The organism is Allobosea sp. NPDC003192 (assembly GCF_050275675.1).
GTDB lineage: Bacteria > Pseudomonadota > Alphaproteobacteria > Rhizobiales > Beijerinckiaceae > Allobosea.
In genome coordinates this window covers 49,453-104,585 of the sequence record NZ_JBNNPK010000023.1, presented here as the reverse complement: position 1 = coordinate 104,585, position 55,133 = coordinate 49,453, and the positions used below count along the sequence as shown (strand labels likewise).

The following is a 55,133-nucleotide window of genomic DNA, read 5'->3' as shown; positions in this document are numbered from 1 at the left end:
TTGACAACCTCGCATCGACTCTGTTGGATGCCGGGCAATCGGGCGGCGCCAAGACCGCCCCGTTGGAGGACGTCCCATGACCGAGCTCTTTCCTCTCTCCCGCCGCAGCTTCCTCGCCTCCGCCGGCGCCACCGCCCTCACTGGCGCGATCGGCGCACCCGCTTTGGCGCAGAGCGCCAACAAGCCGCTGAAGATCGGCATGGTGACCTCGCTGTCCGGGCCGTTCACTGCGCTCGGCGAGAGCATGCGCGCCGGCATGCAGATGTTCCTGGCCGAGAATGGCGGCAAGCTCGCCGGCCGCGCGGTCGAGTTGATCGTCGAGGATGATCAGGCCAAGCCGGATGAGGGCGTGCGCAAGTTCCGCAAGCTGCTCGGGCAGGACAATGTCGACATTGTCTCCGGCGTGATCTCCTCCGCCGTGGCGCTCGCCGTCCGCGACGTGGTGACCGAGGCCAAGGCGCTGACCTTCATCTCGGCCGGCTCGGCCAATGATCTCGCCCGCAAGGCGGCGAGCCCCTTCGTCTTCCGGCCGACCAAGACCAACTGGATGCTCGGCCACACCGCCGGCCAGTGGGCTTTCGAGAAGCTCGGCAAGTCCGGCTGCCTGACCATCGCCGCCGACTACGCTGCCGGCCGCGAATCTGTCGGCGACTTCGTCGCGAGCTACCAGCAGCAGGGCGGCAAGGTCGGCAAGCAGCTTTGGGCGCCGCTCGGCACCACCGATTTCGGGCCGCTGCTGACGACGATCGCGGCCGAGAAGCCGGAGTTCATCTTCTCCTTCTTCGCTGGCTCGGATGCGGTGCGCTTCCTGCGCCAGATGCGCGAGTACCGTTTGCACGGCAAGGTCAAGCTGATTGGCAGCGGCGCGCTGTTCGACCAGGAGGACGTGGTCTCGGCGGTCAAGGACGCGGCGCTCGGCGGGCTCAACACCTGCAACCAGTCGCCGACGGCGCCGAGCTCGGCCGCGTTCACCAAGGCCTATCAGGCCGCCCGCAACGCCATGCCCGGCGAGATGGGCACGGCCGGCTATGTCACCGGCCAGGTGATCAAGGCCGCGATCGAGCGGGTCCAGGGCGATCTCTCCAACAAGGAGAAGGTCAAGGAGGCGCTGCTCGCCAAGGAAGTCGAGACCGTGTTCGGGCCGATGCCGTTCGATCCGCGCAACAACCAGGCGATCCTCGACATCTACGTCAACGAGATCAAGGACGGCGCCGGCGGCCCGGTCAACCAGGTGATCCACACCTACAAGGCCGTGCGCGATCCGGGCCCGGTGGCCTAGGTCTACGAAGGAGCTTTTCCGTGGGCTTCTACGCCGTCCAGAGCCTGAACGCGCTGTCGTTCTCGATGCTCCTGCTGCTGACAGGCCTCGGCCTGTCGGTGGTGCTCAACCTGATGAACTTCGTCAATCTGACCCACGGCTCCTTCTTCCTGCTTGGCGCCTATGTCGGCGTCTACTGGCTGGCTTCCGGCGCGCCCTGGTGGCTCGCCTTCCCGGTCGCCTTTGTAGCCGCCGGCCTCGCCGGCTTCCTGCTGGAGCGCTTCCCGTTCCGGCAGTTCTATGCCCGAACGCACCTGATGCAGGTGCTGCTGACCTATGGTCTCTCGGTGATCTTCGCCGATCTGATGCGCTGGGGTTTCGGCGCGCAGATCCTCTCCGCGGAGATCCCGGAGGCGCTGCGCGGCGTCGTCTTCATCATGGACATGCCGTTCCCGATCTACCGGCTCTTCATCATCGGTTTCGGCGCGGCGCTCGCCTTCGCGCTCTGGTTCGTGATCGACCGCACCATCTGGGGCGCGGTGGTCAGGGCCTGCGTCACCGATCGCGGCTTCGTCGAGACGCTCGGTCTCGACACTCGCCGGATCTTCACGGCGGTGCTGGTGATCTCGGCGGGCCTCGGCGGAATTTCCGGCGCGCTCGGCGCCGGCATCCTCTCCGCCTATCCCGGCCTCGACGAGGAGGTGTTGATCCTGGCGCTGATCGTCGTCGTAGCCGGCGGCCTCGGCACCTTCCGCGGCACGGTGCTGAGCGCGCTCCTGCTCGGCTTCGCCATGACCTTCTCCAAGGTCTGGGTGCCGGAATTCTCGAACGTCGTCGCCCTTGCCGTCATGGCTGCGCTGCTGGTCGCGCTGCCGGAAGGGCTGGTCGCCAGGAAGGTGAGGCAGGTATGAGCTCGATCGCCGACGGGACCGGCCGCGTGGAGGCGCCCCCCGCCAGTGAGCGGCGCAGCCTGCCGATGACCGCAAGGGTCGCGCTGCTCGCCCTCGCCGCCGCCATCCCCCTGCTGTTCGCCGGTGACTACCAGCTGCGCTTCCTCGCCGAGATCCTGATCATTGGCACCGCCGTTCTCAGCCTCGATTTGCTGGTCGGCTTTGGCGGCCTGGTCTCGCTCGGCCATGCCGTCTTCTTCGGCGGCGCGGCCTATGCCGCCGCGATCGCCGCGCAGACGCTCGGCGCTGACATCGTCGTGATGCTGGTTGTCGGTATCGCCACCGGCATGGCCTCTGCTCTGCTGATGGGCATCGTGGTGATGCGCACCATCGCGCTGTTCTTCCTGATCCTCAGCCTGATCGTCGGGCAGATCGTCTGGGAGGTGGTGTTCCACTGGCGCGAGGTCACCGGGGGCGCCGACGGCCTGCGCGGTTTCCCGGTGCTGACGCTGCACACCGGCTTGGCCACGATCCCGCTCAACAACGGCGTCGCGCTCTATCTCGCCGCGCTGGTGCTGGCGCTCGTCGCTTTCCTTGCCGCCCGCTCCTTCGTCAACGCGCCGATCGGCCGGGCCCTGCTCGGCACCCGCGAGCGGCAGCTCAGGATGAGCGCGCTCGGCTATTCGATCCCGCGCATCCGCCTGATGGCGCTGCTCGCCTCCGGCGCGATCGCCGGCGCGGCCGGCGCGCTCTATCCCTTCGTCAACCAGTATGTCGGCCCCAACGCCGTGCATTGGACGATGTCGGCGATGATGATCATCATGCTGGTGATCGGCGGCGTCGGCTCGCTCTACGGCGCCTTCATCGGCTCGGCGATCTATCTGGGCATCCAGACCTATGTCTCGTCCTACACCGATCGCTGGCAACTGGTCGTCGGCCTCGTCTTCGTGCTGACCGTGATGATCATGCCGAAGGGCGTCGTCGCCGGGCTGAAGGCCGCCTTCGGACGGCGCAAGGATGCGGAGGGCCGCTCATGAGCGCGAACGCCGTTCCTGCCCTCGCGATCGAGGGCGTCGCCAAATCCTTCGGCGGGCTGAAGGTGCTGAGCGATGTCTCCGTCGCGCTCGGCCAGGGCGAATGCCTCGGCCTGATCGGCCCCAATGGCGCCGGCAAGACGACCCTGTTCAACATCGTCACCGGCTTCCTGATCCCCGACCATGGCCGCGTCGCCTTCGCCGGCGAGGACATCACCAGGGCAAAGCCGGATATGCGCGTCCGCGCCGGGCTGGTGCGCACCTTCCAGAAGAGCATGGCCTTTCCGGAGCTCAGCGTCCGCGAGAACCTCGCGCTTGCCGCTCGCTCGCGGGCAGGCGAAGGCTATGGCTGGTTCGGCAGCGGCAAGGCGGTCGCGGCGGCGGATGAGGCCGCCGATCAGCTGCTGACACGCGCCCAGTTGCGCGAGCGGGCCGAATTGCCGGTCGCAGGCCTGTCCTATGGCGAGCAGCGCATCGTCGATGTGCTGGTCTCGCTGGCGATGCGCCCGCGCGTGCTGCTGCTCGATGAGCCCACGGCGGGCCTCTCCCGCGCCGAGGGCGAACACCTGATCGAGGTCGTCCGCACGCTCGGCGAAGACCTCTCGACCATCCTGATCGCCCATGATCTCGATATCGTCTTCGGCGTCTGCGACCGCGTCGCGGTGCTCGATCTCGGCCGGTTGATCGCCTGCGATACGCCGGACGCGATCAAGGCGCATGAGGGTGCACAGGCCGCCTATCTCGGGGCCTCGCTCGGGGAGGCCGCGTGATGTCAGGGCAAGTGCAACAACAAACGTCCGCCGCCACCTATCTCGATATCGCCGGGCTCGATGCCGGCTATGACGGCGTGCGCGTCCTGCACGGCGTCGACTTCTCGCTGGCGCAGGGCGAGGCCGTGGCGCTGCTCGGCCGCAATGGCGCCGGCAAGAGCACGCTCTGCTCGGCCCTGTTCGGGCTGGAACCGCAGGTCACCGGCCGCATCACGATCAAGGGCCAGGAGGTCGCCGGCTGGCCGGGGCACCGCATCGCCCGGCTCGGCGTCGCGCTGGTGCCGCAGGGGCGCGGCGTCTACGCCAATCTCACCGTCGACGAGAACCTGACCATGGCGGCGCTGTGGTCGCGCAAGCAGCCGAACCGGCGCTGGGTCAAGGAACGCATCTACGAGGACTTTCCGCGCCTTGCCGAGCGCCGCTCCTTCTCCAGCGGCGCGCTCAGCGGCGGCGAGCGACAACTGCTGGCGATCGCACGGGCCCTGCTGACGCAGGCCGATTTGATCGTGCTCGACGAGCCGAGCGAAGGCCTCTCGCCTCGCGCCATCGAAGAGGTCATCATCGGCGCGGTCGGGCGCCTGCGCGGCGAGGGCTACACTTTGCTCATTGCCGAGCAGAACCTCGCCATGGCGCTGAAGCTGGCCGAACGGGCGCTGGTCCTCGACCATGGCCGCGTCGTCTTCGACGGACCGTCTGACGTCTTGATGGCCGACAAGAACCTCCAGAAAGAGCATCTCGGGCTATGAGCGACGCGATCACCATCGAGCAATTGCGCTATGTCCGGCTCGGCACCGCCGATCTGAGGGGTGCAGCCGATTTCGCCTCCCGCATCCTCGGCCTGCAGCTGGTCGACCGCACCGAGACATCAGCCTATTTCCGCTCGGATTATCGCGACCACACGCTGGTCTATGTCGACGGGCTCGACGCCGGCCAGGCGATCGGCTTCGAGCTGCGCGATCCCGATGCCCTGGCCCATGCCGAGACGGTGCTGCAGGGCGCGGGCTTCATCACGACACGCGGCGATACAGCGGCCTGCGCCACCAGAAAGGTCCGGCAATTCGTCTCGTTCCGGATGGCCGCCGGCTACGACATCGAGCTGGTGGTCCGCCCGCTGGAATCGGGCTGGCGCTATCACGGCCCGCGCGATGCCGGCATCACCGGGCTGGAAGCGATCGCGCTGCGCGGCGCGCCGGATGCCTCCGACCAGCAGGTCTGGACCAGACTGCTCGGCGGCAAGGTCAGCGACTGGGTCGGCGAGGCCGCCTATATCCGCTTCGACGAGGCGCATCACCGCATCGCCGTGCACCCTTCGCAGGAGAAGGGCATCCTCGCGATCGAGTTCGGCGTCGAGGATGTCGATCTCGTCATGCAGAACGCCTACCATCTGCGCGGCGCGCAGGCCCGCATCATGGATGGCCCCGGCCGCCGTACTGCCTCGCAGCAGCTCTTCCTCAGCGTCGCCGGCCCCGATGGCGTCAACTTCTCCTATGTCGCCGAGGGCGAGCGTCTCGCCTCTCCCCGTCGCGCCCGGCAGTTCCCGCGCAAGCGCGAATCCTTCTGCGCCTGGGGCAGCGACACCCAGATTCCAGAATATCAGTGAAGCGTCTTCGCCGGCTTTGAACCGGCAGCGAGGAGCGATCCATGATCAAGCTTGCCGATGTCTCCTATGTCCGGCTCGGGACCCGCGATCTCGAAGGCGCGACCCATTTCGCCACCGAATATCTCGGCCTCGACGTCGCCGAGCGCGCCAAGAGCTCGGTCTATTTCAAGTCGGACGCGCGCGAGCACACGCTCTGCTATTTCGAGGGCGATCCGGGCGATCAGGTCGTCTGTTTCGAGGTCGAGGAGCAGTTCCATCTCGACGAGGCCGCGGCACAGCTCGAAGCGCTCGGCCACCCGGTCCGGCGCGGCACAGCCTCCGAGGCGGCGCTGCGCAAGGTCCACGACTTCATCGCCTTCCGCGACCCGACCGGCAATCCGATCGAGCTCGCCTGGCGGCCGGCCTATAGCGGGCGGCGCTATCACGGCGCGCGCGATGCCGGCATCACCGGGTTCAGCCATGTCGGCCTCTGCTCCAGCGATCTTGCCCGCGACGAGGCCTTCTGGACCAAGGTCACCAATGCCCAGGTCTCCGACCGGATCGGCGACGCGCCGCTGCTGCGCATCGACGAAGTCCACCACACCATCGCGCTGTTCCCGTCGGCCAAGCCCGGCATCCAGCACATCAACCATCAGGTCGAGACCGGCGACGACATCATGCGCTCGCACCAGTTCCTGAAGGACCGGCAGGTACGCATGGTCTTCGGCCCCGGCCGGCACCCGACCTCCTCGGCCAAGTTCCTTTATTTCGAGGGGCCGGACGGCATGGTCTTCGAATATTCGAGCGGCGTGCGCGAGATCGCCGACGAGCTGCTCTGGCGCGAGCGCCAGTTCATGTTCGAGCCGAAAGGCTTCTGCAAATGGGGCGCCAAGCCCAACATCGTCGAATTCAACAAGTGAGCACTTCGTCTTCGCGGCCGAGCGCCGCCCAGGAGGATCTGGTTCGGCAGGCCGGGCACGCGCTGGCGCGCCATGGCCTCGTCCATGCCTATGGCCATTGCTCCCTACGCCTCGACGAGAGGCATTTCCTGGTCTCGCCAGCAAAGCCGCTCGGGCTCGTGGCGGATCAGGATGCCTGCAGCGTCGTCCCGCTCGACGGCCCGTTGCCGGACGGCGTGCTCGGCGAAGTCCGCATCCATCGCGAGATCTATCGGCGCCGGCCGGAGATCGGCGGCGTCGTGCGCTCGATGCCTTCTAGGGTGATGACGCTAGGCACCGCCCGGATCACGCCGCGGCCGCGGCATGGCTTCGGCAGCTATTTCGCCCCGCAACCGCCGCTCTGGGACGATCCGCAACTGCTCCGCAATGACGTGCAGGCGGCCGCTCTCGCCGAGCAGATGGGCCCGGCCCGGGCCATCGTCATGCGCGGCAACGGCGCGGTCACTGCCGGCGCCAGCCTGGAAGAGGCGGTCGTGCTGACCTGGTATCTCGAGGATGCGGCGCGCATCGAGTTCGAGGCGCGGGCCGCCGGCATCGCCGAGGCCGGCGTCATCCTCGGCGAGGCGGAGGTCGCGCAGCGCGCGACCTGGTCCGGCGCCATCCTCGACCGGATGTGGGCTTATCTGACAGCGCCATAGCACTGAGCACGGCAGCACAGGGCTAGGTTTCGGAAGGCAAAGCCCCGCGCGGGAGAGCGCGGGGCTTCTGGCCGCCAGCCTGGATAGCTGGGGAGCGTGACGGGCGGCCGGGAGGAAAGGCGGCTCGGGAGAGACCGCCGCCCCGGCGCGAAGGCATGGAACGTGGGGAGCGTTGCCGTCGCGCCGGAAACTCTGGGATCGAGATCTATCTTTCAGGCCTGTCCTGTCTCGGAGAGCCGGTTTCCACTTGTCCGGGACATGCCTCAGAAGGGCAGCAGGATGTCCATCACCTGCTGGCCATAGCGCGGCTGCTGGACATCGGTGATCTGGCCGCGGCCGCCATAAGCGATACGGGCCTGGGCGATCTTGGCCGAGTCGATGGTGTTGTCGGATTCGATGTCCTCTGGCCTGATCACGCCGGCGACGATCAGTTCGCGCACCTCGAAATTGACCCTGATCTCCTGCTTGCCCTCGATGACGAGGTTGCCGTTCGGCAGCGTCTGGGTGACGACGGCGGCGACATTGGTGGCGAGTTGCTCGGCCCGGCGCACCGAGCCCGAGCCCTCGCTCGACGCATCCGAATCCAGTTTGAGCAGCGAGCTGGGATCAGCCTTCTTGCTCCATTTGCTTTCGGATCCGAAGAAGTTCTCGGCGCCGAAATCCTCGCCGTTCTTGCGGCTGCGCTTGGTGGTGTTGTCGAGCTGGGCCCGGTCAGTGACCTTGACCTTGACGGTGACGAGGTCGCCGATCTGGCGGGCGCGCTGGTCCTTGAAGAAGGCGCGAGAGCCGGTGCGCCAGAGCGAGTTCGGCGCGTAGGAGGCGTGCTCCACCGCCGGCATCGGCATCTGCACGGGCTTGTAGCCCTTGGTCGCGGTCGGGTCCTCGATCGGCGACAGCGCCGGCACCTGGCCGACATTGGCGAGCCGGTCGGCGGCGCCGCAGGCGCCGAGCATGAGGCTGAGGCCGAGGGCGGCGGAGATGGAAAGAGGGTTGGTCCGGGTCATGGCAACGGTCCGCAACTGGAGCAAGGAGGTCATCAGCGGGCGGCGGCGATCTGGCCACCGCTATGCGGGCTGACATTGACGCGCCCGGGACCGGTGACGGTTCCCTGCAGCACGCGTTTCGACTGGGGGTTGGTGATCGAGATGACGTCGCCGACCGCGCCGGCTTCGTTGGCGCGGCCGCGCATGCTGATCGCGATGCCGCGCCCCTCATAGAGAATGGTGACGATATCGCCGCGCCCGACGACTTCCTCGCGCTGGACATCGCCGCTGCGCAGCACCGAGCCGGCCACCAGGGTGCGCTTGGCGACCTTGCCGATCGCCGCCTTCATCTCGCCGAGCACGTCGTTGAATTGCGCCTCGCGCGGACGGCGCTCGATCGTGACGTCGCCAGGGGTGAGCGTCTCGCCGCGAGCGATCGTGCGCAGCGGCACCACCACCTCGGCGGTCTCGACCAGTTGCCCGGAGACGCGCACCGGCTTCAGGCGGGTGGCGGCGCTGCCCGGCATGGTCAGGCGGCCGGTGACGCGGCGGCTGCGCGCATCATAGTTCAGGTCGAGCGCCGCGAGGTCACCGGTCAGCTCCGGCTCGACCACGACAGAGGGCGCACCGCCGTCGAGCAGCAGCGCGAAGGCACGCCCGTCGAAGCCAAAACGTTCGAGCAGCGCCGATTTCACCGCCGCCTCGACGTCGACCCCGGTGATCCGGCGCGCCGCCCGGGTCACCACCACCTGGGCGACGCTCTGGCCGTCGAGATCCTGCGCGTCGCGCAGCAGTCCCTGCTTGACCGCTGCCTCGATGATCCGGCTGACCTGGATGGTGCCGGTTTCGCCGAGTGCCGGAGCGCGGAAGGCCGGCAGAGCCGCGTCCTGCGGCGACAGGCCCGCGATCAGGTCGCCGAAGCTGACGATATCGCGCGACAGCGTGAGGTCGGGCTTCAGCCTGAGCTTGGCGGCAGCGGCCGGCACGGCGGCCGGGGCACGCTCGCCCGCCGGAGCTGCGGTCTGCGCCGGCGCCATGGCGGGGATCGCCGTCAGCATCGCAATGAGGAGAGCGGAGCGGATCATCTGGCTCATCCTTCGTCAGCGCATGATCTGCGTGGTGGACTGCATCATCTGGTCGGCGGCCGAGATCACCTTCGAGTTCATCTCGTAGGCGCGCTGCGCGGCGATCAGCGAGGACAGCTCGGTGACGGCCTGGACGTTGCCTTCTTCCAGATAGTTCTGCTGCATCGTGCCGAAGCCTTCCTCGCCGCCGAGCCCGTCGATCGCCGGGCCGGAGCCGGCCGTCTCGATGAAGAGGTTGTCGCCGATCGATTCGAGGCCGACCTTGTTGATGAAGCGCGAGAGCTGGATCTGGCCGAGCTGCTGTGGCGCGGTCTGGCCGGGAAGATTGACCTCGACCGTGCCCTGCGCGTTGATCGAGACGCCGGTCGCGTTGTTCGGGACGGTGATGCCCGGCTGGACGAGGTAGCCGTCGCGCGTCACCAGGCGGCCCTGGCTGTCGAGATCGAAGGAACCGTCGCGCGAATAGGCGGTACGCCCGTCCGGCATCTGGATGCGGAAGAAGCCCTCGCCGCGGATGGCGACATCGTACTGCTTCTCCGTCGGCGTCAAGTTGCCCTGGCTCATCACCCGGCCGGTCGAGGAGGTCTTGACGCCGGAGCCGACGAAGGTACCGGCCGGTACCTGCGTGTTCTGGTCCGAGGTCTGCGTGCCGGCGCGGCGGAAATGCTCGTAGAGCAGGTCCTGGAAATGGATGCGCTGGCGCTTGTAGCCGGTGGTGCGGACGTTCGCGATGTTGTTCGAGATGACCTGGACGTTGAGTTCCTGGGCCATCATGCCGGTGGCGGCGGTGTAGAGGGCGCGCATGGATCTGCTCCTTCCGCGTCAGGCTTGCTGGTCGGCCAGGCGAGTGATCGCCTTGGCGCGCAGTTCGTCGGTCTTGCCCATCATCGCCGACAGGGTCTGGTAGGCGCGCTGGACCTCGACGAGGCGGGTCATCTCGACCACGGCCTTGACGTTGGAGCGCTCGATCGCCCCGGTCTCGAGCCGCGCCTGCGGCCCGGCGGGCTGGGCGGCTGCGGTCGACGAGAACAGGTTGGCGCCATCGCTGGCGAGGGCGCGGGGATTGTCGAAGCGGACGATGCGCAGCTTGCCGCGCTGGCCCTGGTCGGAGGTAACCGTGCCGTCGGTGGCGATGCGCGCATTGCTCTCGGTCGAGCCGAACACGATCGGGCCGCCATCGCCCATCACAGGCTGGCCGGCCTGGGTCACGAGCTGGCCGCGGCCATTGATCTCGAGCGAGCCGGCGCGGGTGTAACGCTCGCCCTGCGGGGTCTGGACGACGAGGTAGTTCTCGCCCTGCAGCGCGACGTCGAGCGGGTTGCCGGTCCGCTCGATCATGCCGAGCGACAGGTCGATCGGCGTGCCCTTGTCGATGACATAGGAGAGCCGGCGATCCTGCGTCTGGAAGGTGTCGGCCCGCGCTGTCGGCGAGATGTACTCGGCAAAGCGGGCCGAACGGGCCTTGAACCCGTTCGTGCCGACATTGGCGACGTTGTTGGCGATGACGTCGAGCTCACGCGCCAGAGCCATCTGGCGCGACAGGCTGACGAGAAGCGCGTTTTCCACGGCTCCTGCTCCCGATCTGTCCCGTGACCGCCCCGACGCTCCCCAGCGCGGTGGCCACGGCAAACCGGTGGCAAGCGGTGTGCCAACATGGTTAATCCGGACAAATTATTGAAATCATTGGATATCGATCTGAAGAGCGCCTTCACCACTGCAGGATCGAACTCGCCTGCACGGCAGAAACGGCCCGGCAAAAATTGCCGTCCTTAACGGGCCGTTAACTGTAATCGGGCGAGGGTTAACGGCAGAGAGAGACGGGCCGGGGCGGCGCCCGTTCTAGGCGGGCTGGCCGAGATGGCGAAGAAGGCGAACAAGGACGACGAAGCCGCCGAGGGCGCCGAGCAGGCGCCGAAGTCCGGCAAGAAGAAGCTCGTCATGATCGGCGGCGCCCTGGCGCTCGTCGCCGTGCTCGGCGGCGGAGGCTGGTTCTTCTTCATGAAGAAGAAGCCCGCCGAGGAGGTCACGGCCGAGCAGGCAGCCGCAGCCGCCAAGAAGCTGATCACCTTCGTCGAGATGAAGGACATGATGATCGGCATCTCCGCCGGCCCGCAACAGGACCGCCAGCCGATCGTCAAGATCAAGGTCGCGCTCGAGATCGCCGATCCCAAGACCGCCGATCAGGTCAAGCCGCTGCTGCCGCGCGTCGAGGACGCCTTCCAGGTCTTCATGCGCGAACTGCGCCCCTCCGACCTCGACGGCTCAGCCGGGATGTATCGGCTGAAGGAAGAATTGCTGCGGCGGGTCAACGTCACCGTCTACCCGGCCAAGGTCGACGCCGTCCTCTTCAAGGAACTGCTGCTGCAATAGCGGCAGCCCGATCGCTCAAAGTAGACCGCCATGGCCAACGACGATCTCGAAGCCCAGGACAAGGACAAGACCCCGCTGACGCCGGAAGGCATGGCGGCGGAATGGGCCACCATGTCCGACGTCGTGTCGGACGAAGGCGGCGAGCAGGAAGCCAATATCGATCGCCTGATGAATCAGGAAGAGATCGACACCATGCTCGGCTTCTCCATCGGAGATGACGGCAAGGGCGGCCGCAACGGTATCCAGGCGATCGTCGATTCGGGCTCGGTCACCTATGAACGCCTGCCGATGCTCGAAATCATCTTCGAGCGCCTGGTCCGGCTCCTCTCGACCAGCCTGCGGAACCTGTTCAGCGACAATGTCGAGGTGACGCTCGAGGGCATCCGCTCGGTCCGGTTCGGCGACTACATCAACTCGATCTCGCTGCCGGCGATGCTGGCCGTGTTCAAGGCCGAGGAATGGGACAATTTCGGCCTCGTCACCATCGAGTCCGCCCTCACCTACTCCGTCCTCGACACCATGCTCGGCGGCAAGCGCGGCCAGGCGGCGGCACGCGTCGACGGTCGTCCCTTCACCTCGATCGAGATGAGCCTGCTGCGCCGCGTGATCGGCGTCGTTCTCGGCGATGCCGAGGCGGCCTTCCGGCCGCTCTCGCCGGTGAACTTCAGGATCGACCGGATCGAGTCCAATCCGCGCTTCGTCTCGATCTCGCGGCCGGCCAACGCCGCGATCCGCGTCGAGCTGCGCTTCGACATGGAAGGTCGCGGTGGCTCGCTCCACCTGCTCCTGCCCTACGCCACCATCGAGCCGATCCGTGAATTGCTGCTCGAAAGCTTCATGGGTGAGAAGCTCGGGCGCGATCCGATCTGGGAGAACCACCTCGCCACCGAGGTCTGGCAGGCGGACGTCGCGGTGAAATGCGTGCTGCACGAATGCACCATGCCGCTGAAGCGGGTGATGAAGCTCGAGATCGGCGACACGCTGATGTTCGACGCCCGCCCCGACTCGGTCGCCTCGCTGCGCTGCGGCGAGTTCATCGTCAGCGAGGGCCGGATCGGCCGCGTCGACGACAAGATCGCCGTCCAGGTCGTCAGCCCGCTGCGGCGCTCGAAGACGACCATGGCGGCCTTCGACACCAGCCATCTCACTCCGGCGTCCTGACCAGGGAGACCTCCCCCATGACCATCACCCTGATCGCCGATGCGCTGGTCGCCTGCCTGCTGGTCGCCACCATCATCACCTGCTTCGTGCTCTCCAAGCGCATCGAGCGGCTGAAAGCCGATGAGAGCGCGATGCGCCAGACCATCGGCGCCCTGATTTCCGCAACCGACACCGCCGAGCGCGCCATCGCCGGGCTGAAGCTGACACTCGGCGACTGCGACCGCACCCTCGCCGAACGCCTGCAAACCGCCGAGCGCTACGCCGCCGACCTCGCCCAGCAGATCGAAGCCGGCCAGACCGTGATGGAACGCATCGGCCAGATCGTCAGCGCCGCCAGCATGGTCGTCGCCAAGCCCGAGCCCGTCGCCGAGAAACCCGCCCTCTCGCGCATGGCCAGCGCCGCCGATGCCGCCGCCGCCATCCGCGCTCGCGCCGCCCGCAGGCTCGAAGGCCAGGCTGCGTGATCCAGACGCCCCGCCTCATCCCGGCAGTCATCCTCGGCGCCATGGGCCTCCTGGCGCTGAAGCTGCTCGCCTGGTCGGCGGAGCCCAGCCCGGGCAAGATCCCCGCCAGCCCCCAGGTGTTCGCCGTAAAGCCGGAGAAGGAGGTCTGGGGCCTCGCCAAGATCATCGCCAAGGCCCATCAGCCCGACGTCTTCATGGACCCGGAGACCACCGGGACGATCGATCCGCCGGCGCCGAAGCTGCCCCCCGAGGAACAGGCCAAGCGCGACGCTGCTCCGAACAACAAGGCCGGCCTGATGAACGGCACCACCCAGCCGGTGTCCCCGGCTGAGAAGGCGCTGCTCGAACGCCTCGGCCAGCGCCGCGAGGAGATCGAGGCCCGCATGCGCGAGCTCGACATGCGCGAGAAGCTGCTCGATTCTGCCGAGAAGAAGCTCGGCGGCCGCGTCGACGACCTGAAGGCGCTGGAAGAGAAGGTCGAGGGCCCGCGCAAGCAGGAGGCGGACGCCAATCAGGCGGTGAAGAACCTGGTGATCATGTACGAGACGATGAAGCCGAAGGATGCCGCCCGCGTCTTCGACCGACTGGCACTCGACATCCTCGTCCCGGTCGTCCAGCAGATGAACCCGCGCAAGATGTCGGACGTGCTCGCCGCCATGTCGCCCGAGGCGGCCGAACGCCTCACCGTCGCGCTCTCGCTGCGCGGCCGTCCCGCCGTCGCCACCGAGCGCGCCCCGGCCCCGACGCCGGCTGGTAACGAATTGCCGGCGATCGAGCCCGCTCCGCGGCGTTAGATCACGCTGCATTTGGACGGAACTGTCCAAACGCAGATAACGTGATCGATTCTAATAGTTTAGAGCATGCTTGGGTGGCAAAAAACCGTTGCCACTTTTTCACAGCATGCTCTGAGGCCGCTCCCGCTCACTGCTGAACGGCGATGCCGCTTTCCTTGATGATCGTCGCATAGGTCGCGACGTAGCGGTCGATCACCTTTTCGAACTCGGCGCCGGGCCGCGCCAGCACGTTGAAGCTCAAGCCCTGCAGGCGCTCGCGCACATCCGGACGCGCCAGCGCCGTGAGCCAGGCGCGCTCCAGCGCCTCGCGGGCCGGTGCCGGCGTATCGCGCCGGACCATGATGCCGAACCAGCTATCCGACAGAAGGTCCGGCAGGCCCAGCTCGGCGAAGGTCGGGACATTGGGCAGCTCGCGCACCCGTTGCTCGGCGGTCACCGCGAGCGCGGCGAGTTTGCCCTCCTCGATCGGCTGGACGACATCGGGCAGGTTGCTGAGCGCGAAATCGATCCGGCCGGCGTAGAGGTCGACGAAGAGCTGCGAGGTGCCGTTATAGGGCGCATGCACGGCCTTGCCGCCGGCCAGCCGCAGGAAATGCTCGGCGCCCAGATGCGGCGACGTGCCGATCCCCGGCGAGCCATAGGTCATCGCGCCGCCGCTCTCGCGCAGGTGCTTCAGAAAGCCTGCCCAGTCAACCTTCAGCGCCGGCGCAGCCACGAGGACGTGAGGCACCACCGTCGCCTGCACCACCGGGACGAAAGCGCGCTGCCAGTCCGCCGTCCGCGTCCGCAGCGTGATGTTGGCCGCGAAGCTGTTGGCGATCATCAGCATGGTGTGTCCGTCGGGCGGCGACTTCAGCGTCTCGGCCCCGGCGATGACGGTCGCCGCTCCGGCGATGTTCTCGACCACGACGCTCTGCCCGAGCGTGTCCTTGAGGCTCTCCTGCGCCAGCCGCGCCACCGGATCCATCGAGGTGCCGGGCGTGAACGGCAGGATCAGCCGCACCGGCCGCTCCGGTTTCCAGGCCGTTTGCGCCCTGGCCAGCGTCGGCAGGGCGAGCCCCGCCAGGAGAAGCGCACGTCGATCAAGCAACATCGGATCCTCCATCACCGTACCGTTCGATTTCCGGCAACGCACCGGAGCGTCCGCAGGGGATCAGCCCCGCGCCTCGATCACGATTTCCCGCGGCAGGCCGCGGACATCCATCTCGTAGTCGAGCACCGCCACCGGCGGCCGGGAGAAGTGCCAGGTCACGGGGCGGCCGAGGCCCGTGATCGGGGCGAGGACGTCATTCAGAAGCGGGTGAATGTCGCGCACGGTGTAGATGTTCGTGACCAGGGCATCGCCCCAGCCATAGCCGAGGCCCGAGAGCCGGCCCTCCATCTCGCCCATCACCCATTGCGCCTTGGCGCGCACGCCCCCCGGCGAGGCGTCACCCGATCGGATCGTCCCCTGCGCATAGCTGGCGCCGCCCTCGGGCGCCTCGCCGCTGCCCGCCACCACGAAGCTCGCCCGGGCCACGACATCGGGAACGGTGTAGCTGAAGGCATGCAGCGAGACGGCGTCCGGCTTGCCGATCTCCGGGCAGATATTCGTCCGCGCGACGGGGTTCACCTGCCCCTGCAGGATGCCCCACTGGTCGAGGCGGGAGGCGTAGAGCCGATTGAAGGCGTCGAAGCCGCCTTCCGAGAACGGCTCGGGCGAGCGCAGTTCGCAGGCGCAGAGCGCGGTCAGCGGCCGGCCTACCTGCTTCAGATGCGCCTCGATCAATTGAAGGCCGCGATCCAGCGCGACCGGGTTCGCCAATTGCGCGCGCTCGATCCGGAAACCCGGTTCGGCCGCGACCCCGCCGGAGTATTGGTAGACGGCCGGGATGAACCTGTAGCTGCCGTCCTGGCTGGTTCGGGTGGAGTACATCGGATCGCTTCCTCGACTGATTTTCCTAGTCGTAGGAGAGGTATCGGCCGATCAGCCAGCGCGAAACAGCGGAGAGTTCGTTGCCGATCCGGCAACACTCTCGTACTGTCCGGACTCTCGCTTCGGTCGCTGCGCACTGCCATGTCGCTCAACCGCTACCGCTATTTCGCCCTCGTCGCCGACCATGGCTCGGTCCGCGAGGCAGCCGATACGTTGCGCGTCGCGCCCTCGGCGATCAGCCGCCAGATCGCCGCCCTCGAAGAGGAATACGGCACCGCTTTGTTCGAGCGCCGGGCGCGCGGCATGCGGTTGACCACGGCGGGAGCAGCCGTGCTGGAGACGGCGCGCACCATCCTCGACAGCGTCCAGACCGCGCGTTCCGCCATCGACGAGCTCCAGGGCATGAAGCGCGGGCATGTCCGCGTCTGGACGGTCGAGGGCGCGATGGACGATTTCGTCTACCCTGCCCTCGCCGAGTTCTCGGCCGCGCATCCATCCGTGAGCTTCGACATCATGGTCGCGAGTTCCGATCAGCTCGTGCAGCGCCTGCTCGACGACGAGGCCGAGATGATCGTCGCCTTCAACCTGGTCCAGCACCGCAGCGTGCTCTCGCTCGCCGAGATCGCCGACGCGCTGGTCCTCGCCTCCCGCCCCGGCGATGCCGTCGCGCAGCGGCAATCGGTCAGGGTCGCGGAGATCGGCGAGATGCGCCTTGCCCTCCCCGACCGGACCTTCGGCCTGCGCCGCCTCGTCGACGACATGGTCGCGGCGGCCGGGATCGAACTCAAGCCGGCCCTGGTCACGAACTCGATCCAGTCGCTGCGCTCCTTCGCGCGGGCCGGCCTCGGCGTCAGCGTCCTGACGCGCTGCGCGACACGGCGCGACGTCACCGAGGGACACCTGGTCGCGGTACCGCTGCAGGGCCGCAATCTGCGCAAGGCCTGCCTCAAGATCTGCGTGCGCAACGGCCGCAACCTCTCGCCGGCAGCGCGGGCGCTGTCGCGACATCTGGCGCGCAGCGCGCGGAAATACGCGGCCGGGCATGTGTGAACGAGCGCACGCCGCAGGCAGCTTGCTTTAACCCCCCGTTATCCTTGACAGGCTAGCCTCCGCGCAGGTTGGAGTGGCCTGTCGCCGCTCCGCCATCGCGTCGGGTTGAGTAGCGGTCGTGCGTATCCTGCGGTCCCTGAGCTTCGGCATTGGCCTGGCGGCGCTGAGCCTCGCTGCCGGCTTTGACGCGCCGGCAACCGCCGCCACCGCGACCTTGCGTGGCGAAGCCATGCGCGCCGGCTTCGGCCGCCTCGCCTTCACCTTCGACGAGCCGGTGACGACGCGGGTGCGCGTTGCCAACGGCGTCGTCATCATTGGTTTCAGCCAGCCGGTGAAGCTTGACCCGGGCCGGCTCGCCGCCGAATTGCCGAACTACATCTCGGTGGTCAGGATCGATCCCGACGATCGCGGCCTGCGCCTGGCGCTCGCCCGCCCCTATCGCGCCAATTTGCTCGAAGCGGGCGACAAGGCGTTCATCGACCTTCTGCCGGAGAACTGGACCGGCCAATTGCCCGGCCTGCCGCCCGAGGTCCTCGCCGAGCTCACCCAGCGCCTGCGCCTCGCCGAGGCGCGCGCCCGCGACATCGCCCGTGCGCCCGCGCCGGCGCCGAAGCCACTCGGCTTCCGCACCGCCCGCCTGCCGACGCTCGACCGGCTGATGTTCTCGGCGCCGCCGGAGGCGCTGCTCACACCCAGCCTCGACGACAGCAAGCTGACGCTGAGCTTCGACCAGCCGCTGGCGGTGACGCCCTCGCAGATCCGCAGCCTGCTGCCGGCCGACTTCACGCTGGAACAGGCGACGATCGGCGACGATCGCACGCAGCTCGTCTTCACCGTGCCGAAGGACCGCCAGCTCCGCAGCTTCCGCGACGAGACCGGCTGGACGGTCGACCTGCCACATTCCGGCGCCGCCACCCCGCTCTCGCTGGCCGATCTGCAGGCCGCCCCGCCCGGCGGGGGGAAGCCGGTGGACGCCAAGGTCCCCGAGCAGAAAACTGCCGCGGCAGCGCCGCCCCCTGCCCCGAAGGCCGACGCGCCGCAGGCCCTGCCCAGGCCGGTCGCCACGACCACCGCCGACGTCCCGCCCCGCGATATCGAGATCGCCTCCGCCGTCGACGGCGATGGCGGCCGTATCGATTTCCGCTTCTCGCGCCCGACCGGCGCCGCCGCCTTCGCCGAGCCCGGCCGGGTCACGCTCATCTTCGATACGCGCGACACGCTCGATCCGGACAAGCTCAAGGGCGTGCTGCCGGCGCTGGTGCAGGACGTCACCGTCACGCGCGAGACCAAGGTCACCGTCGTCAGGCTAAAGACACGACGCCAGCAGATCGTGCGATTGTCCGACGACAACGCGCAATGGTCGCTGACTTTCGGCGACAAGGCCGGCAAGCCCGCCGTTGCGCTCACCCCCCGCCGCGATGCCGACGAGCGCGGCCAGACCATCGTCGCCGTACCGGTGTCGGGCCTGACCGGCGTGCATTGGCTGGAGAACGGCGAAGGCGGCCCGAACCTCGCGGTCGCAACCGTGCTGGGGCCGACGCGGGCCGTCTCCAAGCCTTATCGCTTCCTCGAGTTCGGCCTGCCGCAAAGCGCCCATGGCGTCGTCGTCAGTGCCGTCGCCGACGACCTCGCCGTACGCGCCGACACCGACGAGGTCAGAATCGGCCGCCAGAACGGCCTGATCGTCAGCCTCGATGCCGAGAAGCCGAGCGAAGCGGACAAGAAGAGCGCCCAGGCTCCCGCCCGGCCGCTGCTCGACGGCGAAGCCTGGTCGGCTCTGCACACCAACGACATCCGCGACCGCGCAGCCAGCCTGCTGCGCGAGGTCGCCGGCGCCTCGCGCGGACGCAAATCCGAGACCCGGCTGGCGCTGGCCCGCTTCCTCGCCGCCAATGGCATGATGCCGGAAGCGGCCGGGCCGCTGAATGCGCTACTGGCCGACGACGCCGCGATGCGCGGCAACCGCGACGCGCTGTTCCTGCGCGGCCTGATCGCGACCCGCATGCAGCGCAGCGCGGAGGCGCTGAAGGCGTTCGACGCCGCGCCGATCCGCGACGAGGCCGAGACCGGACTCTGGCGCGCGCTCTCCGAGCAGCGGCTCGGCCGCAATACCCAGGCGCTCGCCGGCTTCCGCCGGGCCGAGGATATCCTCGACCGCTATCCCGCCGATCTCCAGGCCGAGTTCCGCCCGGCCATGGCGCGGGCAGCGCTCGCCACCGGCGAGACCACGGTGGCCGAGAAACAGATCAGCCGGCTCGCCGAGATGCCGGAGGAGCTGGTCAATCCCGAGGCTCTGGCGTTGCTGCGCGCCAGGCTCGACGATGTCAGCGGCCGGCCGGAAGCGGCGATCAACGGCTACAAGCCGCTCTTCGAGGCGAAGACGCGGCCGGTCGCCGCCGAGGCGCAATTGCGTGCGGTCAAGCTTGCTCGCGCCGAGAAGCGCGCGGATTTCTCAGCCGACGAAGCCATCGCCCGGCTCGAAACCGTCTCGGCGATCTGGCGCGGCGGCGAGGTCGAGATCGAGGCCCTGGCCGAGCTCGGCCGCCTCTATGCCGAGCAGCAGCGCTGGCGCGATGCTTTTCAAACAGCGCGGCGCGCCAACGAGACCTTCCCCGAGCATCCGGCGACGCGCCTCCTGCACGACGAGACCGCCCAGCGCTTCGAGGCGCTGTTCAGCGACCCGGATCTCGAGAAGCTGCCGCGGCTCGAGGCGCTTGCGCTGTTCTACGATTTCAAGGAGTTCCTGCCGATCGGCCGGCGCGGCGACGAGATCACCCGCCTGCTCGCCGACCGGCTGGTCGAGCTCGATCTGCTCGACCAGGCGAGCGAGATCCTGCAATACCAGATGGACCGGCGCCTGACCGGCGCATCGCGCTCGACCGTCGCGACCAGGCTCGCCATGATCCGGCTGATGAACGGCAAGCCGGCCGAGGCGCTGCAGGCGCTCGTCTCGACCCGGCTCGCCGAGCTGCCGGCCGACGTCAAGCGCGCCCGGCTGCTGCTCGAAGCCAAGGCGTTGTCCGATCTCTCGCGCACCGACCAGGCGCTCGACCTGCTGGAAGGCGAGAGCGGTCCGGAGGTCGACCGGCTCACCGCTGACATCCTCTGGAGCGGCCGGCGCTGGCGCGAGGCCGGCGAGGCACTCGAACGCATGCTCGGCGAGAGCTGGCGCGGCCAGGCGCCGCTCGGCGACGGCGAGCGCGCCGACGTGATGCGCGCCGCCATCGGCTATGTCATGTCGGACGAAGCGCTCTCGCTCGACCGGCTGCGCACCAAGTTCGCCGCCAAGATGGCGCAGGGCGCCGATGCCCGCCTGTTCGGCTTCGTCACCGGCGCGAGCCGGGCCAGTGCCAGCGACATCCGCGAAGCCGCTCGCACGGCCGCCGGCTCCGACACGATGACCGATTTCCTCAAGGAATACCGCAAGCGCTACCCGGCCTATTCCAGCGCCGTGCGCGAGCGGCGTAAACCGGCGGAGACCGACGCCGCCAATGCCGGTCCGCAGCCCGGCCAGGGCTGAGCCGTCGCGTCAACTGCCGTAGCTCTTGACCAGCGAGCCGGCGACCAGCCCCCAGCCGTCGACCAGCACGAAGAAGATCAGCTTGAATGGCAGCGCCACCGTCACCGGGGGCAGCATCATCATGCCGACCGACATCAGGATCGAGGCCACCACCAGGTCGATGATCAGGAACGGCACGAACAGCAGGAAGCCGATCTCGAAGGCGCGCCGGAGTTCCGAGATCATGAAGGCCGGCACCAGCACCTGGATCTGGATGTCCTCCGGCCGCTCCGGCCTCGGCTCGCGCGACATCTCCATGAAGAGCGCCAGATCCTTCTCGCGCACATGCTTCAGCATGAACTCGCGGAACGGCACGATGCCGCGCTCGAACGCCTCCTGCGGCTGCATCTGGCCGGCGATCACCGGCGCGCCGGCGACGCGGTAGGCCTCCTTCAGGGTCGGCGCCATCACAAAGCCGGTCAGGAACAGCGAGAGCCCGATGATCACCGCGTTGGGCGGCGCCGTCTGGGTGCCGATCGCCGAGCGCAGGAGCGATAGCACCACGACGATGCGCGTGAACGAGGTCACCATGATCAGGATCGACGGCGCCAGCGACAGCACCGTGATCGTGGCGATGAGCTGCAGTGCCCGCTCGGTAACGCCGCCCTGGCCGAGGTCGAGCGAGAGCGACTGTGCCTGCGCGACGGCGGCGATCCCGAGCACGCCAAGAGCCGCGGCAAATCCCGCCAGCCAGCGCAGTCTCTGTCCCGTCGGTATCCGCCTGCCCATCACTCGTTCCTGCCCGAATCATGGTGCGGGCTCGCGGGAACGCTAGAGCAAGGCTCAGGGGCGGGCGAAGAGGCTTTACGCCGCTATCCCCCGGCGCCTTCACGCCGGAAGAACGATCTCAACCCTTCTTGGGATCGCGCCCGAGCAGGCGGGCGAACTCGGCCTCGATCGCGTCGACCGAGAACGGATCGTCCTCCGCCGGCTTGGCGGCCGGCTTCGGCTCGTCCGCGGGCTTGGCCTCGGCCGGCTTGGCGTCGGCAGCCCTGGTGTCCGCTGGCTTGGCTTCTACGGGCTTCACGTCGGCGGGCTTGCCGTCAGCAGGCTTTCCGTCAGCGGTCTTCGGCTCGCTCGGCTTTTGCTCGCTCTTGGCCGGCGCTTCGGCCTTGGCGGCAGTCTCGACCTCGTCGAGCACGTCGTCGAAGACCGGCCCGAACTTGGCAGGCTTGCTCGGCTCCGGCGCCTGTTCCTTCGTCGGCTCGTGCTTCTTCTCGTCCGCCTTCACCGGTCCGGCAGCCGGCGGCTTTGGCGGAGCGAAGACCGGCGGGGCGACCAGCGGCGCCTCGGACGCAGCCGGGCGCGACAGCGCAGGCTTCAGCCCCAGCGCCATTTCGAGCTCAGCCTCCATATCGAGCGCCGGGCGAGCAGGTGCGGGAACCGGCGCTGCCGGCTTGGCGGTGGCCGGGGGCTCTGGAGCGGCCGGCGGAGATGTGACCACCGGCGCCGGCGGCGCCTCCGGCTCGGTGCGCGGGCCCGCAGAACCCGGTCGCACGGCCGAGAACGGACGCTTCAGCGCCTCTTCGAGCTGGCGGGCCATGTCGCCGAGCTCGCTGGCGCTGGCGGCCGGAGCCGGATCGCGCGCCAGGGTGGCGCCGATGCCGACGGCGCTAGCCGCGACGGCCGGAGCGATCGAGGTCGGCTGGGGAGCCGGAGCCGGCCGCGGCGGCTGAGGTGGAATCGGGGGCTGGGCGACAGCGCGCGGCGGCGGGGCCGGCGGCGTGACCGGCCGCGGCGGCACAGGCTCGACCGGCACGGCCGGAACCGGCGAAGGCGGCAGCGGGCGCGGCTCTTCGAAGGCTTGCGGGCGCGGCTCGGGCTCCAGCGCCAGCGGCCGTTCGGCCAGGCTCTCGCTTTGCAGAGGCGCCGCGACACGCCCACCGCTGCGCACGATGTTGGTCTCGACCACCACGTCGGAGGCGCCGCCGATCATCACGAGATGCTCGACATTGTCGCGCCGCACCAGGATGAGCTGGCGCTGCCGGTCAAGATCGTAGACATCGACCACGCCGAGGCGCGGCTGGCGGGTGCGTCCCCCGCTCTGGCCCTTGAACTTCAATCGGCCGCCGCTCATGCGCCGCAGGAAAAAGCCGAGCAGCGCGACCAGGAGCAGCACCACTGCGAAGGCGATGATCCACCGCAGGCCGGAAGAAAGTTCGAAGCCAAACAAAGTCTGCAAGGTCTGCCTCATGAAGCGACGCGACAGCCGCCGACCGCTCTTTGTAAGGGCGATCAGCCGGATAGACGGAGCTGGCTATACCATAAGCGCCGCCAGTTCGAGAAACATGGTTAGCAGATGGTTAACATGACCGTGCATATCCCTGTGAATTAACCCGATATTAACCATGCACCCGGCAATTATTACCCACTTCGGCGTTGACCGATGGGAGATTGCGGCATGGCGAACGACGGCCTTGGCCTGATGGGAGCACTGAAAGCGCGCATGCATTGGCATCAGGCGCGGCAGAAGCTGCTCGCCGAGAATGTCTCCAATGCCGATACGCCGCGCTTCAAGCCGCACGACCTGCGCGCGCCCTCGCCCGCCGGCGGCGGCATGACGCTGGCGCAGACCTCGCCGATGCATCTGGGCCTCTCGGGCCAGCGCAATGGCTTCGATCCGCGCGATCCCAAGCGCTTCGAGACGACGCCGAGCGCCAACAGCGTCAATCTCGAGGACGAGATGATGAAGGTCGCGCAGAACCAGTCGGACTATCAGCTCGCCGCCTCGCTCTACAGCAAGAGCCTCGGGCTGATGAAGATCGCGATCGGCAAGGGCCGGTAAGGAACCGCATCATGGACCTGCTCAAGAGTCTCGCCGTCGCCGCCTCCGGCCTGAAGGGTCAGGCCGGGCGCATGCGAGTCATCGCCGAGAACCTCGCCAACGCCGATTCATCGCCGGAGCGCGCCGGCGTCGATCCCTATCGCCGCAAGATCGTGACTTTCCAGGGCAAGCTCGACCGCGAGCTCGACGCCCAGGTCGTCGAGCTCGGCCGCGTCAGCCGCGACCGCAGCGACTTCAAGACGAAATACGACCCGGGCCACCCGGCTGCCGACCCCAGCGGCCAGGTCCGCATGCCCAACGTCAACTCGCTGATCGAGACGATGGACATGCGCGAGGCCCAGCGCAGCTACGAGGCCAATCTCAACGTGATCTCGTCCACGCGCCGGATGATCCAGCGCACCATCGACATCCTGCGCGCCTGACCGACGGCTGAAGCGGAGCCAGACCCATGACCACCTCGAGTTTCGCCGCCGGCGCCTATGCCTCGATGCAGGGCATGGGCGCTAGCGCCCTGCTGAAGAAGCCGGCCTCGGTCGGTGGCCTCGACGGAGCCGGCGCCGGCCTGCCCGATTTCTCCTCGCTCGTCAGCAAGGCGCTGGAATCGACGGCGCAGAGCGCCCGCCAGGCCGATATCCAGACCGGCAAGGTCGCCGCCGGCCGCTCCGACGTCGTCGACGTGGTCACGGCCGTCGCCGAGAGCGAGGCCGCGATCGAGACGCTGGTCGCGGTGCGCGACCGCGTCATCGCCGCCTATGAGGAAATCATGCGGATGCCGGTCTGACGCCGCCATCCCTCAAGACACCGGACGGAACGCAAGCCGATGACCTCCGCAGCCATCCTCGACGTCGCCCGTGACGGCATCGTCGTCTTCCTCAAGGCCGGCGCGCCGCTGATGCTGATCGCGCTCGTGGTCGGCCTCGTCGTCTCGCTGATCCAGGCGCTGACGCAGATCCAGGAGCAGACCCTGGTCTATGTCCCGAAGATCATCGCGGTCTTCGCAGCGCTGCTGCTGTTTTTGCCGTTCATGGGCGACGCGCTGGCGGGTTATATGGGCAGGGTCGCCGTCCGAATCGCCACGGGCGAATGAGCCTCGCGCCAGCCAGCGCCTCCTGTCCGTGGAGTCCGGCCGGCGCGCCATTCTGGCGCGGGAGCCGGGTTCGCCCGATGCAGATCGCCATCCTGCCCGAGATCAGCGCGCTGTTCGTGCTGGTCTTCGCGCGCGTCGGCACTTTGGTGATGCTGATGCCGGGCATCGGCGAGCGCCTCATTCTCGCGCGCGGCCGGCTCTCCCTCGCCTTCTTCCTGGCGCTCGTGATCCTGCCGATGGCGCGCGGCTCGATCACGATCCCGCAGACCCCGGCGGCGCTGGGCGCGCTCCTGATCAGCGAGATCCTGGTCGGCCTCGTCATCGGCGTCAGCGCGCGCCTGCTGATGGGCGCTCTGCAGACGGCTGGCTTCATCGTCGCCCAGACCATGGGGCTGGGTTTCGCCGTCACCGTCGACCCGACCGGCGGTCTTCAGAACCCCTCGATCGCCAACTTCCTCTCGATGCTCGGGATCACGCTGATCCTGGCGACGGACCTGCATCATCTCGCGCTCGCCGCCATCCATGAGAGCTACCGGCTGCTGCCGCCCGGCGGCTTCCCCGAGATCGGCGACGTGATGACCCTCGCCGTCAAGGCGATGGCCCAGGGTTTCTCGCTCGCGGTGCAGATCTCGGCGCCGTTCATCGTCTTCGGCCTGCTGTTCAATCTCGGCCTCGGCGTGCTGGCACGGCTGATGCCGCAGCTCCAGGTCTTCTTCCTGGCGGTCCCCGCCTCGATCCTCGGCGGCATGCTCGTGCTCCTCGCCGCTGTCGGGGTGATGATGGGCGTCTTCCTCGACGATCTCGGCGCTTTCCTGCGCCAGTTCATCGGTCTCTAGAGGGGATTTGACCGATGGCGGGAGACGTCGAGAACGAAGATCGCACAGAAGAACCGACCCAGCGAAAGCTCGATGAAGCCGTCGAGAAAGGCGACGTCGCAAGATCGCAGGAGATCGGCACCTTCTTCGTGCTCTGCGGCTTCACCTTGGCGCTTCTGGTCGCGGCCGGCAGCTCGGCCCGCGATGCCGCGCTTTCCCTGCGCTCCTTCCTGATGAACGCCCACCAGGTCTCGGACGACGCCGGCGCCCTCTTCCACGTCACCAGCAAGGGCGTGATGACCGGCTTCGCCATCATGGCGCTGCCGCTCGGCTTCATCCTCATCGCCGCACTGGCCGGCGCGCTGATCCAGCACAAGCCGCTCTGGACCACCGAGCCGATGATGCCGAAATTCGACCGGATCTCGCCGATGGCCGGGGCGAAGCGGGTTTTCGGCAAGGAGGCCTGGGTCAACTTCGCCAAGGGCCTGGCCAAGATCCTGGTGGTCGGCGTCGGCGTCTGGATCGTGCTCTGGGGCGAGCGCGACCGCCTGCAGGGCTTCGCCCAGATGGACGTGCACGCCTTGCTGCCAGCGGTGCTCGTGCTGACGATCAAGCTGATGGCCGGCGTGCTCGCCATCTTCGCAGTCATCGCCATTGGCGACTTCGGCTACCAGCGCTTCACCTGGTACCAGCGCCAGCGCATGACCAAGCAGGAACTCAAGGACGAATACAAGAACACCGAAGGCAATCCCGAGGTGAAGGCCAAGCTCAGGCAGCTGCGCGCTCAGCGCGCCCGCTCGCGCATGATGGCACAGGTGCCGAAGGCGACGGTGATCATCACCAACCCGACCCACTACGCCATCGCCCTGCAATACGAATCCGGCCAGGGCGCGCCGCTCTGCCTCGCCAAGGGCGTCGATGCGATCGCGCTCAAGATCCGCGAGGTCGCCGGCGAGCACAGCATCCCGATCGTCGAGAACCCGCCTCTGGCCCGCGCGCTCTACGCCACCGTCGACGTCGACGACGAAATTCCTGTCGAACACTACCAAGCTGTGGCGGAAGTCATCGGATACGTCTTGCGCCTGAAGCGCCGCCGCGCCTAACTCGCTGGCTGGGCAGGCATCTCTACTGTATGCCCGCCCTCGACCCCTGGCTGACGGGCGACTGAAGGAAACGGACCCGCTGCAATGAGCGCAAGCACGGCATCGAGCGCGATCGACCGTTCCGACCGGCCCGGCCATGTCGGCATCATCCTGCTGGTCGCGGGCCTGCTGGTCGGCGCCGCGATCGCGCTCGGCTTCATCGCCAATGAATGGGCGCAGCCGCTGATCCTGGGCCTGCTCGCGCTGCTCTCGGTCGTCGGGGTCTTCTGCCTGTTCGCCTTCGCGATCGGGCTGATCCAGTTCGCCGGGCGCTCGGCCCGCAACGACCTGACCAAGGCGATCGTCGACAGCGCCGAGGATGGCGTCGTCGTCACCGAGGGCGAGAACCGCATCGTCTACGCCAACGAGGCCTATCTCGCCTTCGCCGGCGCCCGCAACGCCAGCGAGATCGCTCCCGTCGAGCGGCTGTTCAAGGGCCGCGCCGAGGTCTCCGAGGCGATCTACCGCCTCGCCACCGCCGCCCGCGCCGGCCGCCGCCTCTCGGAAGAGATCCGGCTGGAGCCGGCCCTGAACGAGCGCGGCGCCGTCGGCTGGTACCGCGTGCGCGTCTCGCCGATCACGCGCGCCGGCCGCCCGGCCTGCCTGTGGAGCGTCGCCGACGTCACCCCGGAGCGCGAGCGCCAGGAAAACGCTTTCCAGGAACTCCAGCACGCGATCGACTATCTCGACCATGCGCCTGCCGGCTTCCTCTCGATCGATGCCGACAGCGAGGTGCCCTATCTCAATGCGACGCTGGCCGGCTGGCTCGACTACGATCTCGCCCGCTTCGGCTCCGGCGGCCTCCAGCTCGAGGACATCGCCTCGCCCAACGCCGCCGCGCTGATCCAGGCCATTCGCGGCCAGCCCGGCGATGTCCGCATCGAGGTGCTCGACGTCGACCTGCGCCGCCGCAACGGCCAGTCTCTGCCCGTCCGGCTTCACCACCAGGTTGCTTTCGGCCAGGACGGACGCGCCGGTGCCTCGCGCACCCTCGTCCTCAACCGCGCCGCCGGCGAAGCCGGCGCCGACCGCCACACCGATGCCGAGGCGCGCTTCGCCCGTTTCTTCCACGCGACGCCGATGGCGATCGCGACCGTCGACCGCCATGGCGCGATCCTGCGCTCGAACGCTTCCTTCACACGCCTGATGCAGGGCGGCGCCCAGCCGGCGACGATCCATGAACTCGTCAACGGCAACGGGGCGCTGGCCCAGGCCTTCGACGCGGCGCTCGCCGGCAAGGGCGAGATCGCTCCGCTCGATGCCGCGCTCGCCGGCGAGGACGGTCGCTCGGCGAGGCTCTATCTCTCGCCGGTCCCGGCCAGCGAGGATGCCGATGGCGAGCGAGCCATCGTCTATGCGCTGGAGACCACCGCCGAGCGCAAGCTCAAGGACAATATGGACCAGGCCGGCAAGATGCAGGCGGTCGGCCAGCTCGCCGGCGGCATCGCGCACGACTTCAACAACGTGCTGCAGGTCATCATCAACGCCTCCGAATTCCTGCTCGCCAGCCACAAGCCGACCGACCCGTCCTTCCCGGACATCATGCAGATCAAGCAGAACGCCTACCGGGCGGCCTCGCTGGTCCGGCAATTGCTCGCCTTCTCGCGCCGGCAGACCCTGCGCCCACAGGTGCTGGCGCTCGGCGACGTGCTCTCCGACCTCTCGCTGATGCTGAAGCGCGTCGTCGCCGACAAGATCTCGCTCGATGTCCGCCAGGGCCGCGATCTCTGGCCAGTCAAGGCCGATCTTGGCCAGCTCGAGCAGGTCGTGGTCAATCTAGCGGTCAACGCCCGCGACGCCATGCAGGATGGCGGCAAGCTGCAGGTGCGCACCCGCAACGTGCCGGCAGCCGAGGTCGGCGAACTCGGCTATGACAGCCTGCCGGCGGCCGACTATGTCCAGCTCGAGGTCGAGGACAGCGGCACCGGCATCCCGCAGGAGCATCTGGAGAAGATCTTCGAACCCTTCTTCACCACCAAGGAGGTCGGCAAGGGCACGGGCCTCGGGCTCTCCATGGTCTACGGCATCGTCAAGCAGACCGGCGGCTTCGTCTTCTGCGATTCGGTCGTCGGCCGCGGCACCAATTTCCGCATCTTCCTGCCACGCTACATCCCGACCGAGGAGGACATCGCTGCCGAGGCCGCCGCCAAGGAAGCGCCGAAGAAGACCGCGGCTGACCATACCGGCGCCGGTGTCATCCTGCTGGTCGAGGACGAGGACGCAGTGCGCGCCCTCAATGCCCGCATGCTGGTCTCGCGCGGCTATACCGTCCACGAAGCGGCATCCGGCGTCGAGGCGCTCGACCTGTTCAAGCAGCACGAGGGCAAGATCGACCTCGTCATCTCCGACGTGGTCATGCCCGAAATGGACGGCCCGACCCTGCTCGGCGAATTGCGCAAGCGCAACGCCTCCACCAAGGTCGTCTTCGTTTCGGGCTATGCCGAGGAAGCCTTCCGCAAGAACCTGCCGGAGGGCGAGGATTTCCATTTCCTGCCCAAGCCCTTCACGATGAAGCAGCTCGTCGAGACGGTGAAGGCGGCGATGGCCTGAGCGCTTCGGTCGCTCCGGCAACCGCCAGCATTACCAAGAGTTCATGTGGCGGACAGGCGCCCGGCGTTTGCCGGTTGTAAGGTGCTGTCTCGTCGACAGCGCTGCGCCTTGGTGACCGATGAAACGCTACGCATTCATAGCCCTTCTGGTGGCTGTCGCCGCCTTTGCCGCCTGGCGCGTGATCAGGCCGCAGGACGGTCCGGAGCAGGCCCATGCTGAGCGTCGCGCCGGTCCCATCGCGAGCCCGGTCACGACCGTGCTCGCAGGCCGCGCCGACATCCCGGTGACACGCCGCTCGATCGGCTTCGCCGAGCCGGTCGCGATCGTCGCGGTCAAGTCCCGCCTCGACGGCATCATCGCCGACCAGCACGTCAAGGAAGGCCAGGAGGTCAAGCAGGGCGACCTGCTCTTCACCCTCGACGATCGCGAGCTCAAGGCACAGGTCGCCCGCGACGAGGCCAATGTCGAGCGCGACAAGGCGACCGTGGCGCAGAAGCGCGCCGATCTCGCCCGCCAGAAGAGCCTGGTCGACAAGGGCGCCGGCACGCAGCAGGCGCTCGACCAGGCGACGGCCGACGAGGCCGTCGCCACCGCCGCCGTCAAAGCTGACGAGGCGACGCTGGCGCTCGACCGCGTCCGGCTCGGCTACACCACGATCACCGCCCCGATCTCGGGCCGCCTCGGCGCCATCACGGCGACACCGGGCAATGCGGTGCGCGCCAACGACGCCAGCAGCAATCTCCTGACGGTGACGCAGCTCGCCCCGATCCGCGTCACCTTCACTTTGCCCGAGCGCGACCTGACGCTTTTGCAGGAGGCAGCCAAGGCCGAGACGCCGGCGAAGGTCACCGCCTTCGCCTCCGGCACGCGCGAGGAGCTCGCCACCGGCGATCTCTCCTTCATCGATTCCGCCGTCGACATCCCCTCGGGCACCGTCAGCGTGAAGGCGCTGTTCACCAACGTGCCGCACCGGCTCTGGCCCGGGCAATATGTCGATGTCATCGTCCAGCTCGGCATGCTGCCCGGCGCCGTCACCGTGCCCTCTGTCGCGCTGCAGGAGGGGCAGAAAGGCCCCTTCGTCTACGTCGCCAAGACCGACGACACGGTCGAGGCCAGGACCGTCAAGGTCGCCTCGAACGAGAACGGAGTCGTGGCGATCGCGTCCGGCCTGTCGCAGGACGAGAAGGTCGTGACCGAGGGCCAGTCGCGGCTTTCGCCCGGCTCTCGGATCAGGCTGACGACCCCGCAAACCAGCAAGCCGTGAGCGCGCGCCATGTCGGTCTCGGCCTTCTGCATTCGTCATCCCGTCGCAACGATCCTGATGTCGTGCGCGCTGATCCTCGGCGGCCTGTTCGCCTGGCGCTCCCTGCCGGTCGCGGCGCTGCCGCGGGCTGAGTTCCCGGTCGTCAACGTCTCCGCGCAATTGCCCGGCGCCTCGCCTGAGATCATGGCGACTTCGGTCGCGACGCCCTTGATCAAGCAGTTCGCCACCATCGCCGGCATCGATTCGATCGCGACCACCAACGCGCTCGGCTCGACCTCAATCGCGATCCAGTTCGCGCTCGACCGTGACATCGACGCGGCCGCGGCTGACGTCCAGGCGGCGATCGCCCGCACGCAGCGGCAGCTGCCGATCGACATGACGACGCCGCCGAGCTATCGCAAGTTCAACCCCGCCGACGCCCCGATCCTGCTGCTGGCGCTGAAGAGCGAGGTCACACCGCTTTCCAAGATCGACGCCTTCGTCCAGCAGGTGCTCTCGCCGACGCTCTCCACCGTCGAGGGCGTGGCGCAGGTCCAGATCTTCGGCAGCCAGAAATACGCGGTCCGCATCCAGGTCGACCCGACCGCGCTCGCCGCGCGCGGCATCGGCATCAACGAATTGCAGCTGGCGATCACCGCTGCCAACGTCAACACCCCGGTCGGGACCATGCAGTCCGGACCGCAGCAGCTGACGCTGGAGGCGCAGACCCAGCTCGCCGACGCCGGCCATTTCGCCGATATCATCATCGCCACCCGCGACGGCCGCCCGGTCCGGCTCGGCGACGTCGCCAAGGTGATCGACTCCGTCGAGAATTTGCAGCTCGCCAGCTGGTATGATGGCTCGCGCGCCCTCGTCGTGGCCGTCTTCCGCCAGCCCGACGCCAACACCGTCGAGGTCGTCGACCGGGTCAAGACCGCGATCGGCCAGATGCAGTCGCTGCTGCCGCCGGCGACGACGCTCGGCCTGCTCAACGACCGCTCCGCCTCGATCCGCCAGGCGGTCGAGGACGTGCAGTTCACGCTGGGCCTGACGATCGTTCTGGTCGTCGCGGTGATCTTCCTGTTCCTGCGCCGCTTCACCGCGACGCTGATCCCGGCGGTGGCCGTGCCGATCTCGCTGATCGCGACCTTGGGGGCGATGTATCTGCTCGATTTCTCGATCGACAACATCTCGCTGCTCGGCCTGACGCTCGCCGTCGGCCTCGTCGTCGACGATGCGATCGTCATGCTGGAGAACATCGTCCGCCATATGGAGGAGGACGGGCTCTCGGCGTTCGACGCGGCGCTGAAAGGCTCGAGCGAGATCGGCTTCACCATCATCTCGATCTCGCTCTCGCTGGTCGCGGTGTTCATTCCCGTGCTGCTGATGGGCGGCGTGATCGGGCGCGTCTTCAACGAGTTCGCGGTGGTCGTCACCGTCGCGATCCTCGCCTCGGCCTTCGTCTCGCTGACGCTGACGCCGATGATGTGCGCGCGCCTCGGCGCCAATGCGGCGGGCCATGCGGAGCCCGGCAAGAAGGACCGGCTCGCCTTCCTCGAACGCGGCTTCGACGCCGTGCTCGACGCCTATCGCGCCGGGCTCGACCTCAGCCTGAAATACCGCCGCACCGTGCTGATGATCTTCCTCGCCAGCGTCGCCGCCAGCGCCTGGCTGGTGGTGACCATCCCCAAAGGCTTCTTCCCGCAGGAGGATATCGGCCAGCTCCAGGTCGCGACCGAGGCGCGCCAGGACATCTCCTTCGACGCCATGTCCGGCCTGCAGCGGAAGGTCGAGGAGGTCTTCCGAAGCTCACCCTATGTCGCCCATGTCGCCTCGACCATCGGCTCCGGCGGCCAGTCGAGCAGCCTCAATGCTGGGCGGCTCTTCGTCGAGCTGAAGCCGAAGGACCAGCGCCCGCCCTTGCAGCAGATGCTCGCCGATCTGCGTCGCCAGCTCGCCGCCATCCCCGGCATCGCGACCTACATGTCGCCGGTCCAGAACCTCAACATCGGCGCGCGCTCCTCCAAGAGCCAGTACCAGTTCGTGATGCAATCGATCGACCAGGCCGCGCTGTCCGACTGGTCCGGTAAGATGCTGGAGGCGCTGCAGCACGATCCGCTCTTCGTCGACGTCACCACCGATCTGCAGAACAAGGCCCTGCTCGCCAATCTCGTCGTCGACCGGGCCAAGGCGCAGTCGCTGGGGATCAGCGCCGACGTGCTGCGCTCCAGCCTCTATTCCGGCTTCGGCGTGCGCCAGATCTCGACGATCTACACCACCAGCGACAGCTACCAGGTGATCATCGAGTTCAACCCCGACATCCAATGGTCGAACGACCGGCTCGATCAGGTCCGCTTCCGTTCCTCCTCGGGCGCGCTCGTCCCGCTCGGCTCCTTCGCCCGCATCGAGCGCAAGGCCGGCCCGCTCACCGTCAACCAGCTCGGCCAGCTCCCGGCCGTCACCCTCTCCTTCAACCTGCCGGCCGGGCGCGCGCTCGGGGAAGCCGTGCAGCGCATCGACGCGATCAAGGCCGAGCTCGGCCTACCCGCTCAGATCGGCACCAGCTTCGCCGGCGTCGCCAAGACCTTCGAGCAATCGCTCGGCAATCAGGGCCTGTTGATCGCCGGCGCGGTGCTGACGATCTACATCGTGCTCGGCATCCTCTATGAGAGCTTCATCCACCCGCTGACGATCCTGACCGGCCTGCCGGCGGCGGCGCTCGGCGCGCTGCTGACGCTGAAGCTCTTCGGGCTCGACCTCTCGGTCATCGCCGTGATCGGGCTCCTGATGCTGATCGGCATCGTCAAGAAGAACGCGATCATGATGATCGACGTCGCGCTCGAACTGCAGCGCGCCGGGGAGCCCCCCGACACCGCGATCCGCGAAGCGTGCCTGCGCCGCTTCCGGCCGATCATCATGACGACGCTGGCCGCGATCCTCGGCGCCCTGCCGATCGCGATCGGCGCCGGCGCCAGCGCCGAGCTGCGCCAGCCCCTCGGCCTCGCCGTGGTTGGCGGGCTGATCGTCTCGCAGGTGCTGACGCTCTTCATCACCCCGGTGATCTTCCTCTTCATGGAAGGACTCTCGCGAAGGCTCGGCAGCAAGGGAGCGGCCGCGCCCGCCTCAGCGGAAACACCTCACGCGGCAGGGTGAGCGCGCGGTACCACCGGCGAGTTCGCCTGTCTTACACCCCGCCCTCATCCTGAGGAGCCGCGCAGCGGCGTCTCGGAACGGCTCCTCAGGATGAGGGCTCGGGGAATTTCTGATCAGGCGATGAGATCACCCAGCATGCGCGGTTTCCCAATGGCGGTTTGCGACATTTGATGTCTCATCCGGCGCGCTTTCGGCGGAGCTTGAGACAGCGAAGGAGAACCGCATGACGGAAATGCCGAGAGGCCGAGATGCGCCGCCGGACGAGCCGGCCCTCGATTTCGGCGGCGTCGTGCTCTCGCCGCAGAAGGAGCTCGTCCGGGTCTTCTACAAGGAGATGTGGGATCACGCCGACAAGTCGCTGATCCCGCGGATCTTCCACGAGGACTTCACCTTTCGCGGCTCGCTCGGGCCGGTCCTGCATGGCCATCGCGAATTCGCAGGTTATGTCGACTGGGTCACCGGCTCGCTCGGCGAGTACACCTCGGACATCCTGGCGCTGGTCGAGGAAGGCAACCGCGTCTTCGGTCGCTTGCGCTTCCACGGTTTCCATCGCCGCGAGATGTTCGGGGTGCCGCCGAGCGGCCGCCATGTCTGGTGGCATGGCGCTCCGGCCTTCACCTTCGAGGACGGGCTCGTGCGCGACCTCTTCGTGCTCGGCGACATCCATGGCCTGATCGGACGCCTGAAGCAGGGCTGAGCAACCCTTCTCTATCCCGCGAAGGTCACGCCCGCCTCCCGCGCTTCTAATCGGATCAAGCGGCAATCCTTCACCGCCGCCTGTCGATGCACCATCGCCTCGCGGTAGATCGGATCGCGGAACATCGCAGCGAAGGCCTCGACGCTGGGGTATTCGGCGATGAAGCAGATGTCCCAGCGCTCGCCCCGCGGGCCGATCAGCATCTGCTCGAAGCCGCCGCGCCAGAGGATCCGCCCGCCGAGCCGGTTCAGCACCGGCGCGCTGATCCGGCCATAGGCGGCAAACGCCTCGCGGCCGCCGCCATGCGGGCCGTCCGGATACTGCGCCTCGCCATTGAGCCGGATCAGGTTCAGCATCTGCACCGGCCCCGGCCGCTCATTGGCGCGGAAGGCGGCGAAGGCCTCGCGGCTGAAGCTCGTATGGTCGCTCATCCCCATCTCCCTCAATCGGCCTTGGCGACCAGCGACCAATCGCCGGAATAGACCGGCTGGCGCCGCGCCATCCAGGCGTCGAGCCCTTCGCGCAGATCGGCTGTCGGCACCACGCGGGCGAACTGCTCGCTCTCGATCAGCAATCCTTCGGCGATGCTGGTATTGATGCCGCGCGTCACCGCGGTGAGGATGCTCGCTGCCGCCAGCGAGGAATGCCGCAGGATGCGCGCTGCCAGCGCATGCGCCGCCGGCAGCAGCTCCTCATGCGGCACGACTGCATTGATCAGCCCCAGCTCCAGCGCCCGCTGAGGCGTGAACGGATCGCCGGTCAGCAGCAGCTCCATGGCGCGCTTGCGGCCGGCAAGCCGCGGCAGGCGTTGCGTCCCGCCGAAAGTCGGCGGCATGCCGAGATTGATCTCGGGCTTGGCGAACATCGCCCGCGCGCTGGCGATGGCGAGCGGCACCGCCTCGGTGACCTCGCAGCCGCCGCCGTAGGCGAGCCCGTTCACCGCCGCGATCACCGGCTTGCCGAAGGCTTCCAGCCGCGCCGTCAGCTTCTGCCCGCGGCGAACGAAATCGCGCACCGCCTGCTCCGGCCCGGCCGCGACGCTCTGCGAGAACTCGTGGATGTCGCCGCCGGCCGAGAAGGCGCGCTCGCCCGCCCCGGTCAGGATCACCGCGCGGATCGACGGATCGATCTCGATCGCGTCGAGGATGTCGAGCAGGCGATCGATCAGCCCGTAACTCAGCGCGTTGAGCTTCTCGGGCCGGTTCAGCGTCAGCGTCGCGACCGCCTCGCGCTGGTGAATCAGGATGGGATCATTGTCGGGCATGGCCTTGGCGTCCTTCCGGTTTCGGGTCTCGGAAGGCTGCGCCGCAGGCTTGACGATGTATACTACCTATACGGTATACATGAGGCATGGCCGAACCTGACAGCCCGACCCGCAAGCGCATCATCGAAGCCGCCAGCAAGCTGTTCTATGGCGAGGGCATCCGCGCCGTCAGCGTCGACGCGGTCGCCGAGAAGGCCGGCGTCACCAAGCGCACGCTCTACTACCATTTCGAGAGCAAGGACGAGCTCGTCGCCGCCTATCTGGAGGCGCGCGACCAGCCCAATCTCAAGCTGATGGCCGGCTGGTTCCACCAGGCCGAAGGCAGGCTACCGGAGAAGATCGAGACGATCTTCCAGAACCTCGCGCGCTCGGCCCGCCATCCGCGCTGGAAGGGCTGCGGTTTCCTGCGCACCGCCGCCGAGCTCGCCAACCTGCCCGGCCATCCCGCGATCAGGATCGGCGCGCGCCACAAGGCCGGCTTCGAGCGCTGGCTCGCCGGTGAATGCGCCAGCCACGGCATCGCAGCTCCCGATGAGCTCGCCCGCCAGGTCGTGCTGCTGATGGACGGAGCCTTCTCGGTCATGCTCGTCCACCGCGATCCGGCCTATGTCGAGGCTGCCGGCCGCGCCGCCGCCGCGTTGGCATCGGCAGCGCAAAGCCGACCGGTTTGATCGTCGCCCGGCCACCTTCTATCCTGCACCGATGACGCAAAGGCCGGTCCTCGCCTACACGCTGCTGCTGATCGTGCAGACGGCCTGCGCGCTGGTGATCCTGTTCCACATCCACACCGCCTTCCGCATCCTGGTCGAGCGGATCGGCCAGCGGCAGGAGCTGCCGACCGAGATTCTGGCGCAGGTCTGCGGTGCGGCGCTGCTCGGCCAGATTTGCTACTGGACCCGGCTCTACAGGCTGCCCGTGCCGCCAGGCTTCCACAGCCCGGTGCTGGGGCATCTGCTGGCCTTTGCCGCCCGCCTCGGCGCGATCGTCGGCGGCGCGCTCGCCTCGATCTATTTCCTGCGTCATCTGCCCGAGCTGACCAGGCTCGCCGACAGCTTCACTCTGACCTGGCGTTCCAGCCTGCTGCTCGCAATCGTCTTCGCGATCTACTGCTACACCCTGGAGCTGGAACGGCTCGCCGCCGCCTTGCAGGCCGAGCCGAAAGACGAAACCGATCTACCGGTGCCGGCGGACCTGCCCACCGCCTCAGGCGCGCCGGCGGGCGAACCAGAGCCTGACGCCACGCAAGCGCTCCCGCACCGCCCGCACTAACGCGACCGCCCGCTGCCAGGCCGCGCTCGCCCTGACCCGCCCGATAACGACCTGCCGGATCGCATCGATCCAGCCCATGATCCGGGCAAACCACGGGATGGTGAGGAGTTGCGCCCGCCCGGCATGGTAGACACGCTCGACCAGCAGGAAGCCGGCGAGATGGCCGACCGCCGTCGTGATGATGCCGGCCGTGAATGCGCCGCGCGCCAGAAATAGCAGGCCAAGCAGCTTCAACGGCTCGACGATGGCAAAGGGGATCGCGAGCGCGACCAGCGCGCCATAGGGCGGCAATCGCCCGATCGCTTCTTCCAGCCGCGCCACCAGCCTGAGCGAGGCGAACCAGGCGATCAGCGGCCGGTAGAGCGGCCGCAGCAGCTCGTCGAGCAGGATGGCAAGTCCAACGACGAGGTCCAGCGGGATCAGGATGAGCTTGATCAGGGATTTGCGCATCACCCGTTATCCCTGGCGAACCGGCTGCATTCGCCCTGCCACAGTACAATCTGCGCGCGGCAAGACCAGAACAAAAAAAGAACTTGCGAGAGAGAACAAACCATGACCATAGTCGTTTCCATGGCGCGGATTGAGATGTGGTCGCGCCCCTGCCATAAGGAGCGCACGTCGTGAATCAGGCAAATCTCAGGCTCGTGGAAGGCTCTTCGATGGACAAGGCCAAGGCGCTCGATGCGGCGCTCTCGCAGATCGAACGGGCTTTCGGCAAGGGCTCGATCATGCGCCTGGGCAAGAACCAGCAGGCGATCGAGATCGAGACGGTCTCGACCGGTTCGCTCGGCCTCGACATCGCGCTCGGCGTCGGTGGCCTGCCCCGCGGCCGCGTCGTCGAGATCTACGGCCCTGAATCCTCCGGCAAGACCACGCTCGCGCTCCACACCATCGCCGAAGCGCAGAAGAAGGGCGGCGTCTGCGCCTTCGTCGACGCCGAGCACGCGCTCGATCCGGTCTATGCCCGCAAGCTCGGCGTCAATCTCGACGACCTGCTGATCTCGCAGCCCGACACCGGCGAGCAGGCGCTCGAGATCACCGACACGCTGGTCCGCTCCGGCGCGATCGACGTCCTCGTCGTCGATTCGGTCGCGGCGCTGACGCCGCGTGCGGAAATCGAAGGCGAGATGGGCGACAACCAGCCCGGCCTGCAGGCTCGCCTGATGAGCCAGGCGCTGCGCAAGCTCACCGCCTCGATCTCGCGCTCGAACTGCATGGTCATCTTCATCAACCAGATCCGCATGAAGATCGGCGTGATGTACGGCTCGCCTGAGACCACCACCGGCGGCAATGCGCTGAAGTTCTATGCCTCGGTGCGCCTCGACATCCGCCGCGTCTCGACGCTGAAAGAGCGCGACGAGGCGACCGGCAACCAGGTCCGCGTCAAGGTCGTCAAGAACAAGGTCGCGCCGCCCTTCAAGCAGGTCGAGTTCGACATCATGTTCGGCGAGGGCATCTCGAAGGCCGGCGAACTGGTCGATCTCGGCGTCAAGGCCGGCATCGTCGAGAAATCCGGTGCCTGGTTCTCCTTCGACAGCCAGCGCCTCGGCCAGGGCCGCGAGAACGCCAAGAGCTTCCTCAAGGCCAATCCCGACGTCGCAGCCAAGATCGAGACGACGATCCGCCAGAATTCCGGCCTGGTCGCCGAGCGCATCCTGGAGAACGCCGACCCGACCGCCGAGGACCTCGACGAGGGCGAGGCCTGAGCCTTCAAACCGCGACATCCAGCCATTAGATCGACGGGCGGCCTTCGGGTCGCCCGTTTCCGTTTTGCGGTCAGCAGCTTGCCGCGCCTGCGAACTATGCAGGCCCTTTCTGGACAGGCATAAGTGCGCTGACTAGAACCCTTTCAGCCCTGCCGGCGCTTGCCGGCCCCATGCTTGAACCAGAGCCAAGATTGCGATGAGCGGCGTCAACGAGATCAGGTCGACCTTCCTCGATTACTTCAAGGCGAACGGCCACGAGGTGGTGCCGTCGAGCCCGCTCGTGCCGCGCAACGACCCGACCTTGATGTTCGCCAATTCCGGCATGGTGCAGTTCAAGAACGTCTTCACCGGCCAGGAGAAGCGCCCCTATGCCCGCGCCACCACGGCGCAGAAATGCGTGCGCGCCGGCGGCAAGCACAACGATCTCGACAATGTCGGCTACACCGCCCGCCACCACACCTTCTTCGAGATGCTGGGGAACTTCTCCTTCGGCGACTATTTCAAGGAACAGGCGATCACCCATGCCTGGACCCTGGTCACCCGCGAATTCGGCCTGCCCAAGGACAAGCTGACCGTCACGGTCTATTCCGAGGACGACGAGGCGCACACGCTCTGGAAGAAGATCGCCGGCCTGCCGGATTCGCGCATCATCCGCATCGCGACCTCCGATAACTTCTGGCGCATGGGCGATGTCGGCCCCTGCGGCCCGTGCTCCGAGATCTTCTACGACCATGGCGACCACATCCCCGGCGGCCCCCCCGGCTCGCCCGACGAGGACGGTGACCGCTTCATCGAGATCTGGAACCTCGTGTTCATGCAGTATGAGGAGGCGGCGGGCGGCATTCGCACCAACCTGCCCCGCCCCTCGATCGACACCGGCATGGGCCTGGAACGCATCGCCGCGGTGCTCCAGGGCACGCATGACAATTATTCGATCGACCTGTTCGCGACGCTGATCCGCACCATCGCCGATCTGACCAACGTCCCCTCGGACGGGCCGATGAGCGCGAGCCATCGCGTCATCGCCGACCATCTGCGCTGCTCCGCCTTCCTGATCGCCGACGGCGTGCTGCCTTCGAACGAGGGCCGCGGCTATGTGCTGCGCCGGATCATGCGCCGCGGCATGCGCCATGCGCAGCTGCTCGGCGCCAAGGACCCGCTGATGCACAAGCTGGTGCCGGCGCTGGTGCGCGAGATGGGCCAGGCCTACCCTGAGCTGATCCGGGCCGAGGCGCTGATCTCGGAGACGCTGAAGCTGGAGGAGACCCGCTTCCGCACTACGCTGGCGCGCGGCCTCTCCATCCTCGACCAGGAGGCCCAGAGCCTGAGCTCCGGCGACAAGCTCAAGGGCGACGTCGCCTTCACGCTCTACGACACCTATGGCTTCCCGCTCGACCTGACCCAGGATGCGCTTCGCGCGCGCGGCGTCGGCGTCGACATCGAGGGCTTCGACGCGGCGATGGCACAGCAGAAGGCCAAGGCGCGCGCCGCCTGGGCCGGCACCGGCGAGGCCGCGACCGAGACGCTCTGGTTCCCGCTGCGCGAACGAGTCGGCGCGACCGAGTTTCTCGGCTACGACACCGAGAGCGCCGAGGGCGTGGTCACCGCTCTGGTCAAGGACAATGCCGAGGTCACCTCGCTGAAGGAAGGCGAGAGCGGCACCGTCATCCTCAACCAGACGCCATTCTATGGCGAATCCGGCGGCCAGGTCGGCGATACCGGCTCGATCACCGGCAACGGCTTCAAGGCTGAGGTCCTCGACGTCCAGAAGAAGCTCGGCGACGTCTTCGCCCACCAGGTCAAGGTCGTCTCCGGCACGATCGAGATCGGCAAGCCGGCCGAGCTGACGGTCGACCATGGCCGGCGCGGCGGCATCCGCGCCAACCATTCGGCCACCCATCTGCTGCATGAGGCGCTGCGCCGCGTGCTCGGCGACCATGTCGCGCAGAAGGGCTCGCTGGTTCAGCCCGAGCGCCTGCGCTTCGACTTCAGCCACCCCAAGCCGATCTTGCGCGAGGAATTGGCCAGGGTCGAGGAGATGGCGAACAAGCTGGTGCTGCAGAATGAGCCGATCACCACCAAGCTGATGTCGGTCGACGACGCAATCGCCTCCGGCGCGCGTGCGCTGTTCGGCGAGAAATATGGCGACGAGGTCCGCGTCGTGTCGATGGGCACCGACCGCGATGCCGAGACGCCGAAGACCTTCTCGGTCGAGCTCTGCGGCGGCACCCATGCCGGCCGCACCGGCGACATCGGCCTCGTTACGGTCCTGTCCGAAGCCGGCGTCGCGGCCGGCGTACGCCGGCTCGAAGCGCTGACCGGCGAGGCGGCCCGTCGCCATCTGCGCGCGGAAAGCGTCGCGCTCGACGAGATGGCCGGCGTGCTGAAGGCGCCGATCGCCGAATTGCCGGCGCGTGTCGCAACCCTGATCGAGGAGCGCCGCAAGCTCGAGCGCGAGCTGAGCGAGGCCCGCAAGAAGCTGGCCATGGGTGGTGGCGGCGAGGCGAGCGACCCGATCCGCGAGGTCGCCGGCGCCAAGCTCCTGGCCCGCGCCGTGACCGGCGTCGAGATGAAGGACCTGAAGAGCCTGGTCGACGAAGCCAAGGGTCGCGTCGGCTCCGGCGTCGTCGCCATCATCGGCGTCGCCGAAGATGGCAAGGCCGGCGTCGTCGTCGGCGTCACGCCCGACCTGACCGAGCGCTTCGATGCGGTCGCGCTGGTGCGCGCGGCATCCGAGCGCCTCGGCGGCAAGGGCGGCGGCGGCCGCCGCGACATGGCCCAGGCCGGCGGTCCCGACGGTTCGCAGGCGCAGGCGGCGCTCGACGCCGTCGCCGAGGCGATGGGCTGACACTCGCATGACGCCCGCCCCGCAGCCTGGCATGAGCTGGCGGCGGCGGGCGCATCTGATCATCGATCGCGGCGCCGGCGACGACTTCTCGGCCAGGCTCGTCCATGGCGGGCTGGTCGCGCTGATCGTCGTCAACATCACGGCGCTGGTGCTGGAATCGGTGCCGCGGCTCGCCACCGCCCATGAACGGCTGTTCCACGGGATCGAGCTGGTCTCGACCGTGCTGTTCACGCTCGAATACGTCGTGCGGCTCTGGGTCGCGCCCGAGCATGCGCGCTATCGCGGCATGAGTGATTGGGCCGCCCGGCGCGCCTATGCGCTGTCGCCGCCGGCGCTGCTCGACTTCCTCGCCACCGTGCCGCTCTATGCCGCCCTGCTCGGCTATGGCGACCTCAAGATCCTGCTGCTCTTCCGGTTGGTGCGCTTCTTCAAGCTCGGCCGCTATTCGCCCGGCATGGCCTCGCTGGGAGCAGCGCTGCATGCCGAGCGCAAGGCGCTTGCCGCCTGCATCGTCATCCTGATCGGAGTGATGCTGCTGTCCGCCACGGCGATGCATTTCGTCGAGCACGACGTGCAGCCGGACAAGTTCGGCACCATTCCCGACGCGATGTGGTGGGCGATCGTGACGCTGACCACGGTCGGCTATGGCGACGCGTTTCCGGTGAGCCCGCTCGGCAAGGTCGTGGCATCGCTGACGGCAGTGATGGGCCTGGTCATGCTGGCGTTGCCGGTCGGCATCATCGCCACCGCCTTCGCCCAGGAGATCCACCGGCGTGAATTCGTCGTCACCTGGAGCATGCTGGCGCGCGTGCCGCTGTTCAGCGGCCTCAACGCCGCCGAGATCGCCGAGATCATGCATGCGCTGCGCGCCCGCACCGTGCGCGGCGGCGGTGTCGTGCTGCGCCCGCACGAGCCGGCCCGGTCGCTCTATTTCGTCGCCAGTGGCGAGGTCGAGATCATCGAGCCTGTTGGCAGCCGCCGGCTCGACGAGGGCTGCTATTTCGGCGAGCTCTGCCTCACCGAGATCGCGGCCGAAGGTGGGATCGCGGTGCGAGCCACCGTCGCGACCAAGCTGCTTGTCCTTGATCCTGCCGATTTTCGCCTGCTCATGCTGCGTCATCCGGAACTCGCCGCCCATCTCCACCGACTTGCAGCAGTATGATGCCGACCCGCCGCACCGCCCTCGCCCTGCTCCTGAGCGCAGGCAGCCCCGCCTTGGCGCAGCAGCCACGCCCGCAACAGCGCCCGCCGCAAGGCCCGAGCCTATCGGCGCCGCGCACATTGATGGCCGGGTCGATGGCGACTGCCTTCATCAGCCGCGCCCCGGCCAATGCCCGCCTCGCCATCAGCCGGCCGACCGATCCGGCGGAGGCAGCGATCGTCGCCTCACCGCTCGGCCAGGCCACGGTGATGTCATTGCCGGCGCCGGGCGAGGTCGGCAGCTATGAATGGCGCCTGCTCGGCGAGAGCGACGGCAAGCCGCTCATCCTGCTGCGCCACCCCTTGCTGACCACGGCACCGAGCGCGACCCTCGCTGCCCCCGCCCGTGTGGCGCGCGGCAATCCTCTGCCGGTGCGCGGCATCGGCCCCAATGGCGATCGCGACCGCGTCGTGCTGGTCAAGCCGGATGCACCACCAGACGCGCAGGGGCCGAATTTCTTCCCGGCCGAGAATGTCGAGAGCACGCTGGAAGCGCCGAGCGAGCCCGGCACCTATGAGCTGCGCTATGTGATGGACGCTCCGCTCACCGGCCCGCGCGTGCTGGCGCGGCGCGAGCTCGTCGTGGAGTAGCGCTCAATCATGGTCGGGATGCTGACGCGAGCGATATCCCGGCAGCTCCTCCGCCGGAATATCGTCCTCGGTCCGCGTGCCCTCAAGCCGGCAGAGCTCGTCGAACCAGGGCGTCCTGCCCTCGACGCCATAGGCATGGCTCGGCGGGAAGGCGGCGGGATCGTCAAGGCTGCCGACCGTGAGCGAGAGCGCGCCCGCGCCGGGATAGCTGAAGCTCAGCGGCGTGCCGCAATCGCGGCAGAAGCCGCGCTCGGCGACGGCCGATGAATGGAAGACGGCAGGCGTCCCGCGCGTCCAGACGACGTTCTCGATGCGCGAGGAGGCGAAGGCGCCGAAATAATTGCCCACTGCCTTCTGGCACATCCGACAGAAGCAGACCGAGACCTTGTGCGGCGGCTTCAGCAGGCGATAGCGCACCGCGCCGCACTGGCAGCCACCGGTGAGGTTCATTGTCATCGCGGTCACGCCAATTCCCGATCCATTGCCAAGTCAGGAATAACCGCTTTCGACCCTATTCCCAACTCAGCGCGCCGCCGTTCTGGTATTCGATCACCCGGGTCTCGAAGAAGTTTTTCTCCTTCTTCAGGTCCATCGCCTCGCTCATCCAGGGGAACGGGTTCTCGGTCTCGGCGAAGACGGGGGTGAGGCCGAGCTGGCCGCAGCGGCGGTTGGCGATGAAGTGCATGTACTGCTCGCACAGAGCCGCGTTCAGCCCGAGGAAGCCCCTCGGCATCGTATCGCGGCCATAGGCCGCCTCGAGCTCGGCCGCATCGCGGATCATGCCGCGGACCTCGTCCTGGAAAGCTCTGGTCCAGAGATGCGGGTTCTCGATCTTGATCTGGTTGATCACGTCGATGCCGAAGTTCAGGTGGATGCTCTCATCGCGCAGGATGTACTGATACTGCTCGGCGATCCCCACCATCTTGTTGCGCCGGCCGAGCGAGAGGATCTGCGCGAAGCCGGTATAGAACCACATTCCCTCGAAGATCGCGTAGAAGGTGATGAGGTCGCGCAGCAGCGCCTGGTCGTTCTCCGGCGTGCCGGTGCGGAATTCCGGGTTCTCGATGCTCTGCGTGTGCTTCAGCGCCCAGGCCGCCTTGTCGGTGATCGAGGGCACCTCGCGGTACATGTTGAACAGTTCGCCCTCGTCGAGGCCGAGGCTCTCGACGATGTACTGGAAGGTGTGGGTGTGGATCGCCTCCTCGAAAGCCTGGCGCAGCAGGTACTGCCGGCATTCCGGGTTGGTCAGGTGACGGTAGATCGCCAGCACGATGTTGTTGGCGACGAGGGATTCGGACGCCGCGAAGAAGCCGAGATTGCGCTTGAGCATGCGCCGCTCGTCCTCGGTCAGCCCGTCCTTCGACTTCCAGAGCGCGATGTCGGCCTGCATCGAGACCTCGGTCGGCATCCAGTGGTTGTTGCAGCCGGCAAGGTACTTCTCCCAGGCCCATTTGTACTTCAGCGGCAACAACTGGTTCACATCGGCACGGCAGTTGATCATCCGCTTCTCGCCGACACTGACGCGCCCGCCATTGCGGTCGATCTCGCCGAGGCCGGTGGCGTCGGCGGCAGGTGTCAGGATGGCGGGGTTGGCCGGGGTCACAGCCTTGGTGTCGGACCAGTCGAGCATGGGTGGGTTCCGTTCTTGAAACGTGAAGATGAGGTGCGGGGAACCCTCTCCTGGAAGGAGAGGGCAGGGTGAGGTGTGGGAGATCGGACCAGCTCCGCGAGCGCTGACCGCATGGCCGGGTTCAGGCCAATGAACTAGCTCCCGCACACCTCACCCCTGCCCCTCTCCTTCCAGGAGAGGGGTTCCTCGTGGATGTCCCGTCCGGCAGGGCCAGATTGGAAACGATAGTCGGCCGCTACTGACACGCCTCGCAGCTCGGATCGTCGATCGAGCAGGCGTTCGGTACCGCCCTGCCGTTCTCCAGCGGCATATCGAGGATGATCGGGGCGGCCGCCTTGGCCGCCACCGGCACGGTCGCCGAGACGGCATTGAGCTTGCCGTCGGTTCCCTTGAGCGTCGACTTCTCGACATGGGTCGCCGACAGCGCGCGCAGGTAATAGGTCGTCTTCAGGCCGAGCCGCCAGGCCAGCCGATAGGCTTCGTCGAGCTTCCGGCCGGAGGGCTGCGCCATATAGAGATTGAGCGACTGGCCCTGGTCGATCCATTTCTGCCGGCGCGCCGCCGCCCTGATCAGCCATTCCGTCGGGATCTCGAAGGAGGTCGCGTAGCGCGCCTTGAGATCGGCCGGGACGCGATCGATCTGGCTGACCTTGCCGTCGTAATATTTGAGATCCGAGACCATGACCTCGTCCCAGAGGCCACGTTCCTTCAGGTCATGGACGAGCCCGGCGTTCACCACGGTGAAGTCGCCCGACATGTTCGCCTTGACGTAAAGCTGGCTGTAGGACGGCTCGATCGACTGCGAGACGCCGACGATATTCGAGATCGTCGCGGTCGGCGCGATCGCCATCGTGTTCGAGTTGCGCATGCCGGTGGTCTTCACCCGCTCGCGCAGGCTGTCCCAGTCGAGCGTCGCGGAGCGGTCCAGTTCGACATCGCCGTCACGGGCCTCCGAGAGGATGTCGAGCGAGTCGATCGGCAGGATGCCCTTCGACCAGAGCGAGCCCTCGAAGCTCGGATAACGGCCGCGCTCGGCGGCGAGATCGACCGAGGCCGAGATCGCATGGAAGCTGATCGCCTCCATCGATGAGTCGGCGAAGGCGACCGCCGCCTCCGACGCCGCCGGCAGGCGCAGGCTCTGCAGCGCATCCTGGAAGCCCATCAGGCCGAGGCCGACCGGGCGGTGGCGAAGATTCGAGCGGCGCGCCTCCGGGATCGTGTAGAAATTGATGTCGACGACGTTGTCGAGCATGCGCATCGCGGTCTTCACCGTTCGCGCGAGGCGCGCCTGGTCGAGCCCATCGGCCGTGACGTGGGCCGCGAGATTGACCGAGCCGAGATTGCAGACCGCGACCTCGTCTGCCGAAGTGTTGAGCGTGATCTCAGTGCAGAGATTGGAGGAGTGCACCACGCCGGCATGCTGCTGCGGCGAGCGCAGGTTGCAGGCATCCTTGAAGGTGATCCAGGGATGGCCGGTCTCGAACAGCATGGTCAGCATGCGCCGCCAGAGATCGAGCGCCTTGACCCGCTTGAAGACCTTGATCTGGCCGCGAGCGGCCTTCGCCTCATAGCCCTCATAGGCCGCCTTGAACGGCTTGCCGTAGAGGTCGTGCAGGTCGGGCACCTCGTCGGGCGAGAACAGGGTCCAATCGGCGCCGGCCTCGACGCGTTGCATGAACAGGTCGGGAATCCAGTTCGCCGTGTTCATGTCGTGGGTGCGGCGGCGGTCGTCGCCGGTGTTCTTCCTGAGATCGAGGAACTCCTCGATGTCGACGTGCCAGGTTTCGAGATAGGCGCAGACTGCGCCCTTGCGCTTGCCGCCCTGGTTGACGGCGATGGCGGTGTCGTTGGCGACCTTCAGGAACGGCACGACGCCCTGGCTCTCGCCATTGGTGCCCTTGATATGGGCCCCCAGGCCGCGCACCGGCGTCCAGTCATTGCCGAGGCCGCCCGAATACTTGGCGAGCAGGGCATTGTCCTTCACCGCCTTGAAGATGCCGTCGAGATCGTCGGCGACGGTGGTCAGGAAGCAGGAGGAGAGCTGCGGCCTGAGCGTGCCCGAATTGAACAGGGTCGGTGTCGAGGCCATGAAGTCGAAGGACGACAACAGGTCATAGAATTCGATCGCCCTGCCCTCGCGGTCGATCTCACGCAGCGCCAGGCCCATGGCGACACGCATGAAGAAGGCCTGCGGCAGCTCGAAGCGGTTGCCGCGGACATGCAGGAAGTAGCGGTCGTAGAGCGTCTGAAAGCCGAGATAGTCGAACTGAAGGTCGCGTTCCGGCTTCAGCGCGGCGGCGATGCGGGCGATGTCGAAGCGGCCGAGCTCGGGGTCGATCAGCTCGTTCTCGACGCCGGCCTTGAGATAGGCCGCGAAATAGTCGCTGTACCCGACAGCCATCTCCTCCTGCGTCGCCTGCTCGGCATGGCCGTGGACGAAGCTCAGTGCTTCGCGGCGGAGCTTGTCGAGCAGCAGCCGGGCTGAGACCTTGGAATAGTTCGGCTCGGACTCGATCAGCGTGCGGGCGGCGAGGATCGGCGCCAACGCCAACTCGTCGAGCGAGATGCTGTCGTAGAGATTGCGGCGCGCCTCGCTGAGGACAGGCTCAGGTGAGACGCCGTCGAGACCGGCACAGGCTTCGCGTACCACCTTGTCGAGACGGGCGGCATCGAGCGGGACGAGCGTGCCGTCGGCGAGCTTCATCTGCAGGGAGCGAGCCGCGGCAGCTTGAGGCACTGCCTCGGCCTGAGCCTTCGCCCGCTCCTGCGCCCGCTCGGCACGATAAAGCACATAGGCGCGGGCGACTTTGTGATGCTCGCCGCGCATCAGCGCGAGTTCGACCTGGTCCTGCACGTCCTCGATATGGAAGGTGCGGCCGGTGGCGGCGCGGCGCGTCAATCCCGCGACGACCTGCTCGGTCAGTTCGGCAACGACATCATGGATGCGGCGCGAGGCGGCGGCGCTGGAACCTTCGACGGCAAGGAAGGCCTTGGTCAGCGCCACCGCTATCTTCGAGGGATCGAACGACGTCACGGCTCCATTGCGGCGGATGAGCTGGTAGCCCGGCTCAGTCGGCGCGGCCTCGGCTGGCGCAGCAGTGGCAGCCAACGGGACGGCAGCAGGCCGTTCGGCTTCAATGGAAAGAGACATCGGCATCAACCCCAAGATGTTGGAGGCAGAGGCCAGAGCGGTAGCGTCGAGAAGGCGCGCGACGATACGAGGCCGCGACCTGCCAAGCGCACCACCGGGACACCCCGCCCGAGGACGTGAACTAGGGTCGCGGCAGGTCTCCTGGCTCGCGGGTCACCGCTCTCGTCCGTCTTCCCAAGGCCTTGCGGCCTCAGTGACAACGCTGGACTAAGAACTCACCGCTGACAGTTGCGGGGGCAGCGCCGGCTTCTCACCGGCTTCCCTCTTAGCTCTCGATCTTGCGATTCGAGAGACCATCGACCACCAGATTTAGTAGATCGTTCAATTTCCATGTCAATGGATGGACATATACCGCTCAACAAAAAAGCCCGGCCAGAACGGCCGGGCTTCTATTTTTGCCTTCAAGGCTCAGGCCGCTTACGCGGCCATCGCCTTGCGCAGGTTGTCGCTGACCTTGTCGAGGAAGCCGGTGGTCGAGAGGAACTTCTGATCGGGGCCGACCAGCAGCGCCAGGTCCTTGGTCATGTCGCCGGCCTCGACGGTATCGACCGTGACCTTCTCGAGCAGGGTCGCGAACTTGGCGAGCTCGGCATTGTTGTCGAGCTTGGCGCGATGGGCGAGACCACGCGTCCAGGCGAAGATCGAGGCGATCGAGTTGGTAGAAGTCTCCTTGCCCTTCTGGTGCTCGCGATAATGGCGGGTCACCGTGCCGTGCGCGGCCTCGGCCTCGACGGTCTTGCCATCCGGCGTCATCAGCACCGAGGTCATCAGGCCGAGCGAGCCGAAGCCCTGCGCCACAGTGTCGGACTGCACGTCGCCGTCATAGTTCTTGCAGGCCCAGACATAGCCGCCCGACCACTTCATCGCCGACGCGACCATGTCGTCGATCAGGCGGTGCTCATAGGTGATGCCAAGCTTGTCGAACTCCGCCTTGAACTCGGCGTCGAAGATCTCCTGGAAGATGTCCTTGAAACGCCCGTCATAGGTCTTGAGGATGGTGTTCTTGGTCGAGAGATAGACCGGGTACTTGCGCATCAGGCCGTAGTTGAGCGAGGCGCGGGCGAAGTCGCGGATCGAATCGTCGAGATTGTACATCGCCATGGCGACACCGGCGTCGGGGGCCTTGAAGACCTCCTTCTCAATGACGTTGCCGTCCTCGCCGACGAACTTGATCGAGAGCGTACCCTTGCCCGGGAACTTGAAGTCGGTGGCGCGATACTGGTCGCCATAGGCATGGCGGCCGATGACGATCGGCTGGGTCCAGCCCGGCACCAGGCGCGGCACGTTCTTGCAGATGATCGGCTCGCGGAAGATCACGCCGCCAAGGATGTTGCGGATCGTGCCGTTCGGGCTCTTCCACATCGACTTGAGATTGAATTCCTTCACGCGCGCCTCGTCCGGCGTGATGGTGGCGCACTTGACCGCGACGCCATGCTTCTTGGTGGCGTTGGCGGCGTCGATCGTGACCTGATCGTCGGTCGCGTCGCGGTTCTGGACCGAGAGGTCGAAATAATCGAGCTCGAGGTCGAGATAGGGGAAGATCAGCTTGTCCTTGATGTGCTGCCAGATGATGCGGGTCATTTCGTCGCCGTCCATGTCGACGACCGGGTTGGCGACCTTGATCTTGCTCATGTGATGCGACCCCTGCTCTGGTCAGTCTGGAACGTTTCCGGGCTGCAACGACCTCGCCGCAGCCGCCCGCGCGCTTCCTAGCGGGTTACGCGCGCAGGGGGAAGCCGGCCTTTTGGGCAAGGCGCGGGGGCGTGACGATGTTCTCCGTGCGCCGACGCAGGGCGCCCCGCCTGCCAACGCAGTTGGCAACTCTGCGAACCGATTTAGATTGGAGCTATGACAAGCTCCTCCGCCCCCTTCGCCCTCGTCACCGGCGGCACTCGCGGCATCGGCGCCGGCGCCGCGCTCGCGCTTGCCGAAGCCGGCTACCAGGTCCTCGCCACCGGCCTCACCGATGACGAGGTTTCGGCGACGCCCGCCCATGCCGCGATCCGCCATGCCAGGCTCGACGTCACCAGCGATGCCGAGGTCGCAGCGATCGTCGCCGGCTGCCAGCGCATCGACGCCCTCGTCAATTGCGCCGGCATGATCCAGCGCGGCGGCAAGGAGTTCGAGATCGAGGCGTTCCGGCTCACCGTCGAGGTCAATCTCACCGGCACGATGCGCATGTGCCTCGCCGCCAAGCAGAAGCTCGCCGCGAGCAAAGGTGCGATCGTCAACACCGCCTCGATGCTGACCTTCCACGGCTCGGCCTATGCGCCGGGCTATTCCGCCTCGAAGGGCGGCGTCGGCCAGTTGACCAAGTCGCTCGCCGCCGCCTGGGCGCAGGACGGCATCCGCGTCAACGCGGTCGCACCGGGCTGGATCGCGACCGAATTGACAAGGCCCCTCGTCGAGGACGCCGCCCGCTCCGCCCCGATCCTGTCGCGCACGCCGATGAACCGCTGGGGCGAGCCGGGCGATGTCGGCGGCGCGATCCTGTTCCTGCTCTCGGACGCCGCCCGCTTCATCACCGGCGCGACCTTGCCGGTCGACGGCGGCTATCTCGCCGTCTGAAGGACCGAAGAAACATCAACGACCTGGCGGCGCTTGCTGAATCGATCGCCCAGCCAGCTGAATCAAAAGCTCAAGCGGAGGACATCGCGATGAACAAGGTCAGCCCGGTCCCGGTCCAGGTCAGCACCGAAGAGCGCTGGACACCTTATCGCCATCCGCAGCCGAAGGATTCGCCGCCCGAGCTGATCGTGCCGAACGTCATCCCGGAGGATGAGCGCGTCTGGGTGCCGGTCGACGATAATGTCTGGTTCCGGCCGCTCTGCCTCTCGGTGACGCGCGGCTACTGGATGAACCTGCTGCGCGTGCGCCGCGCCGGCGTGCTCTCGCGCCACCGCCACCCCCAGCCGGTGCACGGCTATGTACTGCGGGGAAAGTGGCGCTATCTCGAACATGACTGGACCGCGACTGAGGGTTCCTATGTCTACGAGGCGCCCGGCGAGACCCATACGCTGGTGGTCGATCCCGATGTCGAGGAGATGATCACCATGTTCCAGGTCAATGGCGCGATGATCTATGTCGACCCGGACGGCAAATGCCTCGGCTATGACGACGTCTTCACCCGGCTCGACAAATGCCGTGCGCATTACGCGACGAACGGGCTCGGAGCGGAGTACGCGGATCAGTTCATCCGCTGATCAGCGCCCGAGCTTCGCAAGCTCCACCGCTGCGCGCAGTTCGATATGGGCAAGCACCTCGTCGAGGCGCGGATCGTCGGTCGCCTCGCGCCGCGCCGACAGCATCCCCTTCAGCCGCTCCAGCTCGGCCGGCGAAACGCGCCCGGCCAGCAGGGCGGCCTTGAGCCGATCGAGCCCGTCGAGCAGATCGTGACCGCGGCGAGCCTGACGGCGCTTGCGCTCCTGCCCGTCCTCCTCGGCCTGGACGGCGAGCAAGCCATCGAGCGAGCCGGCATGGCTGACGGCCGCACCCTGCGCCGAGGCCGCGCTCTCACGCGCCGGCAGGCGGAAGGACGAACTACCCGTCGAGGCACTGCGGCTGGTCGGGGTCGTCGATGAGATCGGGCTGCGCTGGTCGATGCGGATCATCACGCTCTCGCAAGGTCGGCCTGAAAAGGCGCTGTATGGACGCTGCCCGACCCACATCCTTGTGCCGGCAACATGGTTAACGAGCGGTAAATCGCCCGGCAGGATTTGCCGGGGGCGGCAGCTTTGCGCCGGCCGCCCTTCCCTGCCCGATCAGGCCAGTTTTCTCTAAAAGCCTGATTAAAAAGCGTTTTCACTTTCTCCCGAATTGGCACGCTCTTCGCACCGGCTTGGCGACATCAGATTCGCCCGGTGCCAAATGCCTCGCCTCTTCCGCCTTCGCCACCTGCTGACGCCGCTCGCAGCCCTGCTGCTGGCCGGCGCCGCCATGGCGGCCGATCTTGCTCCGGCGGCCCCGCCGAGCCGTGGCGGCAATGGCGCCGCCCCCCAGGCTCAAGCTCCGGCGCGCAACGGCGCGGCCGAGGCCGGCGTCTCGCGCACCGCCTTTGCCGGCAGCGGCGGCATGGGCACTGCCCTCTCGCGCATCAAGGACCTCGCCTCGGTCGAGGGCGTGCGCAGCAACCAGATCCTCGGCTACGGCATCGTCGTCGGCCTCAACGGCACCGGCGACACGCTCAACAACGCGCCCTTCACCAAGCAGTCCCTGCAGGCCATGCTGGAGCGCCTCGGCGTCAACACCCGCGGCGCCAGCATGCGGACGGCCAACGTCGCGGCGGTGATGGTGACGGCGAACCTGCCGCCCTTCGCCACCCAGGGCACAAGGCTCGACGTCACCGTTTCCGCGCTCGGCGACGCCAAATCGCTGCAGGGCGGCACGCTGCTCGCGACGCCGCTGCTCGGCGCCGATGGCGAGGTCTATGCGGTCTCGCAGGGGCCGGTCGCGATCGCCGGCTTTTCGGCCGAAGCGGAAGCCGCCAAAATCACCCGCGGCGTCCCGACCGTCGGCCGCATCGCCAATGGCGGCCTGATCGAGCGCGAGATCGACTTCGCCCTCAACAAGCTGAAGACGCTGCGCTTGTCGCTGCGCAATCCCGACCTCACCACCGCCCGCCGCATCGCTGCCGCGATCAACGACTTCATCGGCGGCGACTCAGCCGAGCCGACCGACCCCTCGACCGTCGTCCTGCAGATCCCGCCACGCTTCCAGGGCAATATGATCCGCCTGCTCACCGACATCGAGCAGCTGCGCATCGAGCCGGACCAGATCGCCCGCGTCGTCATCGACGAACGCTCCGGCATCATCGTCATGGGCAAAGATGTCCGCGTCTCCACTGTCGCAGTCGCCCAGGGCAACCTGACGGTGACGATCTCCGAGGAGCCGCAGGTCAGCCAGCCAAACGAATTCGGCAACGGTCGGACAGTCGTCGTGCCGCGCAGCAACGTCAAGGTCGACACCGAGGGCACCAACAAGCTCGCCCTCGTCAAGGAGAGCGTGACCCTGCGCGAGCTGGTCGACGGACTGAACGCGCTGGGCATCGGTCCGCGCGACCTGCTCTCCATCCTGCAAGCCATCAAGGCAGCCGGCGCGCTGCAAGCCGACATCGAGGTGATGTAATGAGTGCCATCCTCGCCGCTCCCGCCGCCAAGCTCGCCATCGGCGCCGCCGTCAATCTCGCCGGCGGCATCGCCGACGCGCTCAGCTCCTCGCAGAGCAAGGCGAAGAAGACCGCCGATGATTTCGAGACCGTCTTCCTCGAGAACTTCACCCAGACCATGATGAGCTCGAATGGGACCGAAGGCCCGCTCGGCGAGAACGGCGTCGGCGGCGATGTCTGGCGTTCCATGCTGTCACAGGAATACGCCAAGCAGATCCAGCGCTCTGGCGGCGTCGGCCTCTCCGACCAGATCATGCGCGACCTGATCCAGGTCCAGGCCAAGGCGTCGGCGGGAGCCGGCAATGTTTGACCGGATGCGCGTCGTCGACGAGCGCCCGCGCATCGCGAACGCGGTCGAGGCCGAGCGCCTGATCGAGACCGTCATGGAGACGCTCAGCGCCCTCTCCCATGTCGTCGGCGAGGAGACCGGGCTGGTCAAGGCCGGGCGCCTCAAGGACGCGATGGAGCGCGAGGCCCGCAAGGCCGAGCTCGCCGGCACCTATATGAAGGGTGTCGAGCAGATCAAGCTGAACGCGGTGGCGCTCGCCCGCTTCTCGCCGGAGAAGGTCAAGCGCCTGAAGAACGCCCATCTCGCCTTCCAGGAACTGATCGATCTCAACCAGACGGTGCTGGCGACGGCGCGGGCGATCTCGGAATCGATCATGCGCGACCTCGCCACCGACACCAACAAGCAGAACAGGGCGCCGGGCTACGGACCGGCCGCGACTGTCGGCGCCGGAGTCTTCGCCCGGCCCAATGCCGGCCCTCTGGTGATCTCGAAGAGTCTGTGAGAGCCGCATAGCCAATAAGAACCACGCGGACAGCTACGGCACAGATCTATCAGGTCTTCAGAGCGCAAAAGAAACCATGGTTAATCTGGAACACGATTCGACCCAAAGCGCGTTAACGCTGTCAGAATACCCATAAAACGAAGAATCCATCGCAATTTACCAATTTCTCTAACGGCGGATTCAACTCTCTGCCGCACATTCTCGCTCTTGGAAGAAGTCCGCCTTGCGAGAGGAGTCCAGAATGGATTTCGGCGCGACACCCAAGACGTTCGCGACCGGTGCCGTCCAAGCGACGATCCGCACCGATATTTCCGTCCAGAACGGCGCAGCGCCGGTCGAGCTCCCACCGGAGAAGACCGTGCGATCGATCGCGGCCGGCGAGCCCGTACAGCTTGACATCCGTGCCCGAGCCGAGGAGCGCCGCTCCGACGCGCAGCGCCAGCAGAGCCAGCAGGACGACACTGCGCAGCAACGCCGCTTCGACGAGCAGCGCCGCCAGCAGGAACTGCGTGACGTGATCGAGCGGCGCCTCGACATCGATCCGAAGACGCGCAGCGTCATCTTGCGCAAGACCAATCGCGACACCGGCGAAGTGGTCGAGCAGCTCCCCGACGAGACGCTGCTGAAGCTGCGCATCTGGTCGCGCGAGATCATCGAACGCAACCGCGAGGCGGAAGCGCCGCGCAACCATGAGGTCGAGCGCCTCGCCTGAGCGTATCAACGGCTTTCAACTTCTGAAGCCGCCGGTACCCACCGGCGGCTTTTTCTTTGCTAATCCCGGCGAATTCGACCGCTTCGGTCGCGACGGAATGATGTTTTACACTCGTTAACTAGTTCGCAACTTCGCCCTGATTGCGGGCAATTCGCCGGCTTGGATTCACCGCTCGTTACGAAATCGGCCGCATCCTTCCTCGGTCGCGGCCAGAACGGTCTCGACGCCAGAAGGCATCATACCAGGAAGGTATTATAAAATGGCCGTTTCTCTCTCTGCCGGCGTCCGCAACAATCTCTCGACGCTGCAATCGACCGCCGCCCAGTCCGCGCAGATCCAGAACCGTCTCGCCACCGGCAAGAAGGTCAACTCCGCGATCGACAGCCCGGTCAACTTCTTCACCGCCGCTTCGCTGAATGATCGTTCGAGCCAGCTCACCGGCCTGCTCGACGGCATCTCGAACGGCATCCAGACCATTCAGGCTGCCTCCAAGGGCATCGACGGCATCACCAAGCTGGTGAACTCGCTGCAGTCGACGCTCAAGCAAGCGCAGTCTGACGCGGCCCAGAACAGGCCGACCAAGGCCGGCACAGCTCTTTCCACCCAGGCGGAAGTCGTCTCCACCAGCAAGAGCCTCAAGGACATCGCCCTCGACAAGAAGCTGGTCGATGACGACGCCGACGCGACCAACAATGCCGCGACCGCGACCAGCTCCGGTAATCTCGGCATCGCCACGGCGAACACCTTCATCGGCCTCTCGCTGACCGCCGGCTCGACCACCTACGAAGCCTCGTTCTCCTCGGCGAACGCAACGGTGCGCGACCTG

Annotated in this window: 53 protein-coding genes and 1 riboswitch; of the genes, 37 read left to right on the top strand and 16 right to left on the bottom strand. The window is 67.3% G+C overall.

Translation table 11 applies throughout. The annotated features are described in order from the left end of the window. Positions 1-76 precede the first annotated feature (76 nt). Genes ACQKLX_RS25440 through ACQKLX_RS25405 form a run of 8 tightly spaced genes read left to right on the top strand, consistent with a single transcriptional unit; the run spans position 77 to position 7,128 of the window. Entirely contained in the window at positions 77-1,279 is a 1,203-nt protein-coding gene (locus ACQKLX_RS25440; RefSeq protein ID WP_427364347.1) for an ABC transporter substrate-binding protein, read from the top strand. Positions 1,280-1,299: 20 nt separating this feature from the next. Beyond that, positions 1,300-2,169: a branched-chain amino acid ABC transporter permease gene (locus ACQKLX_RS25435; RefSeq protein ID WP_137882252.1), complete on the top strand. Its 870-nt coding sequence runs from the start codon at positions 1,300-1,302 to the stop codon at positions 2,167-2,169. Next, entirely contained in the window at positions 2,166-3,185 is a 1,020-nt protein-coding gene (locus ACQKLX_RS25430; RefSeq protein WP_427364346.1) for a branched-chain amino acid ABC transporter permease, read from the top strand. The genes ACQKLX_RS25435 and ACQKLX_RS25430 overlap by 4 nt, the downstream gene beginning before the upstream one ends. After that, positions 3,182-3,952, top strand: a complete 771-nt coding sequence (locus tag ACQKLX_RS25425) for an ABC transporter ATP-binding protein (protein WP_427364345.1) — start codon at positions 3,182-3,184, stop codon at positions 3,950-3,952. Before ACQKLX_RS25430 ends, ACQKLX_RS25425 begins: the two co-directional genes overlap by 4 nt. Then, the gene (locus ACQKLX_RS25420; protein ID WP_427364344.1) at positions 3,952-4,698 is read left to right on the top strand and encodes an ABC transporter ATP-binding protein; all 747 of its coding nucleotides are present in this window, start codon (positions 3,952-3,954) and stop codon (positions 4,696-4,698) included. The genes ACQKLX_RS25425 and ACQKLX_RS25420 overlap by 1 nt, the downstream gene beginning before the upstream one ends. Continuing rightward, complete coding sequence (locus ACQKLX_RS25415; RefSeq protein ID WP_427364343.1) at positions 4,695-5,552, top strand: VOC family protein; 858 nt, start codon at positions 4,695-4,697, stop codon at positions 5,550-5,552. The genes ACQKLX_RS25420 and ACQKLX_RS25415 overlap by 4 nt, the downstream gene beginning before the upstream one ends. A 41-nt stretch (positions 5,553-5,593) precedes the next feature. Beyond that, entirely contained in the window at positions 5,594-6,451 is an 858-nt protein-coding gene (locus tag ACQKLX_RS25410) for a VOC family protein (RefSeq protein ID WP_427364342.1), read from the top strand. Beyond that, complete coding sequence (locus ACQKLX_RS25405) at positions 6,448-7,128, top strand: class II aldolase/adducin family protein (protein WP_427364341.1); 681 nt, start codon at positions 6,448-6,450, stop codon at positions 7,126-7,128. The genes ACQKLX_RS25410 and ACQKLX_RS25405 overlap by 4 nt, the downstream gene beginning before the upstream one ends. Before the next feature lie 263 nt (positions 7,129-7,391). Here ACQKLX_RS25405 and flgH read toward each other — a convergent pair whose 3' ends face one another. Genes flgH through flgF form a run of 4 tightly spaced genes read right to left on the bottom strand, consistent with a single transcriptional unit; the run spans position 7,392 to position 10,762 of the window. Further along, complete coding sequence (gene flgH / locus ACQKLX_RS25400) at positions 7,392-8,132, bottom strand: flagellar basal body L-ring protein FlgH (protein ID WP_427364340.1); 741 nt, start codon at positions 8,130-8,132, stop codon at positions 7,392-7,394. 32 nt (positions 8,133-8,164) lie between these two features. Next, a complete protein-coding gene (gene flgA / locus ACQKLX_RS25395) occupies positions 8,165-9,196 on the bottom strand; it encodes a flagellar basal body P-ring formation chaperone FlgA (RefSeq protein WP_427364339.1) in 1,032 nt (343 codons plus the stop codon). Positions 9,197-9,211: 15 nt separating this feature from the next. Then, complete coding sequence (gene flgG / locus ACQKLX_RS25390) at positions 9,212-10,000, bottom strand: flagellar basal-body rod protein FlgG (protein ID WP_427364338.1); 789 nt, start codon at positions 9,998-10,000, stop codon at positions 9,212-9,214. Positions 10,001-10,018: 18 nt separating this feature from the next. Beyond that, entirely contained in the window at positions 10,019-10,762 is a 744-nt protein-coding gene (gene flgF, locus ACQKLX_RS25385; RefSeq protein WP_427364337.1) for a flagellar basal-body rod protein FlgF, read from the bottom strand. Positions 10,763-11,053: 291 nt separating this feature from the next. Between flgF and fliL the strand changes: the two genes are divergently transcribed. From fliL to ACQKLX_RS25365, 4 genes are read left to right on the top strand one after another with little or no spacing between them, the layout of a single operon-like run. Continuing rightward, positions 11,054-11,566 (top strand): flagellar basal body-associated protein FliL, encoded by a 513-nt coding sequence (fliL, locus tag ACQKLX_RS25380; protein ID WP_427364336.1) that lies wholly within the window; start codon positions 11,054-11,056, stop codon positions 11,564-11,566. A gap of 30 nt (positions 11,567-11,596) precedes the next feature. Then, a complete protein-coding gene (fliM, locus tag ACQKLX_RS25375; protein ID WP_427364335.1) occupies positions 11,597-12,727 on the top strand; it encodes a flagellar motor switch protein FliM in 1,131 nt (376 codons plus the stop codon). A gap of 17 nt (positions 12,728-12,744) precedes the next feature. Further along, positions 12,745-13,191, top strand: a complete 447-nt coding sequence (locus ACQKLX_RS25370; RefSeq protein WP_427364334.1) for a DUF6468 domain-containing protein — start codon at positions 12,745-12,747, stop codon at positions 13,189-13,191. Then, positions 13,188-13,985, top strand: a complete 798-nt coding sequence (locus ACQKLX_RS25365; RefSeq protein ID WP_427364333.1) for a MotE family protein — start codon at positions 13,188-13,190, stop codon at positions 13,983-13,985. The genes ACQKLX_RS25370 and ACQKLX_RS25365 overlap by 4 nt, the downstream gene beginning before the upstream one ends. A gap of 127 nt (positions 13,986-14,112) precedes the next feature. On the opposite strand, the gene ACQKLX_RS25360 is transcribed toward ACQKLX_RS25365, so the two are convergent. Further along, entirely contained in the window at positions 14,113-15,078 is a 966-nt protein-coding gene (locus ACQKLX_RS25360) for a Bug family tripartite tricarboxylate transporter substrate binding protein (protein WP_427364332.1), read from the bottom strand. 60 nt (positions 15,079-15,138) lie between these two features. After that, on the bottom strand, positions 15,139-15,900 hold the full coding sequence (gene cnbZ / locus ACQKLX_RS25355; RefSeq protein ID WP_427364331.1) for a 2-amino-5-chloromuconate deaminase CnbZ: 762 nt from the start codon (positions 15,898-15,900) through the stop codon (positions 15,139-15,141). A gap of 141 nt (positions 15,901-16,041) precedes the next feature. Here cnbZ and ACQKLX_RS25350 point away from each other — a divergent pair, with 141 nt between their 5' ends. Together ACQKLX_RS25350 and ACQKLX_RS25345 are read left to right on the top strand one after the other, a co-directional pair. Further along, positions 16,042-16,950: a LysR family transcriptional regulator gene (locus ACQKLX_RS25350; protein ID WP_427364330.1), complete on the top strand. Its 909-nt coding sequence runs from the start codon at positions 16,042-16,044 to the stop codon at positions 16,948-16,950. 118 nt (positions 16,951-17,068) lie between these two features. Next, positions 17,069-20,470, top strand: a complete 3,402-nt coding sequence (locus tag ACQKLX_RS25345; RefSeq protein WP_427364329.1) for a tetratricopeptide repeat protein — start codon at positions 17,069-17,071, stop codon at positions 20,468-20,470. Between the two features lie 9 nt (positions 20,471-20,479). Here the strand turns inward: ACQKLX_RS25345 and fliP are convergent, their stop codons facing one another. Beyond that, positions 20,480-21,238, bottom strand: coding sequence for a flagellar type III secretion system pore protein FliP (fliP, locus tag ACQKLX_RS25340; protein ID WP_427364328.1), 759 nt, complete (start codon positions 21,236-21,238; stop codon positions 20,480-20,482). Between the two features lie 118 nt (positions 21,239-21,356). Beyond that, positions 21,357-22,691 carry a hypothetical protein gene (locus ACQKLX_RS25335; protein WP_427364327.1) on the bottom strand — a complete coding sequence of 445 codons (1,335 nt, stop codon included), beginning with the start codon at positions 22,689-22,691 and terminating at the stop codon, positions 21,357-21,359. Between the two features lie 219 nt (positions 22,692-22,910). Here ACQKLX_RS25335 and flgB point away from each other — a divergent pair, with 219 nt between their 5' ends. The 10 genes from flgB to ACQKLX_RS25285 all read left to right on the top strand — a co-directional run bounded on the left by flgB (position 22,911) and on the right by ACQKLX_RS25285 (position 33,981). Next, on the top strand, positions 22,911-23,294 hold the full coding sequence (flgB, locus tag ACQKLX_RS25330) for a flagellar basal body rod protein FlgB (RefSeq protein ID WP_427364326.1): 384 nt from the start codon (positions 22,911-22,913) through the stop codon (positions 23,292-23,294). 11 nt (positions 23,295-23,305) lie between these two features. Continuing rightward, the gene (gene flgC / locus ACQKLX_RS25325) at positions 23,306-23,716 is read left to right on the top strand and encodes a flagellar basal body rod protein FlgC (RefSeq protein ID WP_427364325.1); all 411 of its coding nucleotides are present in this window, start codon (positions 23,306-23,308) and stop codon (positions 23,714-23,716) included. A gap of 26 nt (positions 23,717-23,742) precedes the next feature. Further along, the gene (gene fliE / locus ACQKLX_RS25320; protein WP_427364324.1) at positions 23,743-24,075 is read left to right on the top strand and encodes a flagellar hook-basal body complex protein FliE; all 333 of its coding nucleotides are present in this window, start codon (positions 23,743-23,745) and stop codon (positions 24,073-24,075) included. Between the two features lie 39 nt (positions 24,076-24,114). Next, positions 24,115-24,381: a flagellar biosynthesis protein FliQ gene (gene fliQ / locus ACQKLX_RS25315; protein ID WP_057188754.1), complete on the top strand. Its 267-nt coding sequence runs from the start codon at positions 24,115-24,117 to the stop codon at positions 24,379-24,381. Between the two features lie 77 nt (positions 24,382-24,458). Next, on the top strand, positions 24,459-25,217 hold the full coding sequence (gene fliR / locus ACQKLX_RS25310) for a flagellar biosynthetic protein FliR (protein WP_427364323.1): 759 nt from the start codon (positions 24,459-24,461) through the stop codon (positions 25,215-25,217). A 14-nt stretch (positions 25,218-25,231) separates the two neighbouring features. Beyond that, entirely contained in the window at positions 25,232-26,299 is a 1,068-nt protein-coding gene (gene flhB / locus ACQKLX_RS25305) for a flagellar biosynthesis protein FlhB (protein WP_427364322.1), read from the top strand. A gap of 84 nt (positions 26,300-26,383) precedes the next feature. Then, entirely contained in the window at positions 26,384-28,888 is a 2,505-nt protein-coding gene (cckA, locus tag ACQKLX_RS25300) for a cell cycle histidine kinase CckA (protein ID WP_427364321.1), read from the top strand. A 118-nt stretch (positions 28,889-29,006) separates the two neighbouring features. Then, complete coding sequence (locus tag ACQKLX_RS25295) at positions 29,007-30,152, top strand: efflux RND transporter periplasmic adaptor subunit (protein ID WP_427364320.1); 1,146 nt, start codon at positions 29,007-29,009, stop codon at positions 30,150-30,152. Positions 30,153-30,161: 9 nt separating this feature from the next. Then, positions 30,162-33,284 carry an efflux RND transporter permease subunit gene (locus ACQKLX_RS25290; RefSeq protein WP_427364319.1) on the top strand — a complete coding sequence of 1,041 codons (3,123 nt, stop codon included), beginning with the start codon at positions 30,162-30,164 and terminating at the stop codon, positions 33,282-33,284. Between the two features lie 223 nt (positions 33,285-33,507). Further along, positions 33,508-33,981: an ester cyclase gene (locus ACQKLX_RS25285; protein ID WP_427364318.1), complete on the top strand. Its 474-nt coding sequence runs from the start codon at positions 33,508-33,510 to the stop codon at positions 33,979-33,981. Between the two features lie 11 nt (positions 33,982-33,992). Here ACQKLX_RS25285 and ACQKLX_RS25280 read toward each other — a convergent pair whose 3' ends face one another. Then, positions 33,993-34,412 carry a DUF1330 domain-containing protein gene (locus ACQKLX_RS25280; RefSeq protein ID WP_427364317.1) on the bottom strand — a complete coding sequence of 140 codons (420 nt, stop codon included), beginning with the start codon at positions 34,410-34,412 and terminating at the stop codon, positions 33,993-33,995. An 11-nt stretch (positions 34,413-34,423) separates the two neighbouring features. After that, positions 34,424-35,245 carry a crotonase/enoyl-CoA hydratase family protein gene (locus ACQKLX_RS25275; protein ID WP_427364316.1) on the bottom strand — a complete coding sequence of 274 codons (822 nt, stop codon included), beginning with the start codon at positions 35,243-35,245 and terminating at the stop codon, positions 34,424-34,426. A gap of 86 nt (positions 35,246-35,331) precedes the next feature. On the opposite strand from ACQKLX_RS25275, the gene ACQKLX_RS25270 reads away from it, so the two are divergent. Then, on the top strand, positions 35,332-35,916 hold the full coding sequence (locus ACQKLX_RS25270; RefSeq protein WP_427364315.1) for a TetR/AcrR family transcriptional regulator: 585 nt from the start codon (positions 35,332-35,334) through the stop codon (positions 35,914-35,916). Between the two features lie 31 nt (positions 35,917-35,947). After that, positions 35,948-36,514 (top strand): hypothetical protein, encoded by a 567-nt coding sequence (locus tag ACQKLX_RS25265; protein WP_427364314.1) that lies wholly within the window; start codon positions 35,948-35,950, stop codon positions 36,512-36,514. Here ACQKLX_RS25265 and ACQKLX_RS25260 read toward each other — a convergent pair. Beyond that, positions 36,449-36,964: a hypothetical protein gene (locus ACQKLX_RS25260; RefSeq protein WP_427364313.1), complete on the bottom strand. Its 516-nt coding sequence runs from the start codon at positions 36,962-36,964 to the stop codon at positions 36,449-36,451. The genes ACQKLX_RS25265 and ACQKLX_RS25260 overlap by 66 nt on opposite strands. 170 nt (positions 36,965-37,134) lie before the next feature. Between ACQKLX_RS25260 and recA the strand changes: the two genes are divergently transcribed. The 4 genes from recA (at position 37,135) to ACQKLX_RS25240 (ending at position 42,859) form a co-directional block, all read left to right on the top strand. Further along, the gene (recA, locus tag ACQKLX_RS25255; protein WP_336531132.1) at positions 37,135-38,220 is read left to right on the top strand and encodes a recombinase RecA; all 1,086 of its coding nucleotides are present in this window, start codon (positions 37,135-37,137) and stop codon (positions 38,218-38,220) included. 196 nt (positions 38,221-38,416) lie between these two features. Next, the gene (alaS, locus tag ACQKLX_RS25250; protein ID WP_427364312.1) at positions 38,417-41,068 is read left to right on the top strand and encodes an alanine--tRNA ligase; all 2,652 of its coding nucleotides are present in this window, start codon (positions 38,417-38,419) and stop codon (positions 41,066-41,068) included. A 7-nt stretch (positions 41,069-41,075) separates the two neighbouring features. Next, the gene (locus ACQKLX_RS25245) at positions 41,076-42,230 is read left to right on the top strand and encodes a cyclic nucleotide-gated ion channel (RefSeq protein ID WP_427364311.1); all 1,155 of its coding nucleotides are present in this window, start codon (positions 41,076-41,078) and stop codon (positions 42,228-42,230) included. Next, a complete protein-coding gene (locus tag ACQKLX_RS25240) occupies positions 42,230-42,859 on the top strand; it encodes a hypothetical protein (RefSeq protein WP_427364310.1) in 630 nt (209 codons plus the stop codon). Before ACQKLX_RS25245 ends, ACQKLX_RS25240 begins: the two co-directional genes overlap by 1 nt. A 3-nt stretch (positions 42,860-42,862) precedes the next feature. On the opposite strand, the gene ACQKLX_RS25235 is transcribed toward ACQKLX_RS25240, so the two are convergent. The 4 genes from ACQKLX_RS25235 to ACQKLX_RS25220 all read right to left on the bottom strand — a co-directional run bounded on the left by ACQKLX_RS25235 (position 42,863) and on the right by ACQKLX_RS25220 (position 49,272). Then, positions 42,863-43,315 (bottom strand): GFA family protein, encoded by a 453-nt coding sequence (locus ACQKLX_RS25235; protein WP_427364352.1) that lies wholly within the window; start codon positions 43,313-43,315, stop codon positions 42,863-42,865. Positions 43,316-43,370: 55 nt separating this feature from the next. Then, complete coding sequence (locus tag ACQKLX_RS25230; protein ID WP_427364309.1) at positions 43,371-44,489, bottom strand: ribonucleotide-diphosphate reductase subunit beta; 1,119 nt, start codon at positions 44,487-44,489, stop codon at positions 43,371-43,373. Between the two features lie 235 nt (positions 44,490-44,724). Then, on the bottom strand, positions 44,725-47,640 hold the full coding sequence (locus ACQKLX_RS25225) for a ribonucleoside-diphosphate reductase subunit alpha (RefSeq protein WP_427364308.1): 2,916 nt from the start codon (positions 47,638-47,640) through the stop codon (positions 44,725-44,727). Positions 47,641-47,754: 114 nt separating this feature from the next. Beyond that, positions 47,755-47,954, bottom strand: a riboswitch (cobalamin riboswitch). A 103-nt stretch (positions 47,955-48,057) separates the two neighbouring features. Next, positions 48,058-49,272, bottom strand: a complete 1,215-nt coding sequence (locus tag ACQKLX_RS25220; protein ID WP_427364307.1) for an NADP-dependent isocitrate dehydrogenase — start codon at positions 49,270-49,272, stop codon at positions 48,058-48,060. A 216-nt stretch (positions 49,273-49,488) separates the two neighbouring features. On the opposite strand from ACQKLX_RS25220, the gene ACQKLX_RS25215 reads away from it, so the two are divergent. Both ACQKLX_RS25215 and ACQKLX_RS25210 read left to right on the top strand, forming a co-directional pair. Then, on the top strand, positions 49,489-50,208 hold the full coding sequence (locus tag ACQKLX_RS25215) for an SDR family NAD(P)-dependent oxidoreductase (RefSeq protein WP_427364306.1): 720 nt from the start codon (positions 49,489-49,491) through the stop codon (positions 50,206-50,208). An 89-nt stretch (positions 50,209-50,297) separates the two neighbouring features. After that, on the top strand, positions 50,298-50,843 hold the full coding sequence (locus tag ACQKLX_RS25210) for a 2,4'-dihydroxyacetophenone dioxygenase family protein (RefSeq protein WP_091840801.1): 546 nt from the start codon (positions 50,298-50,300) through the stop codon (positions 50,841-50,843). Here the strand turns inward: ACQKLX_RS25210 and ACQKLX_RS25205 are convergent, their stop codons facing one another. Further along, positions 50,844-51,251: a flagellar assembly protein FliX gene (locus tag ACQKLX_RS25205; RefSeq protein ID WP_427364305.1), complete on the bottom strand. Its 408-nt coding sequence runs from the start codon at positions 51,249-51,251 to the stop codon at positions 50,844-50,846. It lies immediately after the preceding gene. Between the two features lie 256 nt (positions 51,252-51,507). Between ACQKLX_RS25205 and ACQKLX_RS25200 the strand changes: the two genes are divergently transcribed. From ACQKLX_RS25200 to ACQKLX_RS25180, 5 genes are all read left to right on the top strand, one after another. Then, positions 51,508-52,764 carry a flagellar basal body P-ring protein FlgI gene (locus tag ACQKLX_RS25200; RefSeq protein WP_427364304.1) on the top strand — a complete coding sequence of 419 codons (1,257 nt, stop codon included), beginning with the start codon at positions 51,508-51,510 and terminating at the stop codon, positions 52,762-52,764. Further along, positions 52,764-53,114, top strand: coding sequence for a rod-binding protein (locus tag ACQKLX_RS25195; RefSeq protein ID WP_427364303.1), 351 nt, complete (start codon positions 52,764-52,766; stop codon positions 53,112-53,114). Before ACQKLX_RS25200 ends, ACQKLX_RS25195 begins: the two co-directional genes overlap by 1 nt. After that, a complete protein-coding gene (locus ACQKLX_RS25190; protein WP_427364302.1) occupies positions 53,107-53,595 on the top strand; it encodes a hypothetical protein in 489 nt (162 codons plus the stop codon). Before ACQKLX_RS25195 ends, ACQKLX_RS25190 begins: the two co-directional genes overlap by 8 nt. Positions 53,596-53,836: 241 nt before the next feature. Continuing rightward, positions 53,837-54,307, top strand: a complete 471-nt coding sequence (locus tag ACQKLX_RS25185; RefSeq protein WP_427364301.1) for a hypothetical protein — start codon at positions 53,837-53,839, stop codon at positions 54,305-54,307. Positions 54,308-54,566: 259 nt separating this feature from the next. Continuing rightward, positions 54,567-55,133: flagellin N-terminal helical domain-containing protein (locus ACQKLX_RS25180; protein ID WP_465247611.1), on the top strand; the 567-nt coding region annotated here is incomplete at its 3' end.

What these genes read in the sequence shown, in the direction of transcription:
- ACQKLX_RS25190 (WP_427364302.1), top strand. Translation starts at nt 53,107, where the DNA reads ATGTTTGACCGGATGCGCGTCGTCGACGAGCGCCCGCGCATCGCGAAC.
- ACQKLX_RS25370 (WP_427364334.1), top strand. Translation starts at nt 12,745, where the DNA reads ATGACCATCACCCTGATCGCCGATGCGCTGGTCGCCTGCCTGCTGGTC.
- ACQKLX_RS25430 (WP_427364346.1), top strand. Translation starts at nt 2,166, where the DNA reads ATGAGCTCGATCGCCGACGGGACCGGCCGCGTGGAGGCGCCCCCCGCC.
- fliM (WP_427364335.1), top strand. Translation starts at nt 11,597, where the DNA reads ATGGCCAACGACGATCTCGAAGCCCAGGACAAGGACAAGACCCCGCTG.
- ACQKLX_RS25270 (WP_427364315.1), top strand. Translation starts at nt 35,332, where the DNA reads ATGGCCGAACCTGACAGCCCGACCCGCAAGCGCATCATCGAAGCCGCC.
- ACQKLX_RS25215 (WP_427364306.1), top strand. Translation starts at nt 49,489, where the DNA reads ATGACAAGCTCCTCCGCCCCCTTCGCCCTCGTCACCGGCGGCACTCGC.
- ACQKLX_RS25195 (WP_427364303.1), top strand. Translation starts at nt 52,764, where the DNA reads ATGAGTGCCATCCTCGCCGCTCCCGCCGCCAAGCTCGCCATCGGCGCC.
- ACQKLX_RS25220 (WP_427364307.1), bottom strand. Translation starts at nt 49,272, where the DNA reads ATGAGCAAGATCAAGGTCGCCAACCCGGTCGTCGACATGGACGGCGAC.
- flgB (WP_427364326.1), top strand. Translation starts at nt 22,911, where the DNA reads ATGGCGAACGACGGCCTTGGCCTGATGGGAGCACTGAAAGCGCGCATG.
- ACQKLX_RS25245 (WP_427364311.1), top strand. Translation starts at nt 41,076, where the DNA reads ATGACGCCCGCCCCGCAGCCTGGCATGAGCTGGCGGCGGCGGGCGCAT.
- ACQKLX_RS25295 (WP_427364320.1), top strand. Translation starts at nt 29,007, where the DNA reads ATGAAACGCTACGCATTCATAGCCCTTCTGGTGGCTGTCGCCGCCTTT.
- ACQKLX_RS25410 (WP_427364342.1), top strand. Translation starts at nt 5,594, where the DNA reads ATGATCAAGCTTGCCGATGTCTCCTATGTCCGGCTCGGGACCCGCGAT.
- ACQKLX_RS25240 (WP_427364310.1), top strand. Translation starts at nt 42,230, where the DNA reads ATGCCGACCCGCCGCACCGCCCTCGCCCTGCTCCTGAGCGCAGGCAGC.
- flgH (WP_427364340.1), bottom strand. Translation starts at nt 8,132, where the DNA reads ATGACCCGGACCAACCCTCTTTCCATCTCCGCCGCCCTCGGCCTCAGC.
- ACQKLX_RS25185 (WP_427364301.1), top strand. Translation starts at nt 53,837, where the DNA reads ATGGATTTCGGCGCGACACCCAAGACGTTCGCGACCGGTGCCGTCCAA.
- fliE (WP_427364324.1), top strand. Translation starts at nt 23,743, where the DNA reads ATGACCACCTCGAGTTTCGCCGCCGGCGCCTATGCCTCGATGCAGGGC.
- fliL (WP_427364336.1), top strand. Translation starts at nt 11,054, where the DNA reads ATGGCGAAGAAGGCGAACAAGGACGACGAAGCCGCCGAGGGCGCCGAG.
- flgG (WP_427364338.1), bottom strand. Translation starts at nt 10,000, where the DNA reads ATGCGCGCCCTCTACACCGCCGCCACCGGCATGATGGCCCAGGAACTC.
- ACQKLX_RS25420 (WP_427364344.1), top strand. Translation starts at nt 3,952, where the DNA reads ATGTCAGGGCAAGTGCAACAACAAACGTCCGCCGCCACCTATCTCGAT.
- ACQKLX_RS25205 (WP_427364305.1), bottom strand. Translation starts at nt 51,251, where the DNA reads ATGATCCGCATCGACCAGCGCAGCCCGATCTCATCGACGACCCCGACC.
- ACQKLX_RS25280 (WP_427364317.1), bottom strand. Translation starts at nt 34,412, where the DNA reads ATGAGCGACCATACGAGCTTCAGCCGCGAGGCCTTCGCCGCCTTCCGC.
- ACQKLX_RS25415 (WP_427364343.1), top strand. Translation starts at nt 4,695, where the DNA reads ATGAGCGACGCGATCACCATCGAGCAATTGCGCTATGTCCGGCTCGGC.
- fliP (WP_427364328.1), bottom strand. Translation starts at nt 21,238, where the DNA reads ATGGGCAGGCGGATACCGACGGGACAGAGACTGCGCTGGCTGGCGGGA.
- ACQKLX_RS25285 (WP_427364318.1), top strand. Translation starts at nt 33,508, where the DNA reads ATGACGGAAATGCCGAGAGGCCGAGATGCGCCGCCGGACGAGCCGGCC.
- flgA (WP_427364339.1), bottom strand. Translation starts at nt 9,196, where the DNA reads ATGATCCGCTCCGCTCTCCTCATTGCGATGCTGACGGCGATCCCCGCC.
- ACQKLX_RS25260 (WP_427364313.1), bottom strand. Translation starts at nt 36,964, where the DNA reads ATGCGCAAATCCCTGATCAAGCTCATCCTGATCCCGCTGGACCTCGTC.
- alaS (WP_427364312.1), top strand. Translation starts at nt 38,417, where the DNA reads ATGAGCGGCGTCAACGAGATCAGGTCGACCTTCCTCGATTACTTCAAG.
- ACQKLX_RS25230 (WP_427364309.1), bottom strand. Translation starts at nt 44,489, where the DNA reads ATGCTCGACTGGTCCGACACCAAGGCTGTGACCCCGGCCAACCCCGCC.
- ACQKLX_RS25225 (WP_427364308.1), bottom strand. Translation starts at nt 47,640, where the DNA reads ATGTCTCTTTCCATTGAAGCCGAACGGCCTGCTGCCGTCCCGTTGGCT.
- flgC (WP_427364325.1), top strand. Translation starts at nt 23,306, where the DNA reads ATGGACCTGCTCAAGAGTCTCGCCGTCGCCGCCTCCGGCCTGAAGGGT.
- ACQKLX_RS25350 (WP_427364330.1), top strand. Translation starts at nt 16,042, where the DNA reads ATGTCGCTCAACCGCTACCGCTATTTCGCCCTCGTCGCCGACCATGGC.
- ACQKLX_RS25290 (WP_427364319.1), top strand. Translation starts at nt 30,162, where the DNA reads ATGTCGGTCTCGGCCTTCTGCATTCGTCATCCCGTCGCAACGATCCTG.
- cnbZ (WP_427364331.1), bottom strand. Translation starts at nt 15,900, where the DNA reads ATGTACTCCACCCGAACCAGCCAGGACGGCAGCTACAGGTTCATCCCG.
- flhB (WP_427364322.1), top strand. Translation starts at nt 25,232, where the DNA reads ATGGCGGGAGACGTCGAGAACGAAGATCGCACAGAAGAACCGACCCAG.
- ACQKLX_RS25235 (WP_427364352.1), bottom strand. Translation starts at nt 43,315, where the DNA reads ATGACAATGAACCTCACCGGTGGCTGCCAGTGCGGCGCGGTGCGCTAT.
- ACQKLX_RS25360 (WP_427364332.1), bottom strand. Translation starts at nt 15,078, where the DNA reads ATGTTGCTTGATCGACGTGCGCTTCTCCTGGCGGGGCTCGCCCTGCCG.
- ACQKLX_RS25200 (WP_427364304.1), top strand. Translation starts at nt 51,508, where the DNA reads ATGCCTCGCCTCTTCCGCCTTCGCCACCTGCTGACGCCGCTCGCAGCC.
- ACQKLX_RS25440 (WP_427364347.1), top strand. Translation starts at nt 77, where the DNA reads ATGACCGAGCTCTTTCCTCTCTCCCGCCGCAGCTTCCTCGCCTCCGCC.
- fliQ (WP_057188754.1), top strand. Translation starts at nt 24,115, where the DNA reads ATGACCTCCGCAGCCATCCTCGACGTCGCCCGTGACGGCATCGTCGTC.
- cckA (WP_427364321.1), top strand. Translation starts at nt 26,384, where the DNA reads ATGAGCGCAAGCACGGCATCGAGCGCGATCGACCGTTCCGACCGGCCC.
- ACQKLX_RS25210 (WP_091840801.1), top strand. Translation starts at nt 50,298, where the DNA reads ATGAACAAGGTCAGCCCGGTCCCGGTCCAGGTCAGCACCGAAGAGCGC.
- fliR (WP_427364323.1), top strand. Translation starts at nt 24,459, where the DNA reads ATGCAGATCGCCATCCTGCCCGAGATCAGCGCGCTGTTCGTGCTGGTC.
- ACQKLX_RS25265 (WP_427364314.1), top strand. Translation starts at nt 35,948, where the DNA reads ATGACGCAAAGGCCGGTCCTCGCCTACACGCTGCTGCTGATCGTGCAG.
- ACQKLX_RS25425 (WP_427364345.1), top strand. Translation starts at nt 3,182, where the DNA reads ATGAGCGCGAACGCCGTTCCTGCCCTCGCGATCGAGGGCGTCGCCAAA.
- ACQKLX_RS25275 (WP_427364316.1), bottom strand. Translation starts at nt 35,245, where the DNA reads ATGCCCGACAATGATCCCATCCTGATTCACCAGCGCGAGGCGGTCGCG.